At 49.7% G+C, this 57,157-nt stretch carries 54 protein-coding genes and 9 tRNA genes (1 of these 63 cut by a window edge); 37 read left to right on the top strand and 26 right to left on the bottom strand.

Going from position 1 to position 57,157, the window contains the following annotated elements; all coding sequences use genetic code 11:
• The 6 genes from dnaE to JIG40_RS02240 all read left to right on the top strand — a co-directional run.
• Nucleotides 1-338: the 3' end of a DNA polymerase III subunit alpha gene (dnaE, locus tag JIG40_RS02265; RefSeq protein ID WP_020431910.1), read on the top strand. Its footprint begins 3,142 nt before the window's first position; 338 of the gene's 3,480 nt are visible here — the last part of the coding sequence; its start codon lies off the left edge, out of view; the stop codon is at nt 336-338.
• A 44-nt stretch (nt 339-382) separates the two neighbouring features.
• The gene (gene accA, locus JIG40_RS02260) at nt 383-1,342 is read left to right on the top strand and encodes an acetyl-CoA carboxylase carboxyl transferase subunit alpha (protein ID WP_020331678.1); all 960 of its coding nucleotides are present in this window, start codon (nt 383-385) and stop codon (nt 1,340-1,342) included.
• 135 nt (nt 1,343-1,477) lie between these two features.
• The gene (gene tilS / locus JIG40_RS02255; protein WP_199464695.1) at nt 1,478-2,776 is read left to right on the top strand and encodes a tRNA lysidine(34) synthetase TilS; all 1,299 of its coding nucleotides are present in this window, start codon (nt 1,478-1,480) and stop codon (nt 2,774-2,776) included.
• A gap of 66 nt (nt 2,777-2,842) precedes the next feature.
• A complete protein-coding gene (locus tag JIG40_RS02250) occupies nt 2,843-3,154 on the top strand; it encodes a cytochrome c (RefSeq protein ID WP_020331682.1) in 312 nt (103 codons plus the stop codon).
• A 111-nt stretch (nt 3,155-3,265) separates the two neighbouring features.
• Entirely contained in the window at nt 3,266-3,604 is a 339-nt protein-coding gene (gene glnB, locus JIG40_RS02245) for a nitrogen regulatory protein P-II (protein WP_020331683.1), read from the top strand.
• 141 nt (nt 3,605-3,745) lie between these two features.
• Entirely contained in the window at nt 3,746-4,609 is an 864-nt protein-coding gene (locus JIG40_RS02240; protein WP_199464694.1) for an endonuclease/exonuclease/phosphatase family protein, read from the top strand.
• On the opposite strand, the gene JIG40_RS02235 is transcribed toward JIG40_RS02240, so the two are convergent.
• From JIG40_RS02235 to gloB, 3 genes are all read right to left on the bottom strand, one after another.
• Nucleotides 4,578-5,264, bottom strand: a complete 687-nt coding sequence (locus JIG40_RS02235; RefSeq protein WP_199464693.1) for a YIP1 family protein — start codon at nt 5,262-5,264, stop codon at nt 4,578-4,580. The two genes, JIG40_RS02240 and JIG40_RS02235, sit on opposite strands and share 32 nt — an antisense overlap.
• The gene (locus JIG40_RS02230; RefSeq protein ID WP_024374721.1) at nt 5,261-6,823 is read right to left on the bottom strand and encodes a LysM peptidoglycan-binding domain-containing protein; all 1,563 of its coding nucleotides are present in this window, start codon (nt 6,821-6,823) and stop codon (nt 5,261-5,263) included. Before JIG40_RS02230 ends, JIG40_RS02235 begins: the two co-directional genes overlap by 4 nt.
• A 72-nt stretch (nt 6,824-6,895) precedes the next feature.
• Nucleotides 6,896-7,654, bottom strand: coding sequence for a hydroxyacylglutathione hydrolase (gene gloB / locus JIG40_RS02225; RefSeq protein ID WP_199464692.1), 759 nt, complete (start codon nt 7,652-7,654; stop codon nt 6,896-6,898).
• 37 nt (nt 7,655-7,691) lie between these two features.
• Between gloB and JIG40_RS02220 the strand changes: the two genes are divergently transcribed.
• Nucleotides 7,692-8,444, top strand: a complete 753-nt coding sequence (locus tag JIG40_RS02220) for a class I SAM-dependent methyltransferase (protein ID WP_020431899.1) — start codon at nt 7,692-7,694, stop codon at nt 8,442-8,444.
• A gap of 2 nt (nt 8,445-8,446) precedes the next feature.
• Here the strand turns inward: JIG40_RS02220 and rnhA are convergent, their stop codons facing one another.
• Entirely contained in the window at nt 8,447-8,914 is a 468-nt protein-coding gene (rnhA, locus tag JIG40_RS02215; protein ID WP_020431897.1) for a ribonuclease HI, read from the bottom strand.
• 59 nt (nt 8,915-8,973) lie between these two features.
• Here rnhA and dnaQ point away from each other — a divergent pair, with 59 nt between their 5' ends.
• Complete coding sequence (gene dnaQ / locus JIG40_RS02210; protein WP_047460157.1) at nt 8,974-9,714, top strand: DNA polymerase III subunit epsilon; 741 nt, start codon at nt 8,974-8,976, stop codon at nt 9,712-9,714.
• Nucleotides 9,715-9,722: 8 nt separating this feature from the next.
• The gene (locus JIG40_RS02205) at nt 9,723-10,973 is read left to right on the top strand and encodes a TIGR03503 family protein (RefSeq protein ID WP_199464691.1); all 1,251 of its coding nucleotides are present in this window, start codon (nt 9,723-9,725) and stop codon (nt 10,971-10,973) included.
• A 109-nt stretch (nt 10,974-11,082) separates the two neighbouring features.
• Here the strand turns inward: JIG40_RS02205 and fadE are convergent, their stop codons facing one another.
• On the bottom strand, nt 11,083-13,527 hold the full coding sequence (gene fadE, locus JIG40_RS02200; protein ID WP_199464690.1) for an acyl-CoA dehydrogenase FadE: 2,445 nt from the start codon (nt 13,525-13,527) through the stop codon (nt 11,083-11,085).
• Nucleotides 13,528-13,827: 300 nt separating this feature from the next.
• Here fadE and lpcA point away from each other — a divergent pair, with 300 nt between their 5' ends.
• Together lpcA and JIG40_RS02190 are read left to right on the top strand one after the other, a co-directional pair.
• A complete protein-coding gene (gene lpcA / locus JIG40_RS02195) occupies nt 13,828-14,403 on the top strand; it encodes a D-sedoheptulose 7-phosphate isomerase (RefSeq protein WP_024373318.1) in 576 nt (191 codons plus the stop codon).
• A gap of 82 nt (nt 14,404-14,485) precedes the next feature.
• Entirely contained in the window at nt 14,486-15,331 is an 846-nt protein-coding gene (locus JIG40_RS02190) for a class II glutamine amidotransferase (protein ID WP_032080425.1), read from the top strand.
• Nucleotides 15,332-15,391: 60 nt separating this feature from the next.
• Here the strand turns inward: JIG40_RS02190 and purN are convergent, their stop codons facing one another.
• Together purN and purM are read right to left on the bottom strand one after the other, a co-directional pair.
• The gene (gene purN, locus JIG40_RS02185; RefSeq protein ID WP_020331695.1) at nt 15,392-16,030 is read right to left on the bottom strand and encodes a phosphoribosylglycinamide formyltransferase; all 639 of its coding nucleotides are present in this window, start codon (nt 16,028-16,030) and stop codon (nt 15,392-15,394) included.
• Between the two features lie 3 nt (nt 16,031-16,033).
• Nucleotides 16,034-17,074, bottom strand: coding sequence for a phosphoribosylformylglycinamidine cyclo-ligase (gene purM, locus JIG40_RS02180; RefSeq protein WP_020331696.1), 1,041 nt, complete (start codon nt 17,072-17,074; stop codon nt 16,034-16,036).
• 316 nt (nt 17,075-17,390) lie between these two features.
• On the opposite strand from purM, the gene upp reads away from it, so the two are divergent.
• Nucleotides 17,391-18,017 carry a uracil phosphoribosyltransferase gene (gene upp / locus JIG40_RS02175; protein WP_024373315.1) on the top strand — a complete coding sequence of 209 codons (627 nt, stop codon included), beginning with the start codon at nt 17,391-17,393 and terminating at the stop codon, nt 18,015-18,017.
• Nucleotides 18,018-18,077: 60 nt separating this feature from the next.
• Here the strand turns inward: upp and rluF are convergent, their stop codons facing one another.
• The 3 genes from rluF to JIG40_RS02160 all read right to left on the bottom strand — a co-directional run bounded on the left by rluF (nt 18,078) and on the right by JIG40_RS02160 (nt 20,058).
• Complete coding sequence (gene rluF / locus JIG40_RS02170) at nt 18,078-19,103, bottom strand: 23S rRNA pseudouridine(2604) synthase RluF (protein ID WP_047460166.1); 1,026 nt, start codon at nt 19,101-19,103, stop codon at nt 18,078-18,080.
• A gap of 87 nt (nt 19,104-19,190) precedes the next feature.
• Entirely contained in the window at nt 19,191-19,769 is a 579-nt protein-coding gene (gene smrA, locus JIG40_RS02165; protein WP_047460169.1) for a DNA endonuclease SmrA, read from the bottom strand.
• A gap of 148 nt (nt 19,770-19,917) precedes the next feature.
• On the bottom strand, nt 19,918-20,058 hold the full coding sequence (locus JIG40_RS02160) for a DUF3149 domain-containing protein (protein WP_004724828.1): 141 nt from the start codon (nt 20,056-20,058) through the stop codon (nt 19,918-19,920).
• A gap of 230 nt (nt 20,059-20,288) precedes the next feature.
• Here JIG40_RS02160 and JIG40_RS02155 point away from each other — a divergent pair.
• Nucleotides 20,289-20,365: transfer RNA gene (locus tag JIG40_RS02155), tRNA-Pro, on the top strand.
• A gap of 585 nt (nt 20,366-20,950) precedes the next feature.
• Here JIG40_RS02155 and JIG40_RS02150 read toward each other — a convergent pair.
• Nucleotides 20,951-21,823, bottom strand: coding sequence for a TraB/GumN family protein (locus JIG40_RS02150; protein ID WP_225869424.1), 873 nt, complete (start codon nt 21,821-21,823; stop codon nt 20,951-20,953).
• 471 nt (nt 21,824-22,294) lie between these two features.
• On the opposite strand from JIG40_RS02150, the gene JIG40_RS02145 reads away from it, so the two are divergent.
• Complete coding sequence (locus JIG40_RS02145) at nt 22,295-24,946, top strand: beta-N-acetylhexosaminidase (protein WP_199464689.1); 2,652 nt, start codon at nt 22,295-22,297, stop codon at nt 24,944-24,946.
• Between the two features lie 65 nt (nt 24,947-25,011).
• Here the strand turns inward: JIG40_RS02145 and JIG40_RS02140 are convergent, their stop codons facing one another.
• Together JIG40_RS02140 and JIG40_RS02135 are read right to left on the bottom strand one after the other, a co-directional pair.
• A complete protein-coding gene (locus JIG40_RS02140) occupies nt 25,012-25,455 on the bottom strand; it encodes a DUF411 domain-containing protein (RefSeq protein WP_020331704.1) in 444 nt (147 codons plus the stop codon).
• A gap of 82 nt (nt 25,456-25,537) precedes the next feature.
• Nucleotides 25,538-28,264, bottom strand: coding sequence for a copper-translocating P-type ATPase (locus JIG40_RS02135; RefSeq protein ID WP_199464688.1), 2,727 nt, complete (start codon nt 28,262-28,264; stop codon nt 25,538-25,540).
• Between the two features lie 226 nt (nt 28,265-28,490).
• Between JIG40_RS02135 and gltX the strand changes: the two genes are divergently transcribed.
• Together gltX and JIG40_RS02125 are read left to right on the top strand one after the other, a co-directional pair.
• On the top strand, nt 28,491-29,918 hold the full coding sequence (gene gltX / locus JIG40_RS02130; RefSeq protein WP_199464687.1) for a glutamate--tRNA ligase: 1,428 nt from the start codon (nt 28,491-28,493) through the stop codon (nt 29,916-29,918).
• Nucleotides 29,919-30,191: 273 nt separating this feature from the next.
• On the top strand, nt 30,192-31,172 hold the full coding sequence (locus JIG40_RS02125) for an OmpA family protein (protein WP_154184097.1): 981 nt from the start codon (nt 30,192-30,194) through the stop codon (nt 31,170-31,172).
• Nucleotides 31,173-31,241: 69 nt separating this feature from the next.
• Here the strand turns inward: JIG40_RS02125 and JIG40_RS02120 are convergent, their stop codons facing one another.
• Nucleotides 31,242-31,748 (bottom strand): hypothetical protein, encoded by a 507-nt coding sequence (locus tag JIG40_RS02120; RefSeq protein ID WP_020331708.1) that lies wholly within the window; start codon nt 31,746-31,748, stop codon nt 31,242-31,244.
• A 547-nt stretch (nt 31,749-32,295) separates the two neighbouring features.
• On the opposite strand from JIG40_RS02120, the gene JIG40_RS02115 reads away from it, so the two are divergent.
• From JIG40_RS02115 to JIG40_RS02100, 4 genes are read left to right on the top strand one after another with little or no spacing between them, the layout of a single operon-like run.
• Complete coding sequence (locus tag JIG40_RS02115; RefSeq protein WP_229601596.1) at nt 32,296-32,913, top strand: phosphatase PAP2 family protein; 618 nt, start codon at nt 32,296-32,298, stop codon at nt 32,911-32,913.
• A gap of 10 nt (nt 32,914-32,923) precedes the next feature.
• Nucleotides 32,924-33,298 carry a diacylglycerol kinase gene (locus tag JIG40_RS02110; protein ID WP_020331710.1) on the top strand — a complete coding sequence of 125 codons (375 nt, stop codon included), beginning with the start codon at nt 32,924-32,926 and terminating at the stop codon, nt 33,296-33,298.
• A complete protein-coding gene (locus tag JIG40_RS02105) occupies nt 33,295-34,929 on the top strand; it encodes a phosphoethanolamine--lipid A transferase (RefSeq protein ID WP_199464686.1) in 1,635 nt (544 codons plus the stop codon). Before JIG40_RS02110 ends, JIG40_RS02105 begins: the two co-directional genes overlap by 4 nt.
• A 38-nt stretch (nt 34,930-34,967) precedes the next feature.
• The gene (locus JIG40_RS02100) at nt 34,968-35,600 is read left to right on the top strand and encodes a hypothetical protein (RefSeq protein WP_024373306.1); all 633 of its coding nucleotides are present in this window, start codon (nt 34,968-34,970) and stop codon (nt 35,598-35,600) included.
• 58 nt (nt 35,601-35,658) lie between these two features.
• Here JIG40_RS02100 and JIG40_RS02095 read toward each other — a convergent pair.
• Together JIG40_RS02095 and JIG40_RS02090 are read right to left on the bottom strand one after the other, a co-directional pair.
• Nucleotides 35,659-35,735, bottom strand: a tRNA-Arg gene (locus JIG40_RS02095).
• Between the two features lie 54 nt (nt 35,736-35,789).
• Nucleotides 35,790-36,923, bottom strand: a complete 1,134-nt coding sequence (locus JIG40_RS02090; RefSeq protein WP_199464685.1) for a flagellar assembly protein FlgT — start codon at nt 36,921-36,923, stop codon at nt 35,790-35,792.
• 162 nt (nt 36,924-37,085) lie between these two features.
• Here JIG40_RS02090 and JIG40_RS02085 point away from each other — a divergent pair, with 162 nt between their 5' ends.
• Both JIG40_RS02085 and flgP read left to right on the top strand, forming a co-directional pair.
• Nucleotides 37,086-37,721, top strand: coding sequence for a FlgO family outer membrane protein (locus JIG40_RS02085; protein ID WP_020331715.1), 636 nt, complete (start codon nt 37,086-37,088; stop codon nt 37,719-37,721).
• Between the two features lie 9 nt (nt 37,722-37,730).
• Nucleotides 37,731-38,165 (top strand): flagellar assembly lipoprotein FlgP, encoded by a 435-nt coding sequence (gene flgP, locus JIG40_RS02080; protein ID WP_020331716.1) that lies wholly within the window; start codon nt 37,731-37,733, stop codon nt 38,163-38,165.
• Between the two features lie 66 nt (nt 38,166-38,231).
• Here flgP and flgN read toward each other — a convergent pair whose 3' ends face one another.
• The 3 genes from flgN to flgA form a co-directional block, all read right to left on the bottom strand.
• Entirely contained in the window at nt 38,232-38,657 is a 426-nt protein-coding gene (gene flgN, locus JIG40_RS02075; protein WP_020331717.1) for a flagellar export chaperone FlgN, read from the bottom strand.
• A 31-nt stretch (nt 38,658-38,688) separates the two neighbouring features.
• Entirely contained in the window at nt 38,689-39,009 is a 321-nt protein-coding gene (gene flgM / locus JIG40_RS02070; RefSeq protein WP_024373303.1) for a flagellar biosynthesis anti-sigma factor FlgM, read from the bottom strand.
• A 115-nt stretch (nt 39,010-39,124) separates the two neighbouring features.
• Nucleotides 39,125-39,868, bottom strand: a complete 744-nt coding sequence (gene flgA, locus JIG40_RS02065) for a flagellar basal body P-ring formation chaperone FlgA (RefSeq protein WP_075988255.1) — start codon at nt 39,866-39,868, stop codon at nt 39,125-39,127.
• A gap of 80 nt (nt 39,869-39,948) precedes the next feature.
• Here flgA and JIG40_RS02060 point away from each other — a divergent pair, with 80 nt between their 5' ends.
• From JIG40_RS02060 to JIG40_RS01990, 15 genes are all read left to right on the top strand, one after another.
• Nucleotides 39,949-40,875, top strand: a complete 927-nt coding sequence (locus JIG40_RS02060; RefSeq protein ID WP_020331720.1) for a chemotaxis protein CheV — start codon at nt 39,949-39,951, stop codon at nt 40,873-40,875.
• A 10-nt stretch (nt 40,876-40,885) separates the two neighbouring features.
• Nucleotides 40,886-41,713, top strand: coding sequence for a protein-glutamate O-methyltransferase (locus JIG40_RS02055; RefSeq protein ID WP_020331721.1), 828 nt, complete (start codon nt 40,886-40,888; stop codon nt 41,711-41,713).
• 298 nt (nt 41,714-42,011) lie between these two features.
• Nucleotides 42,012-42,407 (top strand): flagellar basal body rod protein FlgB, encoded by a 396-nt coding sequence (flgB, locus tag JIG40_RS02050; protein ID WP_020331722.1) that lies wholly within the window; start codon nt 42,012-42,014, stop codon nt 42,405-42,407.
• A gap of 4 nt (nt 42,408-42,411) precedes the next feature.
• Complete coding sequence (flgC, locus tag JIG40_RS02045; RefSeq protein WP_020331723.1) at nt 42,412-42,828, top strand: flagellar basal body rod protein FlgC; 417 nt, start codon at nt 42,412-42,414, stop codon at nt 42,826-42,828.
• 17 nt (nt 42,829-42,845) lie between these two features.
• Nucleotides 42,846-43,553 (top strand): flagellar hook assembly protein FlgD, encoded by a 708-nt coding sequence (gene flgD, locus JIG40_RS02040; RefSeq protein WP_020331724.1) that lies wholly within the window; start codon nt 42,846-42,848, stop codon nt 43,551-43,553.
• Nucleotides 43,554-43,581: 28 nt separating this feature from the next.
• A complete protein-coding gene (gene flgE, locus JIG40_RS02035; protein WP_020331725.1) occupies nt 43,582-44,886 on the top strand; it encodes a flagellar hook protein FlgE in 1,305 nt (434 codons plus the stop codon).
• Between the two features lie 187 nt (nt 44,887-45,073).
• Entirely contained in the window at nt 45,074-45,823 is a 750-nt protein-coding gene (flgF, locus tag JIG40_RS02030) for a flagellar basal-body rod protein FlgF (RefSeq protein ID WP_199464684.1), read from the top strand.
• Between the two features lie 17 nt (nt 45,824-45,840).
• Nucleotides 45,841-46,629 (top strand): flagellar basal-body rod protein FlgG, encoded by a 789-nt coding sequence (gene flgG / locus JIG40_RS02025; protein WP_020331727.1) that lies wholly within the window; start codon nt 45,841-45,843, stop codon nt 46,627-46,629.
• A gap of 26 nt (nt 46,630-46,655) precedes the next feature.
• Complete coding sequence (flgH, locus tag JIG40_RS02020) at nt 46,656-47,438, top strand: flagellar basal body L-ring protein FlgH (protein WP_020430626.1); 783 nt, start codon at nt 46,656-46,658, stop codon at nt 47,436-47,438.
• Between the two features lie 91 nt (nt 47,439-47,529).
• Nucleotides 47,530-48,615 (top strand): flagellar basal body P-ring protein FlgI, encoded by a 1,086-nt coding sequence (locus tag JIG40_RS02015; RefSeq protein WP_020331729.1) that lies wholly within the window; start codon nt 47,530-47,532, stop codon nt 48,613-48,615.
• A gap of 10 nt (nt 48,616-48,625) precedes the next feature.
• A complete protein-coding gene (flgJ, locus tag JIG40_RS02010; RefSeq protein ID WP_158125330.1) occupies nt 48,626-49,570 on the top strand; it encodes a flagellar assembly peptidoglycan hydrolase FlgJ in 945 nt (314 codons plus the stop codon).
• A gap of 168 nt (nt 49,571-49,738) precedes the next feature.
• Entirely contained in the window at nt 49,739-51,673 is a 1,935-nt protein-coding gene (flgK, locus tag JIG40_RS02005) for a flagellar hook-associated protein FlgK (RefSeq protein ID WP_047460188.1), read from the top strand.
• Nucleotides 51,674-51,686: 13 nt separating this feature from the next.
• The gene (gene flgL, locus JIG40_RS02000) at nt 51,687-52,880 is read left to right on the top strand and encodes a flagellar hook-associated protein FlgL (RefSeq protein ID WP_020331733.1); all 1,194 of its coding nucleotides are present in this window, start codon (nt 51,687-51,689) and stop codon (nt 52,878-52,880) included.
• A gap of 396 nt (nt 52,881-53,276) precedes the next feature.
• Nucleotides 53,277-54,416 carry a flagellin gene (locus JIG40_RS01995; protein WP_020331734.1) on the top strand — a complete coding sequence of 380 codons (1,140 nt, stop codon included), beginning with the start codon at nt 53,277-53,279 and terminating at the stop codon, nt 54,414-54,416.
• A 543-nt stretch (nt 54,417-54,959) separates the two neighbouring features.
• Nucleotides 54,960-56,093, top strand: coding sequence for a flagellin (locus JIG40_RS01990; RefSeq protein WP_020331735.1), 1,134 nt, complete (start codon nt 54,960-54,962; stop codon nt 56,091-56,093).
• A 172-nt stretch (nt 56,094-56,265) separates the two neighbouring features.
• Here the strand turns inward: JIG40_RS01990 and JIG40_RS01985 are convergent.
• The 7 genes from JIG40_RS01985 to JIG40_RS01955 form a co-directional block, all read right to left on the bottom strand.
• Nucleotides 56,266-56,350: transfer RNA gene (locus tag JIG40_RS01985), tRNA-Leu, on the bottom strand.
• 45 nt (nt 56,351-56,395) lie between these two features.
• Nucleotides 56,396-56,470: transfer RNA gene (locus JIG40_RS01980), tRNA-Gln, on the bottom strand.
• Nucleotides 56,471-56,485: 15 nt separating this feature from the next.
• Nucleotides 56,486-56,572 (bottom strand) — tRNA-Leu (locus JIG40_RS01975).
• Between the two features lie 124 nt (nt 56,573-56,696).
• Nucleotides 56,697-56,781: transfer RNA gene (locus tag JIG40_RS01970), tRNA-Leu, on the bottom strand.
• A gap of 50 nt (nt 56,782-56,831) precedes the next feature.
• Nucleotides 56,832-56,908: transfer RNA gene (locus tag JIG40_RS01965), tRNA-Met, on the bottom strand.
• Nucleotides 56,909-56,944: 36 nt separating this feature from the next.
• Nucleotides 56,945-57,029 (bottom strand) — tRNA-Leu (locus JIG40_RS01960).
• A 49-nt stretch (nt 57,030-57,078) separates the two neighbouring features.
• Nucleotides 57,079-57,153 (bottom strand) — tRNA-Gln (locus JIG40_RS01955).
• Between the last annotated feature and the right edge of the window lie 4 nt (nt 57,154-57,157).

Genomic DNA, 57,157 nt, shown 5'->3' with positions numbered 1-57,157 from the left:
TGATTTCCGGACAGGTCAGCTTTGATGACTTCAATGGTGGCCTTAAAATGTCGGCGCGCGAAGTCATGGACTTGGGCAGCGCGCGTGAAAAATATGCCCGAGGCTTATCTATCTCGATTGAACAATCGCAGATTGATGAGCAGTTTTTTGAGCGCTTTAGTCAGATCTTAGAGCCTCACCGAGCAGGGACTGTCCCTGTCAATGTATACTACCAGCGCCCTGATGCGCGAGCACGTCTGACGTTAGGCACTGAATGGCGTGTGACTCCAAGCGATACATTGTTAGACGAATTAAAACAGTTACTTGGCAACGACCAGGTAGAACTCGAATTTAACTAAAATTCAGCTGCGCCATTGCGAGCTGAGTAAAAAAGGATCGGTAGATGAGCCTAAATTTTCTAGAATTTGAAAAACCTATTGTAGAACTGGAAGCTAAGATTCAGGCGCTTCGTGACGTGTCTCGTCATGGCGGTGATACTTCCGTAGATCTTGAAAAAGAGATCGAACAGCTAGAAAAGAAAAGCCTAGAGCTTAAAAAGAAAATTTTCAGTGATCTAGGTGCATGGCAAGTGGCACAGATGGCTCGCCATCCACAACGCCCTTACACCCTGGATTACGTCAACAACATGTTTACTGAGTTCGATGAACTGGCCGGTGACCGTGCGTTTGCTGACGATAAAGCGATCGTGGGTGGCATGGCGCGTCTTGATGGTCGTCCTGTGATGGTGATTGGTCATCAGAAAGGCCGCGAAACTCGTGAAAAAGTAAAACGTAACTTCGGTATGCCAAAACCTGAGGGTTACCGTAAAGCCCTGCGTCTGATGGAAATGGCTGAGCGTTTCAACATGCCAATCATCACCTTTATTGACACGGCGGGTGCATACCCAGGTGTGGGGGCGGAAGAGCGTGGCCAGTCTGAAGCGATCGCGAAAAACCTGAAAGTGATGGCTGGTCTTAAAGTGCCAGTGATCTGTAACGTTGTCGGCGAAGGCGGTTCAGGTGGTGCACTGGCAATCGGTGTGGGTGACTACGTCAACATGCTGCAATACTCCACTTACTCAGTGATTTCGCCAGAAGGTTGTGCGTCGATTCTGTGGCGTGATGCGGATAAAGCACCGCAAGCAGCGGAAGCGATGGGTCTGGTTGCTCCTCGTCTGAAAGAGCTGGAACTGATCGACGAAGTGATCGAAGAGCCACTGGGTGGCGCGCACCGCGACCACGTTAAAATGGCAGAAAATATGAAAGCAACGCTGCTGCGTCAGCTGGCGGATCTGGAGCAACTGGATCACGAATCGCTGCTGGAGCGTCGCTACCAACGCCTGATGAACTACGGTTACTGCTAAGTTCAGCATGCAATTAGCTCGAGGGTCGGACCGTGTCCGGCCCTTTTGTTTTTCGCGTGGTTCAATGTACTGCGCTACCTACGTTACTGCTTTGCGGTATACTCAAACGGTTCTTCATACTCAACCGACATTGCCATGGATTTGTACGCTCATACTCGTCAATTACTTGATGCTCAATCATCACGCCATTTTGTGCTCGCCTTCAGTGGCGGCGTTGATTCGCGTGTGTTACTGGAGCTGTTAGCCCGCTACCGAGATGAGCGTGCCATCAGCGTGCAGGCCGTCCATGTTCATCATGGTTTGAGCGTCCATGCCGATGAATGGGTAGAACGCTGCCAGCAATGGTGCAAAGCGGTCAACATTCCGCTCTCAATTGAACGGGTCAGCTTGGATACTGCCAGTGGCGAAAGCATTGAAAAGCTGGCTCGTGATGCGCGCTATAAAGCTTTGGCAACCTACATGGAGAGCAACCGCCTTCTGTTGCTCGGTCAGCATGCCGATGATCAATTGGAAACGTTCTTGCTGGCATTGAAACGTGGCAGTGGTCCGAAAGGCTTGGCATCCATGGCGCAGCAAGCGCCGTTTGCAAACGGTCAATTGTTGCGCCCGCTATTGAGTGTTTCCCGGGAGCAGATTGAACAATTCGCCCGGCAGCAGCAGTTGCAATGGGTCGAAGATGAAAGTAATCAGGATGAGCGCTACGAGCGAAATTTCCTGCGTCACCGGGTGACCCCCGTGTTAAGTGAACGCTGGCCGGGAATCCGTCACGCCGTGCAACGCAGTGCGCAGCTGTGTGCGGAGCAGGATGAATTACTGGCTGAACTGCTTAACGATGCGCTTAACGCAGCTAAGCAAAGTGACGACAGTTTGTCGGTTACTGCGCTGCAACCGCACAGCGATGCACTGCGCCGCCAATTATTGCGTTACTGGCTGGCATCTCAGGGGCAGCCGATGCCGAGCCGCGTGCAATTAGAAGTCCTGTGGCGCGAAGTGGCTCAAGCCGAAGACGATGCTAATCCCAAGCTCAAACTGGGCGAGTGCGAAATTCGTCGTTTCCATCAACGTTTGTATTGTGTGCCACTGGCGCAGGATGTATCCGCTTGGCAGCAACCGCTATTGTCCGAAAACCGTTTACTGCTGCCTGACAATCTGGGCAGTCTGATGCTGGTGACAAGTGCGCAGGGGAACCTTCGTCTGCCAGCCGACGATGCTCCGTTCTGGGTAACTTTTAATCCGGAAGGTTTGTCTGCATGCCCGGTTGGCCGAGCGGGTTCGCGCAAATTAAAGAAACTCTTTCAGGAATATCAGGTACCGAGCTGGCTGAGACGACGGACGCCGATTGTGATGCATCAGAATAAAGTGGTAGCGGTTGCAAATTTATTTGTAGATCGTGACTTCAGTGGGCAAGATTGTGAACTCATCTGGGACAAGTGACGTTTTTTCATGCCAAAATCGCATTCATAAACACTTATAATCACTATGGACAAATAAGGGTGAGCAATGAATAAAGTCGCAATGGGAATGATGTTGGGTTTGACGCTATTAGCAGGTAACGCAGTTGCAGGCGATGCGGCAGCAGGGAAAGCGAAATCGGCGGTGTGCGCAGCGTGTCACGGTGCGGATGGTATCGCGGTTATTCCGGGTTATCCAAACCTGAAAGGTCAGAACGAACAATACATCGTGACGGCTATCAAAGCGTACAAAAACAAAGAGCGTAACGGCGGTCTGGCTCCTGTGATGCAAGCTCAGGCATCGATGTTGAGCGATGATGACATTGCAAACCTGGCTGCATATTTTGCTAGCCTGAAATAATTTTTGCACCACAGTTTGTGAGAGAGCCCAAGCCTTGCTTGGGCTTTTTATTGATTGTTTACAACGGCTAGCAGATAATGCCAGCAACAAAACGAAGTTTAAGGGATGAACATGAAAAAAATCGAAGCCATTATCAAGCCATTTAAACTCGATGATGTCCGTGAAGCGCTGGCGGAAGTTGGTATCACGGGTATGACGGTTTCTGAAGTGAAAGGATTTGGGCGTCAAAAAGGCCACACTGAACTGTACCGCGGTGCGGAATACATGGTCGACTTCCTGCCAAAAGTGAAACTAGAAATCGTCGTGAACGAAGATGTGGCAGACCAATGCGTCGACACCATCATTGAGACAGCCCAGACCGGTAAGATTGGCGACGGTAAAATCTTCATCACTGACGTCGAGCGTGTTATTCGTATTCGAACCGGCGAAGAAGACGAAGACGCGATCTAATCTAAAACGCGATTAAAAAAATAAGGAGCTTTGGCTCCTTTTTTTCTTTCTGTTGACCGGATTTAGGCGGGTTTTGCTTGAGCCAGATATTTTCCCGGTGCTATCGTTAGCTCGTTGTCGATTGACGGAGTTCTGCTGCTGATGAGAAAACGTCTTCTCTGGTTATTGCCGCTTTCACTGATTTTGTTAACGGTGGTGAGTTTTTCGCTGGTGTTTACTGTGCCAGCACAGCCACAGCTGTTTGCGCTCGGTGAGAACGACGAAAATCAGCCGTTAGTGTGCTATCACGATCCGCAGCCCACAGCTCTGGATGAGAACGGCACGCTTAAGCTGGTGGTGTGGAACATTTATAAGCAGAACCGTGAGCACTGGGACTCAGAATTGAGCCGCTTTAGTCGTGATGCGCAGTTGGTGTTGCTGCAAGAAGCGAGCATGACTGCCGCACTGCAACGCTGGATAGCGGAGCACAACTGGGCAGGAACTCGGGTGAATGCATTTCAGGTGCTGGGGGAATCTGCCGGGGTTTTGAATTTATCGCGCAGCATGCCGCAACTGGCCTGTGGTTACACGGAAATGGAGCCGTGGCTGCGTTTGCCGAAATCCGGTATCTATGCGCTGTACGCGCTGAGTAACGGGCAAACACTGGCGGTGGTTAATCTGCATGCGGTCAATTTTGCTTATGGCACAGAAGAGTATCGTGAGCAGATCAGCGCGCTGATTAAGGAGTTGCGCCAGCACAAAGGGCCGGTGATTGTTGCCGGCGACTTTAATAGCTGGAGTAAAAAGCGGACTCAGGTGCTGGCGGAGGCACTCAGTGCTTTGGGAATGAAAGAAGCGATTTTCAGCCCGGATAATCGCGCGCGATTTATTAACGGTTTGCCGCTCGATCATGTGTTTTACAAACAACTGACGCTGAAAAAAACAAAAGCGCCCGAATCGGACGCTTCTGATCATAATCCATTGTTACTTGAATTCAGCTTATCAGGATATAGAGCGCCCAGATAAGGTAGAAGGCAATCCACGGCAGAGTCGCTATCACCAGTGCCTGACCGCGCTCTAACGGTGTCCAGGTACCGACTGCTGCATAACCCAGCACGATATACCATGGCAGTAAGAGCGGAAATGCACTGGCAAACTGCGACCAGTCACTGGTGAGAGGCAGTTTGAGCAGGCCGTTAAGACTGTTGAGGTCAGCCGCATAGTTCATCACCTGACCGTGCTTGAGGATCAAACTGGCGTAGCTGGCCAGATCGCCGAGTACTGCCGGAAAAATCACCACCGTACTGGCGGCAAACCATTTCCAAAAGCCCATTGCCGGTTGCACAGGCTTAGTTGCCAAACGAAACCACAAGGCTAAGACCAGAATCGTCAGCGTGCGGCTGACGATATCACTGATGATTTCACTTGCCATCAGCGTGTTGGGTTCCAGCAGGGCTAACTGCGCCGGGTTGGTAGTTGCCAACTGAGCTTCCAGCCCTTGCTTGAGCCAGTCAAAGCTGACATTGTCAAAGTACGCGCCCCAGAACAGGAATGGCGTGATCATGAGTACAATGTAGGTTTGCCAGCCCCACATACCGCGCTGGTAGAGCGCGGCGAAACAATCGCTCGGTGAACGGAAAATGTCCACCAACATAATGAGCGGGTTTACGGAAGGTTTCATACACTGACCTTAGTCACATCGACGTACAGTTTCAGTTTCTGACCCGGCTTAAGATACTTCTGGTTGGCCAGATCATTCCATTTGACGATATCGTGTGTTTTGACGCTAAAGCGTGCCGCAATGTCACTCAGCGTATCGCCATTACGTACCTGATAAAACACGGTACGGATGATGGCACCATCGGTGCTGTCTTTCCAAATCACCAGTTTTTGTCCAACACGTAGCGTGTCACGCGGACCCATACCGTTCCATTTGGCTAAGGCCTGATGGGAGACATTGTTGGCTCGAGCGATGGTCCACAGACTGTCACCCGGGCGTACGGTATGCGTGAGTTTGTATTTTCCGCGCGCCAATGATTGAGTCTTGGCCAGACGATTGCTCGCGCTCAGCGCATAGGCTTTCTCATCTTTGACGGAGGTGGGAATCATCAGGTACTGACCGACGCGAATCGAGGTACCGGACAGATTGTTGGCGGTCTGAATCACTTTGGTGGTCGTGGAGTGTTTCGTTGCAATCACACTCAGCGTATCACCGTTTTGTACTTTGTACCGTACCAGTTTCATGCCTTTGCCACGGTTGGCTTCGACTTGCTGCTCGAAACGCTCGACCTTGTCGATGGGCAGCAGCAGTTGGAAAGGTCCGTCTGGTGCAGTTGCCCATTGGTTATAAGCCGGATTGTAGCTTTGCAGCTCCTTCACGCTGATACCTGCGTAATTGGCTGCGATCGCCAGATCCAACTGCTCGTCCGGATCCACCAATTTCAGCACTGGTTTATTGGCAATCGCAGGAAGTGAGACACCATAACGCTCCTGATTGGCGATGATGTCTGCAAGCGCGAGCAGTTTCGGCACATAACCACTGGTCTCTTGGGGTAAATCAAGCGAGAAAAAATCGGTCGGCTTACCCTGACTGGTGTTTTTGCGAATGGCACTGGAAACTCGGCCTCCACCGCTGTTATAAGCTGCGATTGCGTTGTACCAGTCGCCGTCAAAACGGTTGCTGAGGTACGTCAGGTAATCAAGCGCGGCATCGGTGGCGGCATCCACGTCGCGGCGGCCGTCGTACCAGAAGTTTTGTTCCAGTCCGTACATTTTTCCGGTACCCGGAACGAACTGCCATAACCCCGCGGCGCTGCCGTGCGAATAAGCAAACGCATCAAAGGCGCTCTCAACAATTGGCAGCAGTGCCAGTTCGAGTGGCAGATTACGTTGTTCGATTTTCTCTGTGATCAGATACAGAAAAGGTTCGGCGCGCTTGGCGACGGTTTCCAAATGACCTGGGTGTTTGATGTACCACGTCCGGTAGTAGTCGACGGTTTTGTCTTCCGGGATCGGGAGCTGAAGCTGCATGGCAATGCGCTGCCATACGTCTTGTTGTTCCTGAGGAGTCAGCACTTTTGGCTGGACAACGACCGGTGTTTTTTTCGTTTTGGTCGGTGTTGTCACTTGGGGTGCTGGGGTGTTTTCCTCGTTGGTCTCTGATGTATTTTGACTCAAGGGCTGGGTAAGTTGGCATCCGGCTAATAGTAGTGCAATTACCCAGCTGAATTGTACTCGCATGTAAGACAGCCTTTTTTATTCTTGGCTGGTGATAATACTTTCCGTATTAATGACATGACAAGCAAGAAAACGTCAAAATTCGTTCTTCCACTCACGTAATGCGGTAAATATTGATAACGCATCCGTTTGCTCGGTGCGGTTGGCGACAGACTTCATGATGCTCGGCTCCTGCGTTCTCAGGAATGGGTTGACCCATTTTTCACGGCGCAAGGTGCTTGGCAGGGTAGAGTGGCCTTGCCCACGCAATCGAATCACTTCATCACGATAAATTTGTAACTGTTCATTATCCGGCTCAACCGCCATCGCAAATGCGACGTTGCTGGCGGTGTATTCGTGCGCGCAATAGACCTCGGTCTCCTCTGGCAGGGCAACCAGTTTGCACAGCGACGTAAACATTTGCTCCATGGTGCCTTCAAACACGCGGCCACAACCGGCAGAGAACAGTACATCACCACAGAACAGCTTTCCGTCACCGACATAACCGATGTGGCCGAGTGTGTGCCCCGGCAACCCCAGCACCATAAAACGCTCGTCAAACAACTCGATTTGATCGCCCGCATCAACCGGGTGAGTCAGGGTTGGTATCGGCTCCTGAGACGGGCCAACCACATCGACATTCGGATATTGTCGCACCAGTTCCGGTACGCCACCGATGTGGTCGTTGTGATGATGGGTGATCAGAATGGCTTCCAGTGTCAGTTCATGCTGGGACAGGTAGTCCAACACTGGTGTTGCATCTCCCGGATCGACCACGGCACAACGGCGATCGCTATTTTGAATCAGCCAGATGTAATTATCATTAAATGCGGGTATGCTTTTGATATGTAACATGAGTTATCTCCGGTCACCGTGGTGAAGCGAGTTAGCAATGAAACCAGCACGCAGTGAAAAAAAACTTGAGAAACCCCATTCTTGGTCTCAATTGAAAAATGGCCAATGGGTCAGTGAGTCGATTCAAACCCGGCTCGATGAATGGTGCCCGAAATTGTTCGGTTATCATATGCTGAAACTGGGTGGCCTGAGCTGCGAACTCGTCAGTTGTAATTGTAATATTCAACACCAAGTTCAGCTCGATATCCAGAACCCTTTGCACAACGTGATTGCCGATGCGTATGACTTGCCGTTTCTGGAAAAAAGCATTGATGCAGTGATTGTCGCGCATCAGCTGGATTACTGTAACGATCCGCACCGTATATTGCGGGAAGTCGACAGGGTGTTGATTGATGATGGCTACATTATTGTGACCGGATTTAATCCGATCAGCTTAACCGGATTGGCGAGTTTGATGCCGTGGCGTAAACATAATCTGCCCTGGAGCGGACGTATGTTTACCCCCAGCCGGATTAAAGACTGGCTGGGGGTGCTGAATTATCAGGTAATTGAATGTGACCAGTATGCGCTGTTTCCGATGCAGAAATATCGCCCTTTGTGGACCTGGCTGGAAAATAGCTTGGGTGAGTGCGGCGCGCCGTTTGGCAGCCTGTACTTTATTGTCGCTCGTAAGCGGACTTATCCACTAAAGCCAATCAAGCCTCACTGGCGTATCAAACGACGTTTGTCACCAGTCGGGCTTAATTATCGGGTGAAATCTGGTTCGCAGTCGAAAACCAGTACTGAGTAGCCTCAGTTTTCTGGTTGGTAGCCAACGTCGTCTTCGGTTGGGTTTTCTGCCGCCGCGCGCGCCAATTCGTCACACATTTCGTTTTCACGATGGCCAGCGTGACCTTTGACCCAGTGCCATTCCACCTGATGACGGGCGGTTTCTACATCCAATGCCTGCCATAAATCGGCATTTTTCACTGGTTTTTTGTCGGCTGTTTTCCAACCACGTTTCTTCCAGTTGTGAATCCACTGCGTAATGCCTTGGCGCACGTACTGGCTATCGGTGGTCAGAATGACATGGCACGGCTCTTTGAGTGTTCTTAACGCCACCACGGCCGCCATCATTTCCATGCGGTTATTGGTGGTCAGGCGGTAGCCTTTCGCCAGGGTTTTTTCGACTTGTTTGTAGCGCATGACAACGCCATAACCACCCGGTCCCGGGTTGCCTAAACAAGAACCATCAGTGAAAATTTCCACCTGTTTCTTCATGATTATTTGATACTATTGGGTTTCGCACACAATTGGCATAGTCTGACACACATATCCTAATGAATACTAGCAACAATTCTGAATACAGTCGCATCGTGGTTCTCGATACCGAAACCACGGGTATGAACCTCGAAGGCGGCCCGCACTACGAAGGTCACCGCATCATTGAGATCGGTGCGGTGGAAATCATCAACCGTAAGCTGACCGGACGTCACTTTCACGTTTACCTGAAGCCAGACCGCGCCATTCAGGCGGAAGCGATCGAAGTTCATGGTATTACAGATGAATTCCTGGTTGATAAGCCGGAATACAAGGATGTGCACGACGAGTTTCTCGACTTCATCCGCGGCGCGGAATTAGTCGCACACAACGCGCCCTTCGACGTCGGCTTTATGGATTATGAATTCAGTAAACTGAGTACTCAGGCGCCGAAAACGGATCAGTTGTGTAAGGTGACCGATACGCTGGCCATGGCGAAGAAAATCTTCCCGGGCAAGCGCAACAACCTCGACATATTGTGTGAACGTTACGGTATCGACAACTCACACCGTACTCTGCACGGGGCATTGCTCGATGCGGAGATTCTGGCGGATGTTTATCTGCTGATGACCGGTGGTCAGACGTCGCTACAGTTTTCTGCCGGGGCGCAGGAGAGCGGAGTGGGAGCGGGTGCGATAAAACGCGCATCGCAAGGACGAAAAGCGCTAAAGGTTTTACGCGCTACGGCCGATGAAATACAAGCACACCAGGATCGTCTGGATATTGTAGAAAAAAGTGGCACTTGCCTCTGGCGTCAGTAGGAGAAACTATGTTGAGGATGGGATTGGCTTTATGGGGATTGCTGCTCAGTACGGGCGTATTTGCCAGCAATGAGTCAAGTATGTCCCTGTTGGATAACCGGTTCCGTGTCGACCCGACCATCTCTCAGATTACGTTTGTCGTCTACCGGGAGAAGAATTCTCAGCCTGTGGTGCTTGTGCGTCCTGATGGCAAGAAATACTACGCCTGGCGCAGCCCGGATAATGTGCGTTGGTATGAAGAGTCGTCGATGGATATCATTTCCATCGATAATCCAATGCCGGGCCCGTGGCAGGCCGTGGGCAAAGTTTCTCCCAAGAACAACATCAAGCTGATCTCTCATTTACAGCTATCGGCAGATGCGTTTCCTAATCGTCTTTATCAGGGCGAAGAGATCAAATACACCGCGCGTCTGACTTCCGATAACAAGCCGCTGCTACTGCGCGACTTTCTTGACCGCGTCAACCTGAAGGTGACCTTCACCAAATACGTCGAAAACGAAGACCAGTTGGTGAAAGAAGCGCGCCCGGTGCCGATGGTGATCGGTGAGTTTGCCGATGACGGACAAGGGCTGGATGAAAAACCGGGCGATGGTGTCTTCACTGTCGCGCTGCCGATCACGCCAGAGCCGGGTAAGTATCGCGTGCGAATTACCTCCGGTAATGGCGTATTTTTGCGCGCTCAAGAGCAGGAAGTACTGGTCTATCCAAGTCCGATTTCCACCACTTTTATTCAGTCGCGTGAAGATGGTCAGCCACACCAGATTATCTTCAGTGGCGAGCAGGGCATGATTCAGCCTGGATCCCTCGCCGCCCATGTGGAGCACTCCAATCCGGAGAAAGCCCAGTACGTGACCGAAGGTCAGGCGGATAAAGATTCGCTCAAAGTGGTGCTGACCGTGCCTTACACTGGCGAGCTGGGTAATTACTCTTGGTTTGGCAAGTTGTACGCCACCGATCTGGCGACACAGCGTCCGCTATACTTCCCTATCAAAGAGCATACCTACGGGGTAGTGGATGAAATTGATATTGAAACCACGCGTCGTATGCAGGAAGAAGAAGCGGCCAAGCAGCGTAAGATTGCGCAGGAAAAATTGATGATTCAGATGCGCGAAGAAGCGCGTCAGCGTAGCATCATGTATATCGCGATCGGTAACGTGGTTGTGCTGGTTCTGGTGCTGATAGGCTGGTTTATCAGACGCAAACTGCGCGCCAGCAAAGAGGCGATACCGGAAATGCAGCTCAACATGCCGAAGAAGTAATGGCTTGAGTATCTAGGGATAATAAAAAGAAAAGGAGGCATTCAGCCTCCTTTTTTGTTGCTCAGCAGCGCTTATTTACTCGCTGTCTGGCTGGTCTTCTTGCGCGTGGTTACGCGACCTCGACCAGCTTGGGTTGGGACTTTTTTGCCGCCAGTTCCTGCGGTGCAAAATCGTCAACATTGATGGTGTACAAACGGTGTTGCTCAGCTTCAATCAGCAGTTCGGCTTCCTGTTCACTGATCAGTTTTTGCTCCAGACCAAGTTGTGCGACTTCGTCCAGACGTGTGAACGGACGACGTTCATTGAGCGCTTTACACACTTTGTCGAACACAGGTTCCGCTTGTAGGATCACATTCAGCGCCAGTTCAATTTTACCCACCGCATTGTGCGCTGTTGGTTCCAGGTACTGATGACGACCGATACGTGAACGAGTCGCACTTGGCGTTTGAATGATTTGTGCTACTTTGCTGTCGAGTTTGTCGTTTGGCGCTTTGCGTACGCGGCCAAATGGCATGATCAGAACACGCAGTGTTTTGCCGATGAACTTATTCGGGAAGTTAGCCAGGAACTCATCGATAGCCACTTCAGTCTGTTTCAGACTGTCTTGCAGGCCCCAATGCACCAGCGCCAAATCTTCAGTCGGACGGCCATCGTTTTCAAAGCGTTTCAGCGTCGCGGAGCTCAGGTACAGTTGGCTCAGAATATCACCCAAACGGGCTGACAGGCGCTCTTTACGTTTCAGTGAACCTCCCAATACCGCCATCGAAATGTCGGCCAGCAGGGCGAGGTTGGCACTGTAACGGTTGAGCTGTTGGTAGTAGCGTTTGGTGGCATCTTTGCTTGGTGCTGCTGAGCCGAAACCGTCGGTCAAACCAAACCAAATACTGCGTACCAGATTACTCATGGTGAAGCTGACATGGCCAGCCAGAGCCGCGTCAAATTGTTCAACCGCATCTGAACTTTGTGAATAGGCGGCTTCCATCTCTTTCAGTACGTAAGGGTGGCAGCGAATTGCACCCTGACCAAAGATGATCATGGAACGGGTCAGAATGTTGGCCCCTTCTACCGTGATCGCAATCGGCGCACCTTGGTAACCACGAGCGAGGAAGTTTGATGGGCCAAGACAAATGCCTTTACCGCCGACAATATCCATAGCATCGATGATTGAACGCTGGCCGCGATGTGTGCAGTGGTATTTCACAATCGCTGAAATGACTGATGGTTTTTCACCCGCATCAATCCCGGCAACGGTCAGGTTGCTCGCCGCATCCATTACATAAGCGTTACCAGCAAGACGTGCCAATGGCTCTTCAATCCCTTCCATGTGGCCGATTGGCTGTTTGAACTGACGGCGAATACGTGCATAAGCACCCGTCGCCATGGCTGCGCTTTTGATGCCGCCGGTTGAGTTCGACGGTAGGGTGATACCACGACCTACAGACAGACATTCCACCAGCATACGCCAACCTTGGCCTGCCATGGCTGGTCCACCGATGATGAAATCCAGCGGCACAAACAGATCTTGCGCGCGGGTTGGACCGTTCTGGAACGGTACGTTCAGCGGGAAGTGGCGGTTACCGATTTCCACGCCTTTCAGATGGGTTGGGATCAGAGCACAGGTAATGCCGATGTCCTTTTGCTCACCCAGCAGTCCGTCCGGGTCACGCAGTTTGAATGCCAAACCCAGTACGGTCGCCACGGGGGCAAGCGTGATGTAGCGTTTGTTCCAGGTCAGGCGCATACCCAGTACTTCTTTGCCTTCCCATTCGCCTTTACAAACGATACCGTAATCCGGAATCGAGCCAGCATCGGAACCTGCTTCCGGGCTGGTCAGCGCAAAACATGGAATCTCTTTGCCTGCGGCCAGACGTGGTAGATAGTAATCTTTCTGTTCTTCAGTGCCGTAATGTTGCAGCAGTTCACCCGGGCCCAGAGAGTTCGGCACGCCGACGGTAGATGACAGCACGCCCGATACGCCAGTGAGTTTTTGCAGTACCAATGATTGCGCGTAAGCCGAAAATTCCAGACCACCGTACTGTTTCTTAATGATCATGGCGAAGAACTTGTGATCTTTCAGGTATTGCCACACTTCTGGAGGAAGATCCGCCAGTTCATGGGTGACCTGATAGTCGCTCACCATGGCACACACTTCGTTGACCGGGCCATCAAGGAAAGCCTGCTCTTCCGCAGATAGGGTCGGTGCCTTGATTTTGCTCAGCTGTTGCCAGTCCGGTTTGCCTTTAAACAGTTCAGCCTCCCACCATACGGTGCCGGCATCGAGAGCCTCTTTTTCTGTCTGCGACATGGCAGGCAGGACTTTCTTAAACACTTTCAGTGTTTTGCCACTGATCAGGCTCTGACGAATTGACGGTACAGCCAAAACGGCCACAGCGGCCAGGTACAGCGCCCAGCCGATGATACCTACCGGGCCGAACAGAGACAGCACCAGCATGGTGAATGTCAGCGCGGCTAGGGCAGTCATTAACGAGGTTCTGTGGTACAGGCAGCCGCTTAACACGACCACGAAACCTAAGATTGAGAGCAAGATGTCCATATTTTTATCCTTGTTCAGACCGGAATTTGATTTACATATTTGGTGGTCTTACCAGTTAGAGTGTAATCAAAGTATTAATAAAATGTAAAACCTTGCTGTGCTTAAAAAGTGATCTTAATAGAGCAAAAATTCTAAATTGTGCTCTGAGCGAGAGTTTTGCTGCTTGATCGGCGTTCGAATCTTGCAAAGATTGGACGCTGGCTATCGACAGAGGAAATCGTTTGGGTAAACTCAGCTTAACGAAACTCTTGTTTTCTACGAGAGTTTGTCTGCCAGCAGATTAACAAAGAGAAAATACCTATGTACCAGGATCTGATTAAAAGTGAATTAACCGAAGCTGCCGACGTTCTGAACAAGTTTCTGAGCGATGATCACAACATCGCACAAATTGAAGCGGCAGCAAAAGTGATTGCTGACTCGTTCAAACAGGGCGGTAAAGTACTCTCTTGCGGTAATGGTGGTTCTCACTGTGATGCGATGCATTTTGCGGAAGAACTGACAGGTCGTTACCGTGAAAACCGTCCGGGTTACCCTGGTATCGCGATTTCTGACCCAAGCCATCTGTCTTGCGTGAGCAACGATTTCGGCTATGACTACGTATTCTCTCGCTACGTTGAAGCCGTAGGCGCGAAGGGCGACGTACTGTTTGGCCTATCGACTTCTGGTAATTCAGGCAACATCCTTAAAGCGATTGAAGCGGCCAAAGCGAAAGGCATGAAAACCATCGCCCTGACGGGGAAAGATGGTGGTAAAATGGCGGGTCTGGCGGACGTGGAAATTCGTGTTCCACACTTTGGTTACGCCGACCGCATTCAGGAAATTCACATCAAGATTATCCACATCGTGATTCAGTTGATTGAAAAAGAGATGGAATAATCATGCTACCCCGGAACTCGTTTCCGGGGTGCTGATGGCTGCTATAGTGACTAAGTGGTTTAAAGAAGGAGTGGCTTAAACCATGTGTGAATTGCTCGGCATGAGCGCCAATGTACCTACCGATATCTGTTTCAGTTTTACCGGCTTAATGCAGCGCGGTGGCCGTACTGGCCCGCACCGTGATGGCTGGGGTATCACCTTTTATGAAGGTAAAGGCTTTCGCACTTTTAAAGATCCCACCCCGAGTTGTCAGTCAAAAATTGCTGAGCTGGTTCAGAATTACCCTATCAAGAGTTGTGCGGTGATCAGTCACATTCGTCAGGCGAACCGTGGCGGTGTCAATCTGGAAAATACCCATCCGTTTACCCGAGAGTTGTGGGGACGCTATTGGACGTTCGCCCACAATGGCCAGCTCACTGGTTATCAGGATTTGCCGTCAGGCCGTCATCGCCCGGTTGGGCAGACAGACAGTGAAGCTGCATTCTGCTGGTTACTGGATGAGTTAGAAAAGCATTATCCGGATATTCCTCAGGATATGGCGGGAGTGTTTGCCTTCGTCGCTAAGCTGTGTGACCAATTACGAGAGAAAGGCGTATTTAATATGCTGCTGTCGGATGGTGAGTACGTGATGAGCTATTGCACCAATCATCTTTACTGGATTACTCGCCGAGCCCCGTTTGGCCATGCCGCGTTGCTGGATGAAGATGTCGAGATTAACTTCCAGGAAGAAACCACACCCAATGACGTGGTGTCGGTGATTGCCACTCAGCCACTGACTGGCAATGAAGTCTGGCAACGCATGAAGCCAGGCGAATACAACCTGTTCCATTTCGGTGAATTGATCGACAGCAATGTTGGTATGCTCAATGATATTGAGTTTGTACCTGGTCGGCCCGGTGATCAGTCCCCTAAAGTGCCGTTGGAATAGCGAAAAAGACAAAGAAAAAGGGTTGATATGATATCAACCCTTTTTTGTGTTCAGTGAGACTTATTCGTCTGCATAACCATGTATGCCGAGCGGCTGGCCATCCAAATACGCTTTGCCTTCTTTCATTTCCAGACGACCTTCAACAAACCACTGTGTAACCAGCGGGTAGATGCGGTGCTCCTGAGATTGAACGCGTTTGGTCAGCGTATCGACGGTGTCTTCATCAAAAATAGGCACTCGAGCCTGAAGAATCACCGGGCCACCATCAAGCTGCTCAGTCACGAAATGGACGCTGGTACCATGCTCTTCATCACCAGCGTGAATCGCACGCTGGTAAGTGTTCAAGCCTGGGTACTTAGGCAGGAGTGATGGGTGGATGTTAATCATGCGGCCAAGGTAATGGCGAACGAATTCATTACTCAGAATTCGCATGTAACCAGCCAGCACGATCAGGTCCGGCTGATATTCATCGATCTGCTGCATTAACGCGTAATCGAAAGCATCACGGGTCTCATACGCTTTCGGATCAATAAAGACCGGAGCCGCCCCTGCTTGTTTAGCTCGCTCTAAGCCATAAGCAGTTGCTTTGTTTGAAAAAACAGCCGTTACTTTGCCATCATGAATACTTGTTTCACAAGCATCGATAATCGCTTGTAAATTGGAACCATTTCCCGAAACTAAAACAACAATACTCTTCATGGATTATTTGATCTCTACTTGCTCTTCGTTTTCCTGAGCTGCTGCGATTTCACCGATCACCCACGCGTTTTCGCCTTCCTGTTGCAGAAGTTCAACCGCTGCTTGCGCTTGATCTTTTGGCAGTGCAATCACCAGACCCACGCCACAGTTGAACGTGCGGTACATTTCGTGCGTGTTGACGTTGCCTTTCTCTTGCAGCCATTGGAAGATCACCGGCCATTCCCAGCTGCTACCGTCGATCACCGCTTTGGTGCCTTGTGGCAGAACGCGAGGAATGTTTTCCCAGAAGCCGCCGCCAGTGATGTGAGAAATTGCATGAATGTCATGCTCAGCAATCAGTTTTAAACCAGATTGAATGTAAATTTTGGTTGGTTGCAGAAGGTGTTCACCGATAGTTTTGCCTTCCAGCATTTCGTTTTTATCTGCGCCCGATACTTCCAGAATCTTACGAACCAGAGAGTAACCGTTTGAGTGTGGGCCGCTTGAACCGACAGCGATCAGTGCATCGCCAACCGCTACTTTGCTGCCATCGATGATGTCTTCTTTTTCGACTACGCCGACACAGAAACCAGCAACGTCGTAATCTTCGCCTTCGTACATTCCAGGCATTTCAGCCGTTTCGCCGCCAATCAGTGCACAACCTGCCTGAACACAGCCGTCTGCGATGCCAGATACTACGTCAGCTGCAGTGTCGACGTCCAGTTTGCCTGTTGCGTAGTAGTCCAGGAAGAACAGTGGCTCAGCACCTTGTACGATTAGGTCGTTCACACACATTGCTACCAGATCGATACCAATGGTGTCGTGCTTTTTCATATCCAAAGCAAGACGCAGTTTAGTGCCCACACCGTCTGTACCTGATACCAGTACAGGGTGTTTGTATTTTGTTGGGAGTTCACACAATGCACCAAAGCCACCAATGCCACCCATTACTTCAGGGCGACGAGTACGCTTTACTGCACCTTTAATTCGTTCAACAAGCGCATTGCCTGCATCGATATCTACGCCTGCATCTTTGTAGCTAAGAGAAGTGTTGTTGCCGCTCACGGGGAAAGTCCTCGATCTAGTTGGATATGAAAACGGCGCTATTCTACAGGGCTTAAATCAAAAAGGAAAACGTTTGCGTCAGTTTTTTTCGTTCTCTTTTCGCGGAGATATTATTGACAGCCTGCTGGGTTTTCCCTCAGAAAAGACGAGCCTTCTGGCCGGATTGGAGCATGAGTGGCGATAACATTGACGTGCTACAAACGACTGAACGGGCAAAATGCAGGCAAAGTGAGGCAAAAAGGGTGGAGAAACGTCAACATGCCTGGGAAATAGGTGTATAATCCGAAGGTTTGTTTAAATTATGCCGGAGATGGAAATGAAAGTTGTTGAAGTTAAACACCCTCTAGTGAAACATAAAATTGGCCTGATGCGAGAAGGTGATATCAGCACAAAACGTTTTCGTGAGTTAGCAACCGAAGTCGGTAGCCTGCTAACTTATGAAGCAACTTCGGATTTTGAAACTGAGAAAGTGACCATCGAAGGCTGGAACGGCCCGGTTGAAGTTGACCAAATCAAAGGTAAAAAAGTCACAGTTGTGCCAATTCTGCGTGCAGGCCTTGGCATGATGGACGGCGTACTGGAACACATTCCAAGCGCTCGTATCAGTGTGGTGGGTATCTACCGTGATGAAGAAACGCTGGAACCCGTTCCTTACTTCAACAAGCTGGCATCCAACATCGAAGAGCGTATTGCGCTGGTGGTTGACCCAATGCTGGCAACGGGTGGTTCTATGATTGCGACCATCGACCTGCTGAAAGAAAAAGGCTGCAACCAAATCAAAGTACTGGTTCTGGTGGCGGCCCCTGAAGGTATCGAAGCGCTGGAAAAAGCGCACCCGGACGTAGAACTGTACACGGCAGCGATCGATAAGAAGCTGAACGACAAAGGTTACATCGTTCCTGGTCTTGGCGACGCCGGCGATAAAATCTTCGGTACCAAGTAATAGCTTGAGTGACAGAAAGTAAAAAGGGAGCGTAATGCTCCCTTTTTCTTTAACTACGATTTATTTCTTCAGGCTCAGTGTGCCGCCTTTACGATCGGCAGCAGGTTTACCGTTCGGTTTGCCCGCGGCATGAGAAACAAATGTCTTTGGTTTTCGCTCAGTGCGGCTGTGTTCGGAACGATCAGTGCGCCCTTTGCCTTTCTTGGAATTCGGCGCATGACGAAATTCGTCAGCATTGTGGCCGCGGAAAGTTTTCGGGTTACGACGTGCTTTTGAGGTTTGGTTCTCTTCACGACTGTCAAACAGCTTGGCATCCGTCGCTTTGCGAATACGTGCGCCCTTGCTGTCAACGCGTGATGCCTCTTCAGTACCGCTTGAATCTTCACACATTGCCAGAATTTCTGCGACTTCTGCGTCGGTCAGATAGCGCCACTTACCGTTTGGAATCCCATCGAGTGAAATGTTCATGATGCGTACACGGCGCAGCTTGAAGACTTCGTAACCCAGTGCTTCACACATACGACGAATCTGACGGTTGAGACCCTGAGTCAGTACGATGCGAAATGAGAATTTGGTTTCCTGCGTCACTTTACATGGCAGAGTCACCGTGTCGAGAATGTTGACTCCGGAAGACATCTGTTTGATAAACTCTGGTGTCACGGGTTTATCAACACGCACCACGTACTCTTTTTCGTGGTTATTGCCGGCGCGCAGGATCTTGTTGACGATGTCGCCATCATTGGTGAGAAAAATCAGGCCATCTGACGGCTTATCCAGACGTCCAATGGGAAAAATACGTTTGTGGTGACCGATGAAATCCACGATGTTGCCCGGAATGTCACGTTCCGTGGTACAGGTAATACCGGTGGGTTTATTCAGTGCAATATAGACTGGCTTTTCTTTGCTGCGCACAGGTTTATCGTCGATGCACACCTCGTCATTATCGGTCACTTTGGTGCCCATCTCTGGTAACTGGCCGTTAATGGTCACGCGACCTTGTTCGATCAGCTTGTCTGCTTCGCGGCGAGAACAAAATCCAGTTTCACTGATGTATTTGTTCAAACGTTTTTCGGTTGATTGCGACATAGGTTCTCCTAACGTTTCACAACGGAATGGCTAATGAATAGGCAGGTTTGCTGCCGAAAGAGCGCGCATTGTACCAGTTAACCCGCTTCAGCCAAGTCGTTTCTGGTGGCGCTCGCGGTTTTCATTTTTCTTATCCGCGCTTTTTTTCAGCAGAATGTACACGGCGCCGCTGCCACCATGAAAGCGCTGCGCACTGTGCGCGCATTGTACGTCCTGAATCTGGCTCAGCCAGTTGGCAACAAAGCTCTTCATCAATGCGGGGGGATTCGATTTCTCGCCACGGCCATGTACGATCATCACAGTCCGAATATCCATGGTCATGCATTGTTTGAGGAAGGAAACCACTTCATCTCGGGCTTCTTTTAGCGTTTTGCGGTGTAGATCCAATCGGGCTTGAATCGGGTATTTGCCCAGACGCAGTTTACGATATACCCCGTCCTGAACGCCGTCGCGTTTGAACTCAATCAAATCGTCCGGTTTTATCATCGGCGCGTGATCGATAGACAGGTAATCCGGGTCGCCGTCAGAGAGGCTAACGGCAGCTTGTCGTTTTGCTAACTGAGCTTCACTCACGCTGTAGCTTTTCTTGAGTTCAGCGGTATCGTGTTTGATGGGTTTAACATCGCCCATCATCTGCTGGAACAGATCGAAATCATCCTGAGACATAATGGCATCTCGAAATAGCGGTGGAATGCCGGAATTATACCTACCGAACGGACAATATGATCATTTACAGGCAATAAAAAACCGGAGTAGACAAGTAATCTACTCCGGTGCATAGCGTCACTCTATTTTTCAATAGGTGCTAAGCGATCTAGTGAGGAGATTTGTCGTTCATGACTTTGTAGACGAAGAAACCGCCGTAAAACAGCATAAGACCCAAAGCGCCAAAGATTACTATCATTGATGATAGCCCCACAGCATTACCAAATAGGAGATCCAGCCAAAAGTCCATGTTTCCTCCAAAGCGTTCGAAGACAGGGCTAAGGTAAAATTTGCTCAGCATGACGACACTGATCTGGATCAATTGTGTTGCATAGGTTGCCAGAATGTTTACGTTGGTGTGTATTTAGTCACATTTTTTACGTGGTTGATTGAGTTTTAGGCGAACGAGCAGTGTTTCGAAAAAATTTCATGGAAAGCACTTGCGTCACGAAACAGAATCCGTAATATACCCAGCGTTCTCGGTGAATAGCGCAGTTTGGTAGCGCATCTGGTTTGGGACCAGAGGGTCGGGGGTTCGAATCCCTCTTCACCGACCATATTTAAGGCCTCAGCAGCAATGCTGGGGCTTTTTCGTTTGTGGCGTTTCCGTTTGGCGGGGCAGCGATTTTGGTCGTGGGCTGGAGCGCCAGTCCGATCGAATTCCTCTTCACCGACCATATTTAAAGCCTCAGCAGCAATGCTGGGGCTTTTTTGTTTGTGGCGTTTCCGTTTGGCGGGGCAGCGATTTTGGTCGTGGGCTGGAACGCCAGTCCGATCGAATTCCTCTTCACCGACCATATTTAAAGCCTCAGCAGCAATGCTGGGGCTTTTTCGTTTGTGGCGTTTCCGTTTGGCGGGGCAGCGATTTTGGTCGTGGGCTGGAGCACTAGTCCGATCGAATCCCTCTTCACCGACCATATTTAAGGCCTCAGCAGCGATGCTGGGGCTTTTTCGTTTGTGGCGTTTCCGTTTGGCGGGGCAGCGATTTTGGTCGTGGGGTGGAGCGCCAGTCCGATCGAATCCCTCTTCACCGCCCCTATTCAAGACTCCAGCAGTAATGCTGGGGCTTTTTCGTTTCTGGCATTTATTATTTTCTATATATAAACCTCAATGTCTGCGGAGGTTTATATATTACTTTGGTGTTAGTAGAACTGGCAGCCCGCTTTTTTTGCCTGATTGAGGCGGGTAACGGTAAAGCCTCTTTGGCTCAGGAGTTCGAGCACATTGTCGTGGCCAACCAGATGCAAAGCGCCGACTACCATCAGGTAGCGGCCATTCGGATTGGGTAGGAACTGGCCGGAGGTGAGCTTATTGACCCAATCGCGATTGCGGTTGGTCACCAACGTTTGCTCCAGCTCATTGGAGTATTCGTTCAGCTTCATCATATTTTCCAGATTCTGCTGATCGCCAGCAACCCAACTGTCTATCATGCAGCGGGTCATTGCTTCACTTTTTTCCCAGTCATCAATGATTTCAGTCAACATTTCTTTTCCCGCATCCGGCTGGCGTGTCAATGCATCAATTTGAAACTGGACCGTTTCGAGCGGAATGACGGCAATGTTATTGGCGGTCGCTTTGTACATCAGGGTTAAATCGACGCCTTCTCCAGGGTTGAAGCCGAGCTGCTGAAGCTGGCGAAACTGAATCGACAGGGCTGATTGCCATGGTGGTGCCTGACGCAAACCGAGTGGCTCTAACTCCAGTTGTTTGGCGATTTTATCCAGCATAAACAATTGTTCTTTAGTCAGTACTTGCTTGCTACTGGGCTGATTCTGCGGATAAACGACGTTCTGATCCTTTCTGACATCGGCTTCAATGATCAGGCCATCAGCTTGATTGAGCGCTTTGTAAATGGGTTTAGGTAAAGGGTACATAGAAGGCGCTCCCACGTGGATAGCGCCCAACAACGTGATTTGCAATGAACCGTTTGTTGCTTGCCAGTAGAGCGGTTCGGCATGCAATGCCGATGCAAATAACCAGATGAGCCCAATAATCCCGCGAGTGATTCGGTGCATTTCAATTCCTTTTCGTTGCGAAAATACGACGCTAAAAACGTTACTTTAAAGAACTTTAGACGAATTTGACGAATAAAATCGTTCGACACACTTCACAGATTCCTTTTTGTCATGGCATCCACCCCCTTTCTGGCGGTAAAGAGAATGTGATGCAACTCACCCCGCAGGGTGAAATGCAGCTCAAAGTGCGTGATTTTTCTTCCAATATTCTCGTTAAATTAGAACTGTCGATTTTGACGTAATGATTAAGTTATTGATATTTGGATTTTTATTTTTATCTATAAATCTAAAACTTGAACGGGATCACTGCCTTTGATGAATAATTTTACGCTAAAAAATAACTCACGATATGGTGACGCTGTTTGTTAGGTATGGCCGTTGGCCGATGTCGTATTGAGAGATGAAAGGAAGCACCCGGGTTGGTTTCTTATCGGTTGTGCGTTTCTCATCAAGTGAGTAGGGTAAGTTATCATGTTGAAGAAAAGTATGATTGCGGTTGCGGTAGTCGCAACACTGGCAGGCTGTTCGGCGATGAATTCGTCGTCTCAATCTGTGGTGAATTCGTTGGCGGATAATCTGGATGTTCACTACACCGTTGTCACTAATCATGGTGCGGACGATGGTTTGGCGTGTCAGGATCTGGGTGCTGAATGGGCTTCTTGTAATCAGGTGAATATGACTCTGGTGAATCAGGGGGAGGCGGTCAATTCCAAAGATTGGGCGATCTATTTCCACAGTATTCGACTGATCCTGAATGTCGACAACGACCAGTTCAAAATTACTCGTGTCACGGGTGATCTGCACAAGCTGGAACCAACCGAGAAGTTTGATGGCTTTGCCGCGGGCGAAACCGTGGTGTTGCCTTTGACGGGCGAATACTGGCAACTGTTTGAAACTGATTTCCTGCCGGGGGCTTTCGTCACCGCACCCGATGCCGAGCCAAAACGTATTGTCTCGTTGGATACCGAGCAAGTGTCTCAGTTCGTCAGCGGTCTGGAAGGGGATAACCTGAAGCGTACGCCTGGCGACAACAATATCTTCGCCACTGCCGCGACCCGATTTGCCAAAAACCAGGACGTGGTACTGCAAGACGTTTCCGCCGCGTTGATCCCGACTCCGTCGCACATCACGGCGCAATCCGGTTCCGTGTCGATTGCCGACGGTATCGCATGGAACAACCAGGTGTTGGACTCGGCGCAAAATGCAGCGCTGACGGAGCGAGCGAATCTGCTAGGGGTGAACCTGACCGGTAAACTTGCCACGGATGTGCGTGTTGATCCTGCTTCATTTAAAGGCGAGATGGCCAAATCCGGCGCTTACACTCTGCAAGTGACGCCAAAAGCAATCATCATTCGTGCCTTTGACGAGGCGGGTGTGTTTTATGCCATGCAGTCAGTGTTAGGGCTGGTGGATAGCAATCAGGCTGAGCAGCTACCGCTGGTGAGCGTGAAAGATGCACCGCGCTTTGCTTACCGCGGCGTGATGGTCGATGTGGCGCGTAACTTCCATTCCAAACAGGCGATTCTCGCAACACTGGATCAGATGGCCGCGTACAAAATGAATAAACTTCACCTGCACCTGACGGATGATGAAGGCTGGCGTATCGAAATTCCGGGTCTGCCAGAATTGACCGATATCGGCTCACAGCGCTGCTTTGATTTGAGTGAGACTGAGTGTGTACTTCCACAGCTGGGCTCTGGTCCGGATAGTTCTAACTTTGGTTCCGGGTACTTCAGCAAGGCCGATTACGTTGAGATCCTGAAATACGCGAAAGCACGTCACATCGAAGTGATTCCGGAAATTGATATGCCGGCACATGCGCGTGCAGCGGTGGTCTCAATGGAAGCCCGCTACCAGCGCCTGATGAAAGAAGGCGATGAGGCGGCTGCAAATCAATACCGTCTGATGGATCCAAACGATACATCTAACGTGACAACGGTGCAGTTCTACAATCGCCAGAGCTTTATTAACCCTTGTCTTGATTCCTCTGAGCGCTTTGTCGACAAAGTGATCGCCGAAGTGGCCGCAATGCATCAGGAAGCGGGGATGCCGCTGACGACCTGGCATTTTGGCGGTGATGAAGCGAAGAACATCAAATTAGGCGCCGGATTCCAGGATATCAATGCGACCGACAAAGTGAGCTGGAAAGGGAATATTGACCTGTCGCAACAGGATAAACCGTTTGCCAAGTCTCCGCGGTGTCAGGCATTGATCGCCAGCGGCGCAGTGAGTGACTTTGAGCATCTGCCAAGCCACTTTGCTGAGCAGGTATCGAAGCAAGTGGTGAAACACGGTATTCCTCATTTCCAGGCATGGCAAGATGGCCTGAAACACAGTGACGGTGCCAACTCGTTTGCGACCGAATCAACCCGCGTTAACTTCTGGGATGTACTGTACTGGGGCGGCACGTCTTCTGCGTACGAATACGCGCAGAAAGGCTACGACGTGATTGTTTCCAACCCGGACTATGTCTACATGGACATGCCGTACGAAGTTGACCCGAAAGAAAGCGGCTACTACTGGGCAACCCGTGCGACCGATACCCGCAAGCTGTTTGGTTTTGCACCGGAAAACTTGCCGCAAAATGCTGAAACGTCAGTGGATCGCGATGGTAACGGCTTCAGTGGCAAAGGGGAATTCAGCGGTAAACCTTTCTATGGCCTGTCTGCTCAGTTGTGGTCGGAAATCGTGCGCAGCGACGAGCAGTATGAATACATGGTCTTCCCACGCGTGCTGGCAGCAGCAGAGCGTGCATGGCACCGAGCCTCATGGGAGAACGACTACAAAGTGGGTGTGGAATACTCACAAGACACGAAACAGGTGAATCGCAATGCGCTGAATGCAGACTGGAACCGATTCGCTAACATCCTTGGCCAGCGTGAACTGGCGAAACTGGAGAAATCGGGCATTGATTACCGCCTCCCTGTTCCCGGGGCAACAATCGAGAACGGACATTTGGCCATGAACGTTCAATTCCCGGGGGTGACTCTGCAGTACTCGCTGGATGGTGAAACGTGGTTGAACTATGACGCCGCGAAAGCCCCTGCGGTGGCTGGTAAAGTCTGGATTCGTTCGCTTTCGGCAAGCGGTGAACGAGCCAGCCGTATAACGACGCTAAATTAAGGCGCTAATTGAAACGACAAAGGCCTCCCGAATGGGAGGCCTTTTATTTTGCTCAACGGCGGTGTTTACATCTTGCCCTGATATTGGCGGTATTTGAACACTTGGCCTTTTTCGTTAAAGGCATAAACCACGTAAGCATCTTTCTGGTCGCCGTATTCCATGCCCGGCGAACCCATTGGCATCCCCGGTACGGCTAAGCCAACGGCATTTTTCGGCGGGTTGGCGAGAAACGCTTTAATGTCTTCGGCAGGAATGTGGCCTTCGAACACATAACCGTCGATTTCGGCAGTGTGGCAGGAAGCCAGTTCAGGCGTGATCCCCAGCTTTTGTTTAATGCCATTCATGTCTTTATGCAGCACTTCTTTAACCGTAAATCCTTGTTCTTCCATATGCTTGCCCCATTCTCCGCAGCAACCGCAGTAAGGAGATTTGTGGTTAATCACATCAGTGGCAAATGCCTGACTGGAAAGAACCGCTAGCAGCGCAATGCCGAGAGATGATGTTTTCATAATAAGCCTCTTAAATAAGCGGATTGTTTGAGTGGGCCCCGGCCCAATGCATGTGCAGATGGACCAGAGCAATACGACAACATTAGGAGTGAAAACGGGTTTTCACCAAACGCAGTCGGTTGGCATTGCTGACGACCGTAATGGAAGACAGCGCCATTGCTGCACCGGCAACGACCGGGCTGAGCAAAAATCCAAACGCCGGGTAGAGCACGCCTGCAGCAATCGGAATGCCTAACGTGTTGTAGATAAAGGCACCCAACAGATTCTGTTTCATGTTTTTCACGGTGGCTTTGGACAGCTCTATCGCACTCACCACAGACAGCGGTGAGGAGTTGAGCAGCGTCATCTGCGCGCTTTCGATCGCAACGTCACTGCCGCTGCCCATGGCGATACCGATATCCGCCTGAGCCAGTGCAGGCGCATCGTTGATGCCATCACCAATCATTGCCACGCGTCGTCCCTGGCTCTGTAAGGTTTCGATATGCTGCGCTTTTTCATCCGGTAGCACTTGTGCGATGACCTGTTGGATGCCCAACTGTTTGGCTATCGCCTCGGCCACACTCAGGTGGTCGCCAGTCAGCATCACAGTGCGAATCCCCGACTCATTCAGCGCGTGCACGGCTTTAATCGCGCTCTCTTTCACGGGATCGGCAATACCAATAAAACCAATCAGGCGACCATCGCGGGCAACAGCAACTGGTGTCCATGCTTGCTCAGCAAAACGCTGCATGTCGGTTTCGGCCCCTTGCAGATTGACGCCAAGGTGCGTGAAGTGATCCAGTGAACCAATCTGAATTGAATGATCCATATATTGCGCTTGCAGGCCTTTGCCGCGCAGATTTTCGAACTGGGTAATCGCAACAGGCGCAATCGACAATTCGCTGGCGTGCTGAATGATGGCTTTGGCCAGGGGGTGTTCCGAGTGTCGCTCCAGCGCCACGGTCAGGCTCAGCAGTTCCGCTTCGTCAATGCCATAGGTGACCACTTGCTGCACGACGGGTTTGCCTTCAGTCAGCGTACCGGTTTTATCAAACACAACGGTGTCAATCTGACTGGCGGTTTGCAACACGTTGGCATCACGGATCAGAATGCCCATTTCTGCGGCTTTACCCACCCCGACGGTGACCGAAAGTGGGGTCGCCAAACCCAGAGCACAAGGGCAGGCGATAATCAGTACCGTGGTGGCAATGACCAGCATGTAACTTGCTTTCGGATCAGGCCCAACCCAGAACCACACAGCTGCGGCAATGACGGCAATTGCGACCACCGTTGGTACGAAGACCGCGGAGATTTGGTCGGCCATTTTGGCAATCGCCGGTTTGCTGCTCTGCGCCTGACGCACCATCTGAATAATGCGCGCCAACATGGTTTGTGAGCCGATGCCAGTCGCTTCAATCAGCAGGCTGCCGTCTTGGTTGATTGTTCCCGCAGCCACTGAATCGCCAGCCGCTTTGTGTACCGGAATCGGTTCACCGGTCAGCATGGATTCATCGACGTAAGATTCCCCTTGCAACACTTTGCCATCGACCGGCGATTTCTCTCCGGGTTTGACTCGCAACGTCATACCAAGCGTGATTTGTTCTACCGCGATGATGCGGTCTCCGCTTTCAGTCACTTGTGTGGCGTGTTGAGGTTGCAGGTTGATCAACGCCTGCAGCGATTGCGTAGTTCGCGCTTTGGCTTTGGCTTCAATGTAGTGGCCAAGTGAGATCAAACCGATGATCATCGCCGTGGCTTCAAAATAGACATGGCGAGCCGCATCCGGGAACCAGGCGGGAAACAGCACCACCAACATCGAATAGAACCATGCGGCACCTGTACCAAGGGCGACCAGAGTATCCATAGTCGCGCGGCCGTGAGTGAGTGCTTGCCAAGCGTTGGCAAAGAAGCTGCGTCCTGCGGTGGCGAGCAGAACCAGACACAAGACCCCGATGGCGCCCCAGGCGAGCTGATCGCTGGTGGCTCGAATCATCATGTTGCCGCCGAATACGCCCCAGGCCATTAATGGCACACCAATGATCAGGCCGAGAATAGCGCTGCGTTTGTGCTCTTTTTGTACCTGTTCGAGCTGCGCTTGTTGTTTTTGTTGCTGCTCGGCCGGGTCATCGACCGGTTCGGCCTGATAACCCGCTTGTTTGACGGCGTTGACCAGCTCGGCGCTGACTTCATGGTCGGCGATGACCAGTGCACTTTGCTCAGCCAGATTGACTTGCGCTTTGCTCACTCCTGCTACTGAGCTGAGCGCCTTTTCGACCGAAGAAACGCAACTGGCGCAGGTCATGCCTTTGATCAGTAAGTGTGTACTAACTTGAGTGTCATTTATTGCTGGTGCTTTGGCTTCAACGGCCGCAACGGGTGTGATTGACTCAGTCATTCCCGCTAGCGAGGTTTTTGGTTCTGAGGCTTCGTTCGTTGTTGTGCCTTCGTTCTGCAGCGTCGCCTGATAACCGACTTCGGCCACCAGTGCGATGATGGTTTCGGCACTTAATGATGTGCGCAGAGAAAGCGCCGTCTTACTGACCGTCAAACGCGCAATCTGATCCGACTGCTCGAGCTGTTTGGTCAGCTTGCTGACACAGCCGCCACAGCTGAGCCCCTGCAAATCAAAGTGCAGTAACTCACCCGCTTCATAACCCAATGATTCAACACTATCGAGCACGCTATCGAGTGGCGCATCTACGTCAAATTCGATAAAAGTGGGGGACAGGTCTTGAATCTGAACCGTAAAGTCGGCGTTGAGTTGTCGCTCCAGTTTGCGCGCGCAGCCCATACAATTTAAACCGGACAAAGGTAAAGCAAAGTGGCTCATGTTTCTTCCCTCCAAGACGTTATGTCAGAAAGGATAAACCTTACCCTTGCGGCAAGGTCAAGCCTTGGGCAGCGATTGCAGAATTTCTTGCTGTCAGTAGCGGGAAAAGGTGGTGCTAATATGTTGAATCAACGTTGTGATATGGGAGATGTGGGTGCTAGAATACTGCCCAAAATTTCGCTCGTGCTGAACTCTCGGCAGACGTTTCTGATAAAGGTAAATCATAATGACGGTTAAAACTCGTTTTGCTCCTAGCCCGACTGGCTATCTTCACGTAGGTGGTGCTCGTACCGCACTTTATTCTTGGCTCTACGCGAAAAGCCAAGGCGGTGAATTTGTACTGCGTATTGAAGACACTGACCTAGAGCGTTCGACTCAGGCAGCAGTGGACGCCATCCTGGAAGGGATGACTTGGCTGGGTCTGGACTGGGATGAAGGTCCTTACTACCAAACAAAACGTTTTGATCGTTACAACGAAGTGGTTGAGCAACTGCTGGCTGAAGACAAAGCCTACAAATGTTACGCGCCAAAAGACCTGCTGGACGAAATCCGTGCTGAGCAGGAAGCGAACAAAGAGATGCCTCGCTACGATGCGAACCATCCGAAAATTAAAGCGGTCAATGAAGCGGCAAAAGAGGGTGATCCTTGCTGTATCCGTTTCCGCAACCCGAAAGAAGGCAGCGTGGTTTTTGATGACCAAATTCGTGGCCGCATCGAGATCCGCAACGACCAAATGGATGATTTGATCATTCGTCGTACCGACGGTTCACCAACTTACAACTTCTGTGTTGTGGTTGACGATGTGGATATGGGTATCACGCACGTCATTCGTGGTGAAGACCACATCAACAACACACCTCGCCAAATCAACATCTACAAAGCGATGGGTGCCACTATCCCGACATTTGCACACTGTGCCATGATTCTGGGCGATGACGGCGCGAAACTGTCTAAGCGTCACGGCGCTGTATCAGTTATGCAATACCGCGACGAAGGTTACCTGCCAGAAGCTCTGATCAACTACTTGGTACGTCTGGGTTGGGGTCACGGCGATCAGGAGATCTTCTCGCGTGAAGAGATGATTGAGCTGTTCAGCCTGAACGCGATTTCAAAATCTGCGTCGGCATTCAACACCGACAAACTGTTGTGGCTGAACAACCACTACATCAAGACTTCAGAGCCTGAATACGTCGCTAAACACCTGGAATGGCATTTTGACCATCAGGGCATCAACCAAGCGAACGGTCCTGCTCTGGCTGAAATCGTTAAGCTGGTGGGTGAGCGCTGCCATACGCTGGTTGAGCTGGCACAGCAGTCACGTTACTTCTACGAAGATTTCTCTGAGTTCGATGCGGATGCGGCGAAGAAACACCTGCGCGGCGTTGCAAAAGAGCCATTGGCTTTGGCACTAAGCAAAATCGAAGCGCTGACAGAGTGGAATACCGAAGTGCTGCACCAGGTGATTGCGGATGTGTGTGCTGAGCTGGAAATCGGTATGGGTAAAATCGGCATGCCGCTGCGTGTAGCAGTAACAGGTGGCGGTCAGTCTCCATCAGTTGATGCCGTGATGAACCTGATTGGTCAGGAGCGTGTTGTCGCTCGAATCAAGATGGCACTGGCGTTTATTGAAGAGCGTGAAGCAAACGCTCAATAATTCCCAAAGTGACGAAAAAAGCCGCAGTATTCACGCTGCGGCTTTTTTTTTGTTCAAATTTTAGTGTTATCAATTGGTTGTAACCGGTTTATTTATAAAAATTCGCAGTTACGTGACAAAAGATTAACAGTCAGCCTGTGTCGCTTTCTGTCTTATTCATTATAGTTATTGCTGGTGGCCTGCAAAATAGCGGGCAGACGTAAGCCTTACTCTGCAAGGGGTAGCGTTGGTCACACACCATACAATCACAATAATGATCGGAAGGAAGTTTTTATGAAAAAGTTAGCAGCAATGGTATCCGCATCTCTGCTTGTTGCCTCTTCGGCCGCGATGGCTGACGTCTATCTTGGCGGTAAAGTGGGTAAAACATGGTTAGATGATGCATGTAACAACACCGATTCATGCGATCTGGACGGGACAACCGCGGGCGCATTATTGGGCTATAACTTCAACGACTGGCTGGCTGTGGAAGGTGGGTACGATTACCTGGGTAAATTTAATGGTGCTGGTCTGAATCACGACACCATTCAAGCGTACACGCTGGCGCCGAAACTGAGCTACGCTCTGACGGAGAAATGGGACCTGTACGGTAAAGTCGGTGCAGCTCGCGTTCGTTACGGCGATGTTTACGACAATTCATATTTAGGTGCCGCAGGTGTCGAATACGCAGCGACCAACAACCTGGGTGTTCGGGTTGAGTACCAATACCTGAGTGATATGAACAATGACATCGTACGTGCGAAAGCACACACGACAACACTGGGGCTGGTATACCGCTTTGGTGGCAACGATAACCAACCCGCGCCAATGATGGCTGAGGAGCAACCCGTTGCGCAATCAGAGCCAGTGCAAGAGCCTATGGCGGCCGAGCCTAAAATGGTGACCAAAACGGTTGAGTTCCAAAAACTGGACAGCAAGAGCTTTGCTCACAACAGCGCTAAGCTGAGTGAAGAAGGCAAAGAGCAGTTGAACGATCTGGTCACCTTCCTGAACGCTCATCCGCAGGCGAACGTTGAAATCACAGGCCATACCGATTCATCGGGCTCAGAAGCTTACAACCAGAAGCTGTCAGAGAAGCGTGCTCAGGCTGTGTCTGACGCGCTGCAAGAAAAAGGCGTTGATGCTGCACGTATCTCGGCCAAAGGCGAAGGGGAAAGCAATCCGATTGCGTCAAACGCTACCGCCGCGGGTCGTGAACAAAACCGCCGCGTGGAAATTGTCATTCCTGCGTTTGAATACCAAGTCGAAGAGTAATCTTTCACCATCAAAAAGCCTACCATTATGGTGGGCTTTTTTTGTCTCTTGATTCTGTAGAACGTGGGGCTATTTGAGATCGATACTATTGAGCCTGCCCATGTAAACCAGAATATCCAGGCAATCTTTATGCGCGTCCAGCAACGCTTTTTTGGTTTTCGTGTAGGCGGCCAGTTTACCGTGTTTGTTGATGGAGCAGACGACACTTTTGAACGTGCAATGCCCCTTGTCGTCGTAGTTGCGCCAGGCAGCAATGTAGCAGGCATCACGACAGTCCGGATTATCAAGCGTTGGGCGCGGCTTATAGATGATCTTGGGCTCTAAACTGTGCGGCAGACGGGTCATCAAAAACGGATCTTTAAGAATGCGTCGCCAATGGCGTCCCCACATTTCACGTCCCAATTCGTTACGCAGCTTAATCGCTTTCTTCAATCCTTTGCGTTCACCGATACGGATGTAGCCGACCGACCGGTGCAGCACTTTGTCATCGGGAGTATGAATATGAATCTTATAGGCCGTTTTGGCTTTCGAGATAAAGCGGTGACCAGTGTTGGTTTCCAGGTTACTCTTTGTCATACGTTTGCTATGGATAGATTTGTTAATAGTAATAGTAGAAGAAAACAGAAAGAATAGTAGCCACAGAGTAGAGGAATCTGACTTGGGAACATCAGCGGCATGTCAGGTTTATGCGAAAGAATGACTCATATTACGCAACTATTTGAATAGCGTGATAACAGTGATGTTCACTCAGTTTTATATTTTAGTTGAGAGGTTTATTTATAAATCCTGCTATTTCAAAGTTAATATACTGTCCAAGTGAATAATATAATTAACGTTGGGTTTACGGGCTTTTAATTTTCCTTGTGCAATGTATTACATATTATTTGTGTTTTATGCCACATAATTGTTTCTAAAATACTTAATATTAAATTAAATACTTTCTGAGTATTAAAATAAATTCATGGGGTTGAATTAAAGTTAATGTCAGGAAGGTGTCAGAAGTTCCTTGATTTCTATATGGCAAAAAATTAGTATCCGGCCGTTTAGTTTTTTACTCTAAAATAATAATCACACTAGATGTGAATACAAATTAGTCAGTCGTAAACAAATGGAAATAATAAACGTGTACGGAAACCGAATTAATAATTTGGTCGCTTTCTTGCGCCTTGAAAATAGTGTTGTTCCGCTTAAATCTTCGCCTTTTTTAAAAAAAGTACTTCTATCACTGGTCATTGGAAATATGGCTCACGTGTCTTCTGCTGTCGCTTCCGAGCAGTTGGAAAAAACCGGCGATATTCTGCAAGTTGCGGTTCCTGCTGTCGCTGGTGTTATCTCGATAGGTTATGGTGATTTTAACGGGTTGGGGCAATTGGTTGAAGGCGCAATCTGGACCTCTGCGGCAACGCATTTACTCAAGTTTACCATCAATGAAGAAAGACCTAATGGTGGTGACCATAGTTTCCCGTCCGGCCATACATCCAGCGCAGCGCAAGGGGCGGCTTACCTGCAATTTCGTTACGGTTGGCAATATGGACTCCCTGCGTATATCGCGACTGGGGTGGTGGGATATTCGCGGGTAGAAAGTGAATACCATTATTGGAGAGATGTCATCGCTGGTGCGGCTCTGGCTACCGGAATTCAATATGCCATTACTGGCATGAGAATGTCAGTGACCAATTTTGTCGTCGTACCGACGTTTAGCGACGATGGCGTCGGCCTCTATGCATCATTAAATTTTTAGGTTGTAACTCATGGACATGATTAAATCAGGTAAGCCTGGTGACAAAGGGCTTCGTCGTATCATTAAAGCAACGAAGTACTCCTTCCAAGGATTTCAAGCGGCGCTGAAACATGAAGCGGCTGTTCGTCAAGAATTGGCATTGCTGCTTATTCTTACTCCCGTAAGTCTACTTTTAGATGTGACCAATATAGAAAAAGTCCTATTGATTGGTTCATTATTTATCATATTAATTACCGAATTATTAAATTCAGCGGTTGAAGCGATCGTCGACCGTGTTGGAACGGAGTATCACGAGTTGAGTGGTCGAGCAAAAGATATTGGTTCTGCCGCTGTGTTTGTTGCTCTCGCGAATGCTGCTGTTGTGTGGGGCATTATTCTGTTATGAACAATTCCCGCGTCCTAAAAACACCAAAGCTTCTCATCAGCAGTTCTTGGTTTGTATTAATCATCGCCTGTTACTTCGGTTTTGTGCTCAATTATGCGGTGAGCTCAAAAATTATCACCTTAGCCGCGCAAACCAGCTCCGGCTTATTTGCCTATAGTGCTCCTGTGTTGTTATCCGCAGCATTTGTGGTGGTATTTTCACTCTTTACGATCCCTTATCTGACCAAGCTTATCTTCACCGTATTGATCATCACCTCCGCGCTGGCCAGTTACGCCACGCTTAACTATGGTGTGATCTTCGACTACTCGATGATTGAAAACATCTTCGAAACCAATACCGCAGAAGCCAGTTCCTACCTGTCGTTTAAGGCGGTGATTTATTTTGTCGTGCTCGGTGCGTTGCCAACGCTGCTTCTGTGGATGGTGGAGTTCGAAAAGAAACATTCGTTCAAAGTGCGCGTATTACAAAGGTTCGCTCTGGTGTTGGGGGCTTTAGCGGTCATCGCTATCGTCTTTGTTGCAGCATATAAAGACTATGCGTCAGTCGGACGCAACAACGCCTATCTGAACAAACTGATCGTGCCTTCCCACATTTACTACACCGTCAAATATCTCGATAAAACCTACCTTTCCACGCCGCTGGAATACAAGCAGATTGGGATGGATGCGCAAAAGTTAGTCAGTGCTAACGGTAAACCCGAATTGACCATTCTGGTGTTGGGAGAGACAGCGCGATCGATGAATTTGGGTGTCAATGGCTATAGCAGAAACACCACGCCTTACACTGAAAAATACAATCTGATTTCGTTTGGTGAGGTTTCTTCATGCGGAACAGCAACGGCCCACTCTCTGCCTTGTATGTTCTCAAACATGAATCGTGAGCATTACAATAAGTCCGTAGCAAATTCCCAGGATAACGTGCTGGACATTATTCAACGTGCTGGAGTGTCTGTTCTGTGGAAAGACAACGACGGCGGTGACAAAGCGGTAGCAAAAAATCTACCGAAGACGATGATTCAGCCAGCTGATTACCCGCAATTCTGCGATTCTGACGTGTGTTATGACGAGGCTCTGCTGTACGGTCTGGACAGTGAAATTGGCAGTGCAAACGGCAATGATCAACTGTATGTGCTGCACATTATAGGCAGTCATGGTCCAACGTATTGGAAGCGTTATCCGAAGCAGCATGAGCTATTCAAACCGTCCTGCAATCGCGCTGATATCGAAAACTGTACGGACGAAGAGATCACCAATGTGTACGATAACACCATCGCGTATACCGATTTTGTGGTGAGCAAACTGATCGAGAAGCTGCAGCAATATCGTGATAAATACAACGTTGCGTTGATGTATATCTCAGACCACGGTGAATCCTTGGGAGAGAATGGTTTATACTTGCACGGTACACCTTACGCTTTGGCTCCGAAAGAGCAAACGAGTGTGCCCTGGATGCTATGGTTGGATGAGGGTTTTGCTCAGACTTATGGAATTGATAAGACCTGTGTGAAAGACAAATCGCAGGATGTTCTGTCGCACGACAATCTGTTCCACACCTTGTTGGACTTCGCGAACGTGACGACCTCTGCCAAAGACGAAACGATGAGTATTCTGGATTCATGCCGCACGAAATGAGCAGTTAAACCAAAGTGTGGCTTGTTGTAGGAGAAACTATGCATAAAGCCACACTGTTCGTTACTGCCTTATGTTGCTCGTTTAGCGTCTCAGCCAAAGAAGGATGGGAAGCCTCATTCGGATTGGGTGGAGCGCTGAACTTGCAGGAATCCATTACCATTAAAATGGACAACGGGGAGCGTATTGAGTCGAACTCCGTTAGCCTTAATACCAAACCGTTTAACAGCCCTCCTTATTACAACCTTCGTACGGGATATTGGAAAGACGATACTGCTTGGGAAGTCGAATTCATTCATCACAAGTTGTACGCCAACGCTTCCGACCTTGATGACCGGGTACAAAATTTCGAAATCACCGATGGCTATAACCTGTTGTATCTCAATTATGCCGCCGTTTATACCCAAGGATGGAATGTTCGCGCGGGGTTTGGCGTGGTTATTCCGCATCCCGATGTCACGGTTGATAATCAACGCAGCCACGGCGGCTATCAGTTAGGCGGCGTGACTACGCAACTGGCCTTGGAGCGCGAATTTGTCGTGAGCGATTCGGTGCTGTTTTCTCTTGAAGGCAAGGTTACCTATTCTTACGCCGAGATTGATTTGGACTATGGCAAAGCGACGGTGCCCAACACAGCCTTACACCTGCTGGGGCAGTTTAAGTTTCGCTTGTAACTTTGAAACAGCGAATAAAAAAGCCCTGATGAACGCAGATTCATCAGGGCTTTATATTTGGCGCTCCCGACAGGATTCGAACCTGAGACCTGCCCCTTAGGAGGGGGCCGCGCTATCCAGCTGTGCCACGGGAGCTGAGAGGGTTATCTTACTCAATTATTTGAATAAGTTAATATCTTGCCGCCATGACTAGAGCTGTTTGTGCATTACATCGCCAATTTGGATACTGGAAGCCAGTTCAGGTTGGTCGATGGTCAGTTCAGCATCGTTCTCGTACACGCGCGTTACGGTGAGCGTAATATCACTCTGGGTGACTTTGTTGCGCGGTAAGCCACGTTGATCAATAAAGGCTCCGGTATGCCACAACTGTAGCTTGTCACCTGTCTTGACACCGTGAATGCGGCCAAGGTCCATCGTGATGGTGTTGCCAAATTTTGCCACTACCTCCGGCAAAGTGATCTTGCAGGAAATTTCAGACTCTAAATCGAGCATGACGTTACGGCTGACGCGCAGCAACATCTGGCCGTAAGTCGATGCCCAGAAGCGCGCGCTGCGCGTATCCACCTGGCTGGTTTTGGCGAAGGGCCAGCTCGCCACTTCACGGTAATTGTGTTTGAACACTTCATTGCCGGTTTTTCCGTCGTAAACACGCATCTCCAGCGCAAACTGACGGTTGATCACATCGTCTTGCAGCAGTTTTTGATCGACAGTTGCGGTTAAGTCGGTGATCACGCCGCCGATGATGTACTGTGCGCCGGAATCCTGTGCGATCATTTTGATCCGTTCCGGGTTACGTGCATCGATATCGTAATTGGTGGTACCAACGGAAACAAAACTGTGTGACTCCTGAGCGATCTGTCGGTCAACCACGTGCGCAAAATCATCACCGATGTCATAAATTTGGCCCATTACCGCTTGTTGTGGAGAGGCGACATCGATATTACCGACCAAAAAGGTCTTTTTATATTGATCGACGTGGCAAGCTGTTGCCGATGGATAGAGATCAATTCGGGCCCGAACCTGCATAACATTGCCTCTGACTTTACGATCTTCGATCAGGATGTAACGTACTTCATGGTTGGTAAACAAGTACTCCTGACGGTCAGTTTCCAGCAGTGGCATCAGGTTACTGATACTGCCAATATCTGCCCCGGCAAAATTTACCGCCTTATAAATGGCGTCTTCCAATGCGTGGAGCCGCGCTGAATCTTCCGACGACACAATGGTGGCAGTCCCGATCACTTCATACCAGGCGGCTTGAGCCGTAGGAATCCAAAGGCTTAAAAAAAGCATTGAAATTAAAGAGGAAATATTTTTTTTCATCATGATTTACCAGTTAGGTATAAATTTTGCTTTTCAAATCTTAGCTGATGTAGGCATTTGCATTTCTGAGTTGTCGCAGATTTAGAAAAGCAAAGAGTGTTCCAGTTTCATCTGAGAGAGTGAAATTGAACTAATGCCTTAGTATATCTGGAGATGAAGAGAATGAAAAAATGGCTTCCTTTAGTGCCGGCGTTATTTTTAACGGCCTGTGCCTATGCCCCGATTTATAACGGTAAAGAGCCATACAATGGTTCACAGTTTATGTTGATGGAGAGTCCGCGCCATACGTTGGATTTCTTCGTTGATAGCCTGACAGAGGATCTGGTTCAGTCGAACACCAGTGTAACGGCGCGTACGCCGATTGCGGTGACGTCATTTGTGGATCTGCAAAACATGGATACCACTAACTGGTTGGGGAACTCAGTTTCTGAAGGCTTTATTTATCAGTTCCAGCGTCGCGGCTTTAAAGTTGTCGACTACAAAACGACGGGGTCGATTCAGGTCACCCAGCAGGGCGATTTTGCGTTCAGTCGCGACTGGAAAGATCTCGCGCAGCAGCAGGAAGTGCAATACGTACTGACCGGAACGATGCTGCGTCAGGAAGGCGGTGTGCTGATCAACGCCCGAGTGGTGGGAATGCAATCACGTATTGTGGTGGCAACGGCGCAGGGCTTCTTGCCAGCGGATCGTATCGGCCGCGACTTGGATACGCTGAACAGCATTCGGACTCAGGATGGTGTGTTGATTCGTTCAGACCCAACCATTACTCAGCCATACACCGTGATTTTGCGCCCATAGGAGACGATGATGAAACAGTGGTTATTTCTCCTGATTGCAGCGCTGGTGATGTCTGGTTGCCAGCCGCTACAAACCATGCGTCCGGATGACTGGCTGACCGCCGTTGGTTATGCAAGCATCAGCGAGCAGAAAGGTCGTGACGATGAAGAAAAACAGGTGCGAGCGATGCGTGCTTCGAAAATCGATGCCTATCGTGAACTGGCTGAACAGGTTTATGGTATGCGAGTCAGCGGACGCGCGGAACTGCAGGATCAGCGTTTGGGAACGGAGCTGACATCCGGTGCAGTTGACGGCGTGATTCGCGGAGCGGAAGTGGTACGCAGCTACAAAGTCGGCGACAGCTATGTCACTGAACTGCGACTTGATATCCGCAAGATGGACCGTCTGCGTGACTACGGTGAAGTGCAGCAGGTACCGGAAAAACGTCAGCAAACTCTATTCTGAAATCTCTCCTCTCCAGATAGCAAAAAAGCGGCAATGTTTGCCGCTTTTTTTATCTTCGTAATCTGCTCAGGCTTTGATGTTGGTCCCCAGCGTCGACACCGTATGTGTCTGGCCAGTGGCGTTGTAGGTCATCCCGACTTTGCCATGGCTCTGCTGCATCAGGTTATTCAGCTTGTTGAAACTCAGTTGCGCTCTGGCAAGCGCTTCACCGTTCACGGCATTGGCTTGCTGGCAGTCGAACACGATCGTGCGAATCTGTTTCACCAGGTTGTCCAAATATTCATCCTCTGTCAGGCTCGTTACATGAGGATGGTTGGAGATGCGTTGATCGGTTTGTTGTAACTGATTCACCAAGGTGATTTTCTGTTTGGCAAGCGCTTCAATATCCGCCGAAATCCGGCTGGTGATCGCTACTTTTTCTTGTTCCAGTAACGCAGACAACTCTTGCGCGTTTTTTAACTGGAACTCGACTAAGTCTTTCAGTGCTGCCATTACTCAATCGCCTTATCGCCAAACCGGGACGTTAAAAACCGCCCAGTTCTTTCTCAAACTTGATCATGTTGTCAGCCAGTTTATCGGCATCCACAACATAAGAGCCGTTTGCGATCGCTTCTTTGATCGCAGCGACTTTCGCACTATCGAAACTTGGCTTACTCGCCATCTCGTTGTGCATTTCACCGAGAGCTCTGCTTTGTGAGCTGAGGGACACCGCATCATGTTGCGGGCCAGAACTCTGTCTTACGGAACCGGAAGTCGATGAAGATGCATTGGATTCTGAACGTGCAGGTGCTCGGTTAGTCGTCGCTAACGAGTTGCCTGAACGTATGTTATCAATGCCTGCCATAATTGAGCCTTTTAAAAACTTTGAACTTGTACCGTCAATATCGACTGAACGAAGACGAACTTTAGCTTTTTATTTCACCAATGCGCAAATATTTCTGCGCTATGAAGTAAGACCGCTAAAATTGCACCGTGACTTCACCAATTCCGCTGACTTGTGCATCTATTATACGGTTAGATTTGTCATTTTTCACTTTTATCTGTTCGCCGAAGGTGCCATCGGACAAGGCGGTGCCTTTGGTTGTGATGCTCATCCCGGTACTGACCGCACGAATCATCACGCTTTCGTTGCGGCACACAACGCAGATGTCGTTTTGTTCAATGACATCACCTAACTTGAGGTTTTTTTTCGTTTTTGCTCCGACCACCAGATCTTGCGAGGAAAAACCTTGCCGTCTGAAGCGCAGCAGATCTACCATACTGATCGTAACGTCATGCTCAGTAATGATCTGGCCGCGAGTGATCGGAGTCAGGGCAGTCACCATGGGAACCGTCAGGGTCAGTTTGACCGGAACATAGACTTTCCAGTTGTCTGCCGTACATTCAACTAATACGGTAATCGCACTGGCTGAGCCGTTGTTGGATGATGAAGATGTACTCAAAGGTTCGGGACAATCGGTGGCAAAAATACGCTCGTCAATATTGGCAGCATTCACCACCAGTTCACCCCCGACAGGCTTGTCGACAGTACTGAGCACATGGCTTTGTGCCGCCTCTTGAATCTTTACGATTTGCTCTGGAGTTGCAGAGTGCACAGAAAGGCTAAAGAAAAATAACAAAAAGCCGATAGAGTTATAAAAAAAGTGATAGAAAGCTCTACACTTACATTTGGTATGTGGGCATACACGGGTATTCGAAAGCATTGTTCGTTTCTCTGGTTTCTTCATAGCCTTAAGTAGACTATCACTTTTTTCGTATAAAAGTTTGAGATGGAGATGAGCTTATGACGGGTATTCTTGATTCTGTGAATCAGCGTACGCAACTTGTCGGTCAAAACCGACTGGAATTATTAACTTTCCGTCTGAACGGGCGCCAACGTTACGGTATTAACGTATTTAAAGTAAAAGAAGTCCTCCAGTGCCCAAAGCTTACCGCCATGCCGAATTTGCACCGTCTTGTGAAAGGGGTTGCCCACATTCGCGGTCAAACAGTATCTGTGATTGATCTGAGCCTGGCAATTGGTGGCCGTCCGACGACGGATGTCGAGAAAAGCTTTGTGGTAATTGCAGAATTCAACCGCACGATTCAGGCTTTTCTGGTGAGTTCGGTTGAACGTATTATCAACATGCGTTGGGAAGCGATTCTGCCGCCGCCAGATGGTGCCGGTAAAGCGAACTACCTGACTGCAGTGACCAATATTGATAATGAGCTGGTGGAAATTCTCGACGTCGAGAAGATTCTGGCCGAAATCGCGCCAGTGGATGAATCCATGGATTCGCGTATCGGGGAAGAGATTGCTCACGCCGAGCAGGAAAAACAGATTGTTCGCCGTATTCTGATTGCCGACGACTCTAGCGTGGCACGTAAACAGGTACAACGAGCGATTGAGTCCATCGGTTTTGAAGTCATTCTGACCAAAGACGGCAAAGATGCGTACGAGAAATTGCTCAGCATGGCAAAAGAAGGCAGCATCTACGACCAAATTTCGCTGGTTATTTCCGACATCGAAATGCCGGAAATGGATGGCTATACTCTGACGGCGGAAATTCGCCGCAACAGTGCCCTGAAAGATTTGTATGTAATTCTCCACTCCTCGCTGAGTGGCGTATTTAACCAAGCTATGGTTGAACGTGTAGGAGCGAACTCCTTTATCGCGAAATTTAACCCGGATGAGCTTGGTAATGCGGTGAAAGCTGCACTAGTAGAATAAAGAGAACTGAATGACTGCGATAACTATAAGCGATCAAGAATATCGTGACTTTTGCCGGTTCCTGGAGTCGCAGTGCGGTATCGTACTGGGCGACAGCAAACAGTATCTGGTGAGAAGTCGCCTCAGTCCGCTCGTGAGCAAATATAAGTTGGCGTCTCTGTCTGACTTGCTGCGTGACGTCGTGACTGGCAGAAATCGCGAATTGCGTGTGGCAGCCGTGGATGCCATGACGACCAATGAGACGTTGTGGTTCCGAGATACTTACCCATTTACTGTGTTGGCCGAACGCTTGTTACCTGAAATGGCGAAGAACAAACGTCCGATCAAAATCTGGTCGGCCGCGAGTTCATCGGGTCAGGAGCCGTACTCAATGTCGATGACTGTGTTGGAAGTTCAGCAACGTCGTCCGGGATTACTGCCTAGCGTGTCGATCACTGCGACCGATATTTCCGCCAGCATGCTGGATATGTGTCGTGCCGGTGTGTACGACAATCTGGCGCTGGGGCGTGGTCTTTCTCCTGAGCGTCGCCGCACCTTCTTTGAAGATGCCGGCGATGGGCGCATGAAAGTGAAAGACAACGTTAAACGTTTGGTGAATTTCCGTCCGCAGAACCTGATGGAAAGCTACGCACTGCTGGGTAAGTTTGACATTATCTTTTGTCGTAACGTATTGATTTACTTCTCTCCGGAGATGAAATCCAAAGTGCTGAATCAGATGGCCAATAGCCTGAACCCGGGTGGCTACCTGCTACTAGGGGCATCGGAGTCTCTCACGGGCCTCACAGACCGCTTTGAGATGGTTCGCTGTAATCCTGGCATCATCTACAAACTGAAATAAATGCAATTTCAATATCAAGCCCGGCAATCGCCGGGCTTTTTGTTTGCCGCTCGGACAGATGTGATGTTCATTTTTATGTTCTGCTTTGTTCAAGACTGGTGACACCGACCTCTTCATCCCTTTCTTTGCCTGCGTCGATACGCTATACCTGAAGTGAGACATTCCAAACTCAGGCAAGTCGGCTTGCTCTTTGCAAGCTAAGGGTGGTTTAAGCGCGAATTGGGTATTGATGAAAAGTTGGTACGCTAATTGCTTTTAAATCATTAGTAACGGTCAGTTCTTATCGAAGAGGCAAAACATGGCTATTTCTTTTGACAACGCACTTGGCATACACCAGTACACGGTGGGTGTTCGTGAACGTAATGCAGAAGTCATTGCGACCAACATTGCGCAAGCGAATACGCCAGGGTTCAAAGCGAAAGGAATGGACTTTCAAAAGGCATTGCAAGCGGCAAGTTCAGGGGCAAGCATCAGTCTTAGCCGCACGGACGGTCGGCACATTCCTGCCTCAACGACGGTGACAGGGGAAATGCTTTACCGCGTTCCTACTCAACCTGATACCGGTGACGGCAATACGGTTGACGTGGATCTGGAGCGTAACTTGTTTATGCAAAACCAACTGCGTCACCAAGCGTCACTCGACTTCTTAGGAAGTAAATTCAAGAACTTAACGAAAGCGATTAAAGGGGAATAATTAGATGAGCTTATTTAATGTGTTCAATGTGACTGGTTCTGCAATGAGTGCTGAATCTGTTCGTCTAAATACCACCTCGAGCAACCTGGCTAACGCGGACAGCGTAAGTAGCTCTGCTAAGGACACTTACAAAGCTCGCCATGCCGTGTTCGGCGCTGAGTTAAGTAAGGCACGTTTTAACCGCGACCCGAATGTGCCAGTGAAAGTATTGGGTATCGTAGAAAGCGATAAACCGCTGAGTGCGGAGTTTAACCCTGACCACCCACTTGCGAACGACGAAGGGTATATCTACAAGCCTAACGTTAACGTGATGGAAGAAATGGCCAATATGATCTCGGCATCTCGTTCATACCAGACTAACGTCCAGGTTGCGGATGCGAGTAAACAAATGCTGCTGCGTACGCTGCAGATGGGTCAATAAGGATAAGGAGGTAGCGAATGGCCGGAATTAATAACGTTGGTCAAAGCGGCTTGTCCTATGTTGACCAGCTGAAGGCTCTTCAAGAGAAGAATAAGCCAACCGAGACAACGGGTAAGCAGGATCTCAAACAAGAAGATTTCCTGTCGTTGCTCACGAAGCAACTCGCTCAGCAAGATCCCTTTAAGCCGGTTAGCAATGACCAGATGATCGCGCAAATGGCCTCATTTGCGACGGTGGATGGCATTGGCAAGATGAATTCTCAGTTCGAGAACCTCAACTCGTCAATGACGTCGAATCAAGCTCTGCAGGCTTCATCACTGGTAGGTCGTGATGTGCTGGTACCAGGTTCTGCAGGGGTGAAAAAGGATGACGCCGGCATGGCGGCGATGGTGAAGCTTCCTCAATCGGTCGACAACTTGTTTGTCCGCATTGAGAACGAAGCAGGCCAATTGGTGCGAACGTTTGACGTTGGCGCCAAACCAAGCGGAGATAGCCGTGTCGAATGGGACGGCAAAGATCAAAACGGTAATCCATTGCCGGGTGGCAAATACAAAGTGAAAGCTTCGGGTTTGCTGGATGGAGAAAGCAAAGACTTTGAGGTTTCGACCTACGCAAACGTCAACAGCGTTCTTCTGGGTAAAGGTGATGGTAACGTACTGCTCAATCTGGCTGGTTTTGAATCGCCAGTTCGACTTGCTGAAGTACTAGAAGTTGGCAAAGCATAATCATGCTAGCTAGATAGGAGAATTTGGAATGTCATATGTATCTCTTAGCGGTTTGTCCGCAGCTCAGTTAGATCTGAACACAACCAGTAACAACATTGCGAACGCCAACACTTTTGGCTTTAAAGAGTCGCGTGCTGAATTTGGTGATGTGTACTCGAACTCTTTGTTTACTAACGCTAAAACCACTCCAGGTGGCGGTGTTCAGGCGAACAAAGTGGCACAGCAATTCCACGAAGGTTCCAGTATTTATACTAACAACCCAATGGACCTGCGCATTTCGGGTACCGGCTTTTTCGCCGTCGCTAAAGATCGTTTGGTGCCACAACAAAATGAGTTGACTCGTAACGGTGCTTTCCACCTCGACAAGAACAACTACATGGTGACGTCAAACGACGAATACCTGCTGGGCTATCAGGTCAACCCGGATACTGGTGATGTGCTTTCTTACGAGCCCGCACCCATGAACATTCCTGCGGAGTTTGGTAAGCCGAAACAGACCTCAAACATTGAAGTTGGTGTGAACCTTCCGGCTAACGGTGATCTGAAAGATCCAACGCTGTTTGATTACACGGATCCGGATACATACAACCGCTCAACGTCATCGACCATTTATGACTCGATGGGGCAGGCTTACAAACTGACCACGTACTACCTGAAAGATCAGACTCAGCCAAACACATGGCAAACCTACTACACAGTGACTGATAAAGAAGGCGAGAAACCACTCAATATTACCGGTGGTGACGCGACTACTGCATCGGGCCAGGTAGGTCACACCATGAAGTTCAATAATGACGGTACGCTGGCAAGCCTGAACAACGGTCAGCCAATCGTGTCTGAGCCTCTGGGCGGTGGTGCAAATCCAGTCAACCTGAACGGTGCGGATGTGAATCAGGTTCTGTCATTCGGTCTGGATGCGGCAACTCAGTTTGCTGCGCCATTTGAACTGACGAAGTTTGATGAAGACGGTGCAACGACAGGCTTCCTGACGAAGATTGACTTTGACGAAAACGGCAGCGTTCTCGGCACTTACTCGAACGGTGAAAACATTACTCTGGGCCGTGTGGCACTGGTGCGTGTACCGAACGAGCAAGGTCTGGATAAGAAAGGCGGTACTCAATGGGATTCAACGCAGTTCTCGGGTGACAAGATTTGGGGTGAATCAAACAAAGGGTCTTTCGGTACCATTAACAACGGTACGCTGGAACAGTCAAACATCGATATGACTCAAGAGCTGGTGGATCTTATCTCTGCGCAGCGTAACTTCCAGGCGAACTCTCGTGCGCTTGAAGTTCACAACCAACTGCAACAAAACATCCTACAGATTCGATAATCTCATCATCTGGTCTGTCAGACCGGCGGCAACGTCGGTCTGATAGGATTGCCAGCTTGCCACCTTGCCGCGGCAAATCCTCGCTTTCTCACTTCGAAATTATCAAAACTCCTTGATTAAAAACACATTTTAAATTTGGCACGTCAATTGCTTTATTGCTCTTAACCAACGATTTCTGGAGCAAATTATGGACCGTGCATTGTTTCTTGCCATGAGTGGCGCAAAACAAAACATGCAAGCGATGCAGCTGAGAGCAAACAACTTGGCCAACGTCAGCACAACAGGTTTTCGTGCCGATTTGGAACAAGCACGCTCAATGCAAGCGTACGGTGATGGCCTGCCAAGCCGTGTGTTCAGTATGACCGAGCGTCCTGGACACAATTTCCAGCAAGGCAGTGTGATCACGACGGGCCGTGATTTAAACATTACCGTTCAGGGTGATGGCTGGATTGCCGTGATGGATAAAACCGGCAAAGAAGGGCTGACCCGCAACGGCAATTTGAATATTGATGCCAATGGCCTGCTGTTGAACGGCAATGGTCATCCGGTGTTGGGTGAAACCGGTGCGCCAATCACATTGCCAGTGCCGCTGGCTAAAGTGGAAATCGGCAACGACGGTACTATTTCTGTTCGCCCACAAGGCGCTCCGGCAGATGCCATGGAAATCGTCGATCGCATCAAGCTGGTTCGTCCGGATAATCAATCGTTGTTTAAAGATGTGAATGGCCTTTTCCGAGCAAAAGACCCGAACGCAGCATACGATGCAGATGCCAGCGTGAAGATTCTGACCGGTGCAGTAGAAGGCAGTAACGTCAACGCCGTTGGCGAAATGACCAGCCTGATTGACCTGCAACGTCAGTTTGAAATGCAAGTCAAAATGATGAGCACCGCAGAAGACATGGACAAGTCGTCCGACTCTCTGCTTCGTATGAGCTAACCGACTAGGAGATAACGATGCAACCGGCACTATGGGTAAGTAAAACAGGCCTAGACGCGCAGCAAACCAACATTGCGACGATCTCGAACAACCTGGCTAACGCCTCCACCGTCGGCTTTAAGAAAAGCCGCGCGGTGTTTGAAGATTTGTTCTATCAGAATATTAACCAGCCTGGCGGTCAGTCGTCACAGAACACAGAACTGCCGAGCGGTCTGATGCTGGGCGCGGGTTCGAAAGTGGTGGCAACGCAAAAAGTCCACACCAACGGCAATGCTCAAACCACGACCAACAGTCTGGACATGATGATTGAAGGGGACGGATTCTTCCAGATCCTGATGCCAGACGGCAACATTGGCTATAGCCGCAACGGTCAGTTCACGCTGAACGATGAAGGCGTGATTGTCACTTCAGGTTCGGGTTACCCGCTGCAACCGGAAATTGTGATCCCGGATGACGCCATCTCGATCACTGTGGGTAACGACGGTGAAGTGTCGGTACGTGTGCGTGGCCAGCAGGACAACCAGGTTCTGGGGCAGATCACCACCGTTGATTTCATTAACCCGGGCGGTCTGGAACCGATTGGTCAGAACCTTTACTTGCCAACGGGTGCCAGTGGTGACCCTCAGGAAGGGGTTCCGGGTATTGATGGTCTGGGCAACGTTCGTCAGTCAATGCTGGAAAGCTCCAACGTGAACGTGACCGAAGAGTTGGTCAACATGATTGAAGCGCAGCGCGTGTACGAGATGAACTCAAAAGTGATCTCGGCCGTCGACAAAATGATGAGCTACGTAAACCAACAGCTCTAAGTACTAATTAGCAAGAGAATGCCGCGATGAAACGTATACTCAGCTTAACCCTTATTTCACTCCTGTCGGGATGTAGTTTGCTACAAGCGCCGATTGAGACGGCCGATGTAGCCCAAGGCACAACCGTTGTCGATGCAGTGGAAGGGGATAAATCGGCAGACAGCAGCAGTTCCGGCCTGATCGACACTCTGCGTAACCGTACGGACCCGGTTGCCGGTGATCCCGCCTGGGCGCCGATCCATCCTAAGGAAAAGCCAGAGCACTACGCGGCAGAAACTGGTTCGTTGTTTAACTTGTCGCGTGCTAACAGCCTGTATGATGATTCCAAACCCCGTGGCATTGGCGACATCATAACCGTGACGTTGAATGAAAGTACCAAAGCGGCAAAAAGTGCCGATGCGGATCTGAAAAAGAAAAATGACGCGTCAATGGATCCACTCAGTGTCGGAGGCAAAGAACTCAACGTCGGTGAATACAATTTTTCCTATGCGCTGAAAAATGACAACAAGTTCTCAGGCAGTGCACAGGCCAACCAGAGTAACAGCTTGTCGGGTTCCATCACCGTTGAAGTGATCGAGATTTTAGCCAACGGTAACCTTGTGATTCGCGGGGAAAAATGGCTGAGTCTGAACACTGGTGACGAGTACATTCGCCTGAGCGGCACGATTCGCCCGGATGATATCGACTTCGATAACACCATTGCGTCGAACCGTATTTCCAATGCCCGAATTCAGTATTCTGGCACCGGAACCAACCAAGATATGCAAGAACCTGGATTCTTGGCACGATTTTTTAATGTCTCTTTGTAAATCGCACCCGATGGTCGAAGTTTTGACAGCATAAGTATCGATGGGGCCTGATTTGGCCCCATTGTTTTTTACACGAGACAGGTAATCCACAATGAAAAGACTCACTTTGTTATTGATGATGTTGGTCGCCGCCTCCGCTCAGGCTGCGCGCATCAAAGATGTTGCTCAAGTAGCAGGTGTGCGCAGTAACCAACTTGTGGGCTATGGTCTGGTCACAGGTTTGCCGGGCACAGGTGAGTCAACACCTTTTACCGATCAAAGCTTTAACGCCATGCTGCAAAGTTTCGGCATCCAATTGCCGCAGGGCACCAAACCAAAAACGAAAAACGTTGCCGCGGTTATCGTAACCGCAGACTTACCTGCCTTTTCTAAACAAGGTCAGACGGTGGACGTCACCGTGTCGTCGATCGGTTCTGCCAAGAGCCTGCGTGGCGGTACGCTGATGCAAACCTTCCTGAAAGGCTTGGATGGTCAGGTATACGCGGTGGCTCAGGGGAATCTTGTGGTGAGCGGCTTCAGCGCGAGCGGCGCAGACGGCTCAAAAATTGTCGGCAACAATCCAACCGTTGGCATGATCTCTGCCGGTGCGATTGTTGAACGTGAAGTACCAACGCCGTTTGGTCGTGGTGACTTCATTACCTTCAACCTGCTGGAATCAGATTTCACCACTGCGCAGCGCATGGCTGATGCGGTCAATGGGTTCCTGGGGCCGCAAATGGCTTCGGCGGTTGATGCGACGTCTGTTCGTGTGCGTGCGCCGCGTGATGTGGGCCAGCGCGTGGCATTCCTGTCAGCGATTGAAAACCTGGAGTTTGACCCCGCGGAAGGTTCAGCCAAGATCATCGTCAATTCGCGTACCGGCACGATTGTCGTAGGACAACACGTACGTCTGAAACCAGCGGCCGTGACTCATGGCGGCATGACGGTGGCGATCAAAGAGAATCTGAATGTCAGCCAGCCAAATGCGTTTTCTGGCGGTCAGACGGCGATCGTGCCGGATTCCACCATCGAAGTGACCGAGAAAAAGGGCAAGATGTTCAAACTGGAACCGGGCGTGACACTCGATGATCTGGTTCGTGCGGTGAATGAAGTGGGCGCCGCTCCTTCTGATTTGATGGCGATTCTGCAAGCGTTGAAGCAAGCGGGTGCCATTGAAGGCCAACTGATCATCATTTAAGGAGCGCAGCATGGTTAACAATCCTAACGACATTGGCTTCATTCACGATATTGCCAGCTTAGATACGCTGCGTAAGCAGGCCGTTACCGGTGATGAAAAATCGGAAAAAGAAGCGCTGACAGCCGCGGCGCGTCAGTTCGAAGCGATTTTTACGACCATGATGCTGAAGTCGATGCGTGATGCGAACTCCAGCTTCAAGTCCGACATGTTCAACAGCCAAAACGAAGATTTTTACCGTCAGATGCTGGACGAGCAGATGACCAGCCAACTCAGCGCGTCAGGTTCACTGGGGCTGGCGGATATGATTGTGGCGCAATTGTCGACGGCGGAGAAATCCAACACGACGGGCGAAGACAATTTCCAGGAAGCGATGCGCCGTGTGGAACACTCCCGTGAGATGGCGGCAAATCAACCGGCAAGCGACCCGGCAACGGAGGCGGCAAGTGTTACGGCTGGCGAAGAGAATACACCAGCAGCGACAGGTTCTTTTGATTCGCCGCAGTCTTTCGTGGCGTCCTTGAAGCCGTTCGCTGATAAAGCGGCAAAAGCGCTGGGTGTCGATTCCACGCTGCTGCTGGCTCAGGCGGCACTGGAAACAGGCTGGGGCCAGAAAGTGGTGAAAAACGCCCGTGGTAGCAGCAACAATCTGTTTAACATCAAGGCCGACCGCAGCTGGCACGGTGCCAAAGTGGCCACTCAAACACTGGAATATCAGGATCAGACTCCGGTGATGGAAAAAGCCGCATTCCGTTCTTATTCCAATTATCAGGACAGCTTTAACGACTATGTACGTTTCCTGGCCAATAATCCGCGTTACACCACGGCCCTGCGCCATGGTGGCAGCGATGAAGATTTCATTCGCGGCATTCATCAGGCGGGTTATGCGACCGATCCGCAGTACGCCGACAAGGTGCTGCGCGTGAAAGCGCAAATCGAACAGATGGACGAGTTATAATCACTGCCTCAGCCGGTTATCTTGCCGGCTGATGACTTTCTTCTCTCTTCAGATAACTTCCTTATTTTTCCTTACCTTAGAGCCCCAATATTTGCTTGGCATACATATTGCTTCATTGAGTCTAGGTGCCGGTTTCTACCGGTGGTTTTCTAGGTTTTTGGGGGCATTATGGCGTCTGATCTTCTGAATGTTGGTGCGCAAAGCGTACTTACGGCTCAGAGACAACTCAACACCACTGGTCATAACATTTCTAATGTTAATACAGAGGGTTACAGCCGTCAGTCTGTGATCCAAGGGACCAATATGCCTCGCCAGTACGGTGGGGAAACCTACGGTATGGGCGTGCATGTGGAAAATGTTCGCCGCTCTTGGGATCAGTTTGCCGTTAAAGAGCTGAACCTTGCCACCACCGACCATTCGTTTAAGCGCGACGACGAGGAAAACCTCGATATGCTGTCCAAGCTACTGTCGTCGGTGGCCTCGAAAAAAATCCCTGAAAACCTCAATGAATGGTTCGACTCGGTGAAAACACTTGCGGATTCGCCGAATGATGTGGGCGCGCGCAAAGTAGTGTTAGAAAAAGCCGGGCTGATCAGTCAGAACATGAACGATTTCCACGAGACGGTGCGTCGCCAGTTTGATGTGACTAACAAAGGTCTCGATGTGGGCATTGAACGCATCAACCAATTGGCAGTGGAAATTCGTGACTTGCAGCGTTTGATGATGCGCACTCCAGGCCCACACAACGACTTGATGGACCAGCACGAAAAGCTGGTGGCCGAGCTGTCTCAATACACCAAAGTGACCGTGACTCCGCGTAAAAATGCGGAAGGTTTTAACGTACACATTGGTAACGGCCACACGCTGGTCTCTGGCACCGAAGCCAGCCAACTGAAAATGATTGATGGTTATCCGGACATTCATCAGCGCCGCTTGGCGATGGTGGAGGGGAAGGGTATCAAACCGATTACGGCTCGCGACATCGGCGGCAAAATCGGCGCACTGATGGATATGCGTGACAAACACATTCCCGGTCTGCTGGATGAAATCGGTCGCCTGGCCACATCATTTTCCTTCGAAGTGAACAAGTTGCAGCATCAGGGCCTCGATCTGCGCGGTGACATTGGCTCAGATATTTTTACCGATGTGAACTCTGAGGTGGTCGCTCGTTCACGTGTGGTGACCTCGAGTAATTCCGAAGCGGATTTGGCGGTTTATATCCAAGATATCAGCCAGTTAAAAGGTGGCGAGTATTCACTGACCTACAACGGCGACGACTACATCATGACGATGCCGAATGGCGAGCAGAGTAAAGTCGCTGTTGAGCGTGGTCATATCGATATCGATGGCATGCGAATTCAAATCAACAATGAACCGAAGACCGGTGAACGCGTGATTATTCGTCCGACCCGCAACGGAGCGGCAACCATGCGTATGGCTATCGACGATGCGTCAAAAATTGCCGCTCAGAGTTATGAGGCGTCCACTGCGTTTGCTCAAGGCTCGGCCAAGTTCAACATCGACCAGGCGGGCGATGTGAAAGAGTTTGAGGCCTACGTGGTGCAGGTTAAAGACAGCGACGGCAACCCGACGGGTGAAATGCAGGTCCGTGTGCAGGATAAAACGGGCAAGGTATTGGTCACTCAGCCTTACACATTTGAAGATAATCAGGAAGAGCTGACGCTGACCATTCCTAAGCAGAACAGTGACGGTAAAGAGACCATTTTCTCGCTGTCACGTGGTGCAATTGCCGATGACAAGTTCACGGCAAACCTTGTCCCATCCGACGGTGACAACGGCAACCTGCGCAAGATGATCAACGTCCAGAGCGATAAGAATGTCGATGGCAAGAAATCGACCATCATCGATCTGTACCACAACCTGAATACTGATTTCGGTTTGAAACTCTCCACCGCTTCTCGCTTATCAGATGTCGCTCGTCTGGAAAAAGAGTCGGCAGAATCACGCATTGCTTCGGTTTCTGGGGTCAACCTCGACGAAGAAGCGGCCAACATGATGAAGTTTCAACAAGCTTATATGGCGTCGTCACGCATTATTCAGGCGGCAAACGACACCTTCAACACCATTTTGGCACTGAAATAGGGGAGGCAGATAAATGTTTAATCGTATTTCCAGCTTCCACAACTATCAGGCCGTGCAGAATGATCTGCGCCGTCAGGAATCGAAAATTCATCACAACCAGGCGCAACTGGCGTCAGGTAAGAAACTGCTGTCAGCGGCGGATAACCCGCTGGCGACGCACTACATTCAGAATGTTTCTCAGCAGGAAGAGCAACTGCGTCAGTATATGGACGCGATTGTACTGGTGCGTAACCGTCTGGAACATCAGGAGGTGATCGTTTCTAACGCGGAAGATTTTACCGACAAGGCAAAACGTAACGTGATGGAAATGATCAACGGCTCGTTGTCACCGGAGGACCGCGGCGCCCGAGCGCGTGAACTGGAAGAGATCGCCAACAACTTTCTCAACCTGGCTAACGTGCAGGATGAGTCTGGCAACTATATTTTTGCCGGTACCAAGCCAACCACACAGCCGTTCTTTCGCGACAATGCCGGCAACGTTTCGTATGGCGGCGATGATTACCAGCGCAAGATGAAAATTTCCAATAGCCTTGAGATCCCGTTCAACACGCCGGGTAGCAAGCTGTTTATGGAAATTGAAAACCCGTTTGGGGATTATGCGCCGGACTATCAATTGCAGGAAGGCTCTGAGCTGCTGCTGGAGAAAGCCAACAACAGCAATCCTGATGATGACGGCAAATACAAAGTCACCTTTGTCGATATGACCAATGGTAAGTACGGCTATCAGCTGGAACGCAACGGCAAAGTGGTGGCCGCAGATGAATTCAATCCGAAAACCGGCATTCAATATGAAGACTTGACCATCCACGTCAAAGGGCAGCTGACTGCAGGCGATACGATTTCCTTAACGCCGCGTAAGTCGTTCAGTGTGTTCGATACCTTCAAAGATGCGATTAAGTTTTCTAAGGCTTCCGTCTCGGATGCCTCGGCAACGGCCAAGTTGCAACAAATGACAGAAGAGTTCCATACCGCCTTTATTCACATGAACAAAGGGCGCACGGATATCGGTGCTCGTCTGAGTACGCTCGATATTCAGGAAGAACAGCACGAAGATTTCAAAATCAGTCTGGCCAAATCGAAAAGCCAGTTTGAAGATCTGGACTATGCCGAAGCAGTGATTGAGTTCAACGAGAACTCGCGCGCACTGCAGGCATCCCAGCAAGCGTTTGGTAAAACCAAAGATTTAACTCTGTTTAACTACATCTAACCTTCAACGCCTTATGTGCCATGCCATATGTGCGAAGGGAGTTGTTGTTGAATGGAAATTAGCCTGATTGAGGCGGCATTTTAACCGCTTTATCTGACAGGCTGAGCGGCAAAAACGCGGCAAATGCCGATTGCCGCTGATATTTTCTCTGTTGATTATGATGTTCAAGAGAAAAAATGAGCAAGCTAACTTATTGATAATTATTGGCTTAAAGCTTTGTGTGATTATTTTTTGAAAGTTGGCACATTAATTGAATTGATAATATCAGAGTTGATACAACCAGTTTTAAATACGCCAGGTGGCGTGTTTAGCAAGTTATTCACGGTCAGTGCTTCCAAGAGAGAGTAAAGCTGACCGCTTCGCAAAAAGCTTGCGAACTCGATAGGAGAGCAAACTATGACCATTAACGTAAATACCAACGTGTCGGCAATGACCGCTCAGCGTTATCTGAATAAGGCATCTAACGAGCTGAACACCTCGATGGAACGCCTGTCTTCAGGTAACCGCATTAACAGTGCGAAAGATGATGCGGCTGGCCTTCAGATCTCTAACCGTCTGACAGCGCAATCTCGCGGTCTTGATGTCGCAATGCGTAACGCCAACGATGGTATTTCGATTGCGCAGACTGCCGAAGGTGCGATGAACGAATCGACCAGCATTCTGCAACGTATGCGTGACTTGTCGCTGCAGTCAGCGAACGGCACTAACTCAACGTCAGAGCGTAAAGCGCTGAATGAAGAGGTGACGGCGCTGCAAGACGAACTGAACCGTATCGCAGAAACCACGTCGTTTGGTGGTCGTAAATTGCTTAACGGTTCGTTTGGCGAAGCCTCATTCCAGATCGGTGCGAGTTCTGGTGAAGCAATCATCATGGGCCTGACCAGCATTCGTGCCGATGATAACCGCATGGGTGGTATGTCTTACCTGTCTGAACAGGGCAAAGATAAAAACTGGGGTGTGCCGGACAATGCGCGCGACCTGAAGTTTGAATTCACGGGTAAAGACGGTGAACCCGTGTCGCTGAACATCAACGCGAAAGCGGGTGATGACATCGAAGAGCTGGCAACCTACATCAATGGTCAGACCGACATCTTTAAGGCGTCTGTCGATCAGGATGGCAAACTGCAGATTTTCGTTGCACAGCCACAAATGGCGGAAGACCTGAGCATCTCAGGTGGTCTGGCCTCTCAGCTGGGTCTGAGTACCGACAACGGTAAATACACCACCGTTCAGGATATCGACGTTACAACCGTCGGTGGTTCACAAAACGCAGTGGGCATCATTGATGCAGCATTGAAATACGTGGACTCACAGCGTGCGGATCTGGGCGCGAAGCAAAACCGTCTGAGCCACAGTATCAGCAACCTGGCGAACATCCAGGAAAACGTGGAATCATCGAAGAGCCGTATCAAAGATACTGATTTTGCGAAAGAAACCACTCAGCTTACCAAAGCACAAATTCTGCAACAGGCAGGTACCTCGATTCTTGCCCAAGCGAAACAGTTGCCAAACTCTGCAATTTCACTATTGCAGTAGTCCTGGGGTGCTTCATTAATAAGCTCAGACGTGAGTGTGTAATGAAGCTGCCTTGGCAAAGTATGATGATTGGTTGTTAAAAAGCTCTCTCAAACTAACCCTGCTTTTTGATATCTGATGGTCATACTCATATGGTCAGCCACTTGTGTTCATTTCTCGTGATCTCCACATTGGCGATGGCTACTACCCTAGCCCCGGTTCTCTCAAAGGAAAGGGGCTTTTCTTTTGTCTGCTATTTACCCGCACATCCTATTTCTCCGCTGAACCCGTGTCGCCTGCTTACATTTTTATATGCATTTTGCTGCACCGACAGGCTGAACTAATTCTTTAGCACTTTTTCCGCCTTTTATAGGGTTTTGGGGCTCCATTCTCAGTTTTCATTGCTACTGGCTATTTTTTGATAAAAAACCATTTTTTCTCTAAAGGAATTTCTCGCTAAGTCGTTAATAGAGATAACTTTGAGAGAACTACTTGGTTTTCCGAGACGTCGGAAGCCGTTCGTGAAGTTCCGCTACGTCTGAAAATCAAATAGGAGACACCATTATGGCGGTTAATGTAAATACTAACGTGTCAGCAATGACAGCCCAACGTTACCTGAACAGTGCTACCAGCGCGCAACAATCGTCGATGGAACGCCTATCTTCGGGTTATCGAATCAACAGCGCAAAAGATGATGCAGCAGGCCTGCAGATTTCTAACCGACTGAATGTTCAAAGTCGTGGTTTGGATGTCGCTGTACGCAACGCAAATGATGGTATCTCCATCGCCCAGACAGCTGAAGGTGCGATGAACGAAACCACCAATATTCTGCAGCGTATGCGTGACCTTTCTCTGCAATCGTCTAACGGTTCAAACTCAAAATCTGAACGTGTTGCGATTCAGGAAGAAGTCACTGCACTGAATGATGAACTGAACCGCATCGCGGAAACGACCTCATTTGGTGGTAATAAGCTGCTGAACGGCACGTTTGCAACCAAATCCTTCCAGATCGGTGCGGATAACGGTGAAGCAGTCATGCTGAGCCTGAACAACATGCGCAGCGATAACCGCATGATGGGCGGTACCAGCTACAAAGCGGAAAACGCAAAAGACAAGGACTGGAGCGTGCAGTCTGGTGCCAATGACCTGACGATTACGTTGAATGATAAGTTTGGCGGTGAGAAAACGATTGAAATCAATGCGAAAGCAGGGGATGACATCGAAGAGCTGGCCACTTACATCAATGGTCAGACTGACATGGTGAAGGCCTCTGTTGATGAAGACGGTAAGCTGCAACTGTTCACCGACAACAACAAGGTAGATGGCAATGCTTCGTTTGGCGGTAGCCTGGCGGGTGAGTTAGGGATGCAGGAAGGCAAGGGCATCACGGTGGATACTATTGATGTGACCAGTGTGGGCGGTGCGCAACAATCGGTTGCTGTGGTCGACGCTGCGCTCAAGTTTGTGGATAGCCACCGTGCGGAACTGGGGGCATTCCAAAACCGCTTTAATCATGCGATCAACAACTTAGACAACATCAACGAAAACGTGAATGCATCTAAGAGCCGTATCAAAGACACCGACTTTGCCAAAGAAACGACGGCATTGACTAAGTCTCAGATCCTGGGTCAGGCATCAAGTTCAGTATTGGCACAAGCGAAACAAGCGCCTCAGGCGGCATTGGCTCTGCTTGGTTAATACAACACAAATACAACGTTAAGTGTAAAAATCCAGCTTCGGCTGGATTTTTTTATGCGTCTGATCGTAACTGTTTGTTTTGCAGATTAAGTCGAGGGAATGAGAATACGATTAGCGTGAGAAACAAAAGGGCAGATAAAACAAAACCCAGCCGAAGCTGGGTTTGTCTGTATGGTGCGGAAGAAGAGACTTGAACTCTTACACCTTGCGGCGCCAGAACCTAAATCTGGTGCGTCTACCAATTTCGCCACTTCCGCATTTTTGTAGATAATCCGACTTGGTATATCGAATCATCGTTGTAATGGCAGGTCTACCTGGATTCGAACCAGGGAATGGCGGCATCAAAAGCCGCTGCCTTACCGCTTGGCGATAGACCTACAAGATACTGAATTTGGTGCGGAGGGAGGGACTTGAACCCTCACGTCCTAACGGACACTAGCACCTGAAGCTAGCGCGTCTACCAATTCCGCCACCACCGCAAATTCAGTAATAACTCTTTTAAGCTATCTATAGTGACAAGCCTTGCTGGATTATAACCAGAACTTTTTGGATTGTCATACAGCTTTTTGATAACGCTGAAAAATTTTCAGATTATCATCAATATGGTGCGGAAGAAGAGACTTGAACTCTTACACCTTGCGGCGCCAGAACCTAAATCTGGTGCGTCTACCAATTTCGCCACTTCCGCATTTTTCCTAAAAACTCTTTCATGTTGCCATGAGAAAAGTACTTAGGAAATGGTGGCTACGACGGGATTCGAACCTGTGACCCCATCATTATGAGTGATGTGCTCTAACCAGCTGAGCTACGTAGCCATTTCTATTCTTCAGTTTAATCAACTAGGGAATAGATGGTGCGGAAGGAGAGACTTGAACTCTCACACCTTGCGGCGCCAGAACCTAAATCTGGTGCGTCTACCAATTTCGCCACTTCCGCATCATATTTTTTAGATAACCCGACTTGGTATATCGAATCATCGTTGTAATGGCAGGTCTACCTGGATTCGAACCAGGGAATGGCGGCATCAAAAGCCGCTGCCTTACCGCTTGGCGATAGACCTACAA

This window comes from Vibrio sp. bablab_jr001, from assembly GCF_016464285.1.
Taxonomy (GTDB): Bacteria; Pseudomonadota; Gammaproteobacteria; order Enterobacterales; family Vibrionaceae; genus Vibrio; species Vibrio fluvialis.
The sequence above is the reverse complement of the archived record's forward strand: the minus strand, read 5'-3'. Positions and strand labels throughout refer to the sequence as shown.

Bases quoted from the DNA above. Each gene is read 5' to 3' on its own strand.
- accA (WP_020331678.1), top strand. From the start codon at position 383: ATGAGCCTAAATTTTCTAGAATTTGAAAAACCTATTGTAGAACTGGAA.
- tilS (WP_199464695.1), top strand. From the start codon at position 1,478: ATGGATTTGTACGCTCATACTCGTCAATTACTTGATGCTCAATCATCA.
- JIG40_RS02250 (WP_020331682.1), top strand. From the start codon at position 2,843: ATGAATAAAGTCGCAATGGGAATGATGTTGGGTTTGACGCTATTAGCA.
- glnB (WP_020331683.1), top strand. From the start codon at position 3,266: ATGAAAAAAATCGAAGCCATTATCAAGCCATTTAAACTCGATGATGTC.
- JIG40_RS02240 (WP_199464694.1), top strand. From the start codon at position 3,746: ATGAGAAAACGTCTTCTCTGGTTATTGCCGCTTTCACTGATTTTGTTA.
- JIG40_RS02235 (WP_199464693.1), bottom strand. From the start codon at position 5,264: ATGAAACCTTCCGTAAACCCGCTCATTATGTTGGTGGACATTTTCCGT.
- JIG40_RS02230 (WP_024374721.1), bottom strand. From the start codon at position 6,823: ATGCGAGTACAATTCAGCTGGGTAATTGCACTACTATTAGCCGGATGC.
- gloB (WP_199464692.1), bottom strand. From the start codon at position 7,654: ATGTTACATATCAAAAGCATACCCGCATTTAATGATAATTACATCTGG.
- JIG40_RS02220 (WP_020431899.1), top strand. From the start codon at position 7,692: ATGAAACCAGCACGCAGTGAAAAAAAACTTGAGAAACCCCATTCTTGG.
- rnhA (WP_020431897.1), bottom strand. From the start codon at position 8,914: ATGAAGAAACAGGTGGAAATTTTCACTGATGGTTCTTGTTTAGGCAAC.
- dnaQ (WP_047460157.1), top strand. From the start codon at position 8,974: ATGAATACTAGCAACAATTCTGAATACAGTCGCATCGTGGTTCTCGAT.
- JIG40_RS02205 (WP_199464691.1), top strand. From the start codon at position 9,723: ATGTTGAGGATGGGATTGGCTTTATGGGGATTGCTGCTCAGTACGGGC.
- fadE (WP_199464690.1), bottom strand. From the start codon at position 13,527: ATGGACATCTTGCTCTCAATCTTAGGTTTCGTGGTCGTGTTAAGCGGC.
- lpcA (WP_024373318.1), top strand. From the start codon at position 13,828: ATGTACCAGGATCTGATTAAAAGTGAATTAACCGAAGCTGCCGACGTT.
- JIG40_RS02190 (WP_032080425.1), top strand. From the start codon at position 14,486: ATGTGTGAATTGCTCGGCATGAGCGCCAATGTACCTACCGATATCTGT.
- purN (WP_020331695.1), bottom strand. From the start codon at position 16,030: ATGAAGAGTATTGTTGTTTTAGTTTCGGGAAATGGTTCCAATTTACAA.
- upp (WP_024373315.1), top strand. From the start codon at position 17,391: ATGAAAGTTGTTGAAGTTAAACACCCTCTAGTGAAACATAAAATTGGC.
- rluF (WP_047460166.1), bottom strand. From the start codon at position 19,103: ATGTCGCAATCAACCGAAAAACGTTTGAACAAATACATCAGTGAAACT.
- smrA (WP_047460169.1), bottom strand. From the start codon at position 19,769: ATGTCTCAGGATGATTTCGATCTGTTCCAGCAGATGATGGGCGATGTT.
- JIG40_RS02160 (WP_004724828.1), bottom strand. From the start codon at position 20,058: ATGGACTTTTGGCTGGATCTCCTATTTGGTAATGCTGTGGGGCTATCA.
- JIG40_RS02150 (WP_225869424.1), bottom strand. From the start codon at position 21,823: ATGCACCGAATCACTCGCGGGATTATTGGGCTCATCTGGTTATTTGCA.
- JIG40_RS02145 (WP_199464689.1), top strand. From the start codon at position 22,295: ATGTTGAAGAAAAGTATGATTGCGGTTGCGGTAGTCGCAACACTGGCA.
- JIG40_RS02140 (WP_020331704.1), bottom strand. From the start codon at position 25,455: ATGAAAACATCATCTCTCGGCATTGCGCTGCTAGCGGTTCTTTCCAGT.
- JIG40_RS02135 (WP_199464688.1), bottom strand. From the start codon at position 28,264: ATGAGCCACTTTGCTTTACCTTTGTCCGGTTTAAATTGTATGGGCTGC.
- gltX (WP_199464687.1), top strand. From the start codon at position 28,491: ATGACGGTTAAAACTCGTTTTGCTCCTAGCCCGACTGGCTATCTTCAC.
- JIG40_RS02125 (WP_154184097.1), top strand. From the start codon at position 30,192: ATGAAAAAGTTAGCAGCAATGGTATCCGCATCTCTGCTTGTTGCCTCT.
- JIG40_RS02120 (WP_020331708.1), bottom strand. From the start codon at position 31,748: ATGACAAAGAGTAACCTGGAAACCAACACTGGTCACCGCTTTATCTCG.
- JIG40_RS02110 (WP_020331710.1), top strand. From the start codon at position 32,924: ATGGACATGATTAAATCAGGTAAGCCTGGTGACAAAGGGCTTCGTCGT.
- JIG40_RS02105 (WP_199464686.1), top strand. From the start codon at position 33,295: ATGAACAATTCCCGCGTCCTAAAAACACCAAAGCTTCTCATCAGCAGT.
- JIG40_RS02100 (WP_024373306.1), top strand. From the start codon at position 34,968: ATGCATAAAGCCACACTGTTCGTTACTGCCTTATGTTGCTCGTTTAGC.
- JIG40_RS02090 (WP_199464685.1), bottom strand. From the start codon at position 36,923: ATGAAAAAAAATATTTCCTCTTTAATTTCAATGCTTTTTTTAAGCCTT.
- JIG40_RS02085 (WP_020331715.1), top strand. From the start codon at position 37,086: ATGAAAAAATGGCTTCCTTTAGTGCCGGCGTTATTTTTAACGGCCTGT.
- flgP (WP_020331716.1), top strand. From the start codon at position 37,731: ATGAAACAGTGGTTATTTCTCCTGATTGCAGCGCTGGTGATGTCTGGT.
- flgN (WP_020331717.1), bottom strand. From the start codon at position 38,657: ATGGCAGCACTGAAAGACTTAGTCGAGTTCCAGTTAAAAAACGCGCAA.
- flgM (WP_024373303.1), bottom strand. From the start codon at position 39,009: ATGGCAGGCATTGATAACATACGTTCAGGCAACTCGTTAGCGACGACT.
- flgA (WP_075988255.1), bottom strand. From the start codon at position 39,868: ATGCTTTCGAATACCCGTGTATGCCCACATACCAAATGTAAGTGTAGA.
- JIG40_RS02060 (WP_020331720.1), top strand. From the start codon at position 39,949: ATGACGGGTATTCTTGATTCTGTGAATCAGCGTACGCAACTTGTCGGT.
- JIG40_RS02055 (WP_020331721.1), top strand. From the start codon at position 40,886: ATGACTGCGATAACTATAAGCGATCAAGAATATCGTGACTTTTGCCGG.
- flgB (WP_020331722.1), top strand. From the start codon at position 42,012: ATGGCTATTTCTTTTGACAACGCACTTGGCATACACCAGTACACGGTG.
- flgC (WP_020331723.1), top strand. From the start codon at position 42,412: ATGAGCTTATTTAATGTGTTCAATGTGACTGGTTCTGCAATGAGTGCT.
- flgD (WP_020331724.1), top strand. From the start codon at position 42,846: ATGGCCGGAATTAATAACGTTGGTCAAAGCGGCTTGTCCTATGTTGAC.
- flgE (WP_020331725.1), top strand. From the start codon at position 43,582: ATGTCATATGTATCTCTTAGCGGTTTGTCCGCAGCTCAGTTAGATCTG.
- flgF (WP_199464684.1), top strand. From the start codon at position 45,074: ATGGACCGTGCATTGTTTCTTGCCATGAGTGGCGCAAAACAAAACATG.
- flgG (WP_020331727.1), top strand. From the start codon at position 45,841: ATGCAACCGGCACTATGGGTAAGTAAAACAGGCCTAGACGCGCAGCAA.
- flgH (WP_020430626.1), top strand. From the start codon at position 46,656: ATGAAACGTATACTCAGCTTAACCCTTATTTCACTCCTGTCGGGATGT.
- JIG40_RS02015 (WP_020331729.1), top strand. From the start codon at position 47,530: ATGAAAAGACTCACTTTGTTATTGATGATGTTGGTCGCCGCCTCCGCT.
- flgJ (WP_158125330.1), top strand. From the start codon at position 48,626: ATGGTTAACAATCCTAACGACATTGGCTTCATTCACGATATTGCCAGC.
- flgK (WP_047460188.1), top strand. From the start codon at position 49,739: ATGGCGTCTGATCTTCTGAATGTTGGTGCGCAAAGCGTACTTACGGCT.
- flgL (WP_020331733.1), top strand. From the start codon at position 51,687: ATGTTTAATCGTATTTCCAGCTTCCACAACTATCAGGCCGTGCAGAAT.
- JIG40_RS01995 (WP_020331734.1), top strand. From the start codon at position 53,277: ATGACCATTAACGTAAATACCAACGTGTCGGCAATGACCGCTCAGCGT.
- JIG40_RS01990 (WP_020331735.1), top strand. From the start codon at position 54,960: ATGGCGGTTAATGTAAATACTAACGTGTCAGCAATGACAGCCCAACGT.